General features: G+C 50.9%; 58 protein-coding genes, 3 tRNA genes and 2 pseudogenes (2 of these 63 cut by a window edge). 24 read left to right on the top strand and 39 right to left on the bottom strand.

Features of this window, described 5'->3' with window-relative positions:
* The 3 genes from araG to BJ887_RS04750 all read right to left on the bottom strand — a co-directional run.
* A protein-coding gene (gene araG / locus BJ887_RS04765) for an L-arabinose ABC transporter ATP-binding protein AraG (protein ID WP_020883372.1) crosses the window boundary here: on the bottom strand, positions 1-1,251 show its 5' portion. 264 nt of this gene lie to the left of the window's left edge; only the first 1,251 of its 1,515 coding nucleotides appear in the window; its start codon is at positions 1,249-1,251; its stop codon lies off the left edge, out of view.
* Positions 1,252-1,322: 71 nt separating this feature from the next.
* On the bottom strand, positions 1,323-2,312 hold the full coding sequence (gene araF, locus BJ887_RS04760; RefSeq protein WP_020883371.1) for an arabinose ABC transporter substrate-binding protein AraF: 990 nt from the start codon (positions 2,310-2,312) through the stop codon (positions 1,323-1,325).
* A gap of 316 nt (positions 2,313-2,628) precedes the next feature.
* Positions 2,629-3,186, bottom strand: a complete 558-nt coding sequence (locus tag BJ887_RS04750) for a DJ-1 family glyoxalase III (protein WP_032679709.1) — start codon at positions 3,184-3,186, stop codon at positions 2,629-2,631.
* Positions 3,187-3,692: 506 nt separating this feature from the next.
* Between BJ887_RS04750 and BJ887_RS04745 the strand changes: the two genes are divergently transcribed.
* A complete protein-coding gene (locus BJ887_RS04745) occupies positions 3,693-4,196 on the top strand; it encodes a non-heme ferritin-like protein (RefSeq protein WP_020883369.1) in 504 nt (167 codons plus the stop codon).
* Positions 4,197-4,372: 176 nt separating this feature from the next.
* Positions 4,373-5,716 (top strand): anaerobic C4-dicarboxylate transporter, encoded by a 1,344-nt coding sequence (locus tag BJ887_RS04740; RefSeq protein WP_020883368.1) that lies wholly within the window; start codon positions 4,373-4,375, stop codon positions 5,714-5,716.
* A gap of 49 nt (positions 5,717-5,765) precedes the next feature.
* Here the strand turns inward: BJ887_RS04740 and BJ887_RS04735 are convergent, their stop codons facing one another.
* The 3 genes from BJ887_RS04735 to BJ887_RS04725 all read right to left on the bottom strand — a co-directional run bounded on the left by BJ887_RS04735 (position 5,766) and on the right by BJ887_RS04725 (position 6,999).
* On the bottom strand, positions 5,766-6,017 hold the full coding sequence (locus BJ887_RS04735; protein WP_014170688.1) for a DUF2766 family protein: 252 nt from the start codon (positions 6,015-6,017) through the stop codon (positions 5,766-5,768).
* 109 nt (positions 6,018-6,126) lie between these two features.
* On the bottom strand, positions 6,127-6,210 hold the full coding sequence (gene azuC, locus BJ887_RS04730; RefSeq protein WP_014832437.1) for a stress response protein AzuC: 84 nt from the start codon (positions 6,208-6,210) through the stop codon (positions 6,127-6,129).
* A gap of 150 nt (positions 6,211-6,360) precedes the next feature.
* Positions 6,361-6,999 carry an RpiB/LacA/LacB family sugar-phosphate isomerase gene (locus BJ887_RS04725; RefSeq protein WP_020883367.1) on the bottom strand — a complete coding sequence of 213 codons (639 nt, stop codon included), beginning with the start codon at positions 6,997-6,999 and terminating at the stop codon, positions 6,361-6,363.
* Between the two features lie 247 nt (positions 7,000-7,246).
* Between BJ887_RS04725 and BJ887_RS04720 the strand changes: the two genes are divergently transcribed.
* The 3 genes from BJ887_RS04720 to ftnA all read left to right on the top strand — a co-directional run bounded on the left by BJ887_RS04720 (position 7,247) and on the right by ftnA (position 10,541).
* Positions 7,247-9,400: an HD domain-containing phosphohydrolase gene (locus BJ887_RS04720; protein WP_229216798.1), complete on the top strand. Its 2,154-nt coding sequence runs from the start codon at positions 7,247-7,249 to the stop codon at positions 9,398-9,400.
* A 103-nt stretch (positions 9,401-9,503) separates the two neighbouring features.
* On the top strand, positions 9,504-9,842 hold the full coding sequence (yecR, locus tag BJ887_RS04715) for a YecR family lipoprotein (protein WP_020883365.1): 339 nt from the start codon (positions 9,504-9,506) through the stop codon (positions 9,840-9,842).
* A gap of 201 nt (positions 9,843-10,043) precedes the next feature.
* On the top strand, positions 10,044-10,541 hold the full coding sequence (gene ftnA / locus BJ887_RS04710; RefSeq protein WP_014170693.1) for a non-heme ferritin: 498 nt from the start codon (positions 10,044-10,046) through the stop codon (positions 10,539-10,541).
* A 53-nt stretch (positions 10,542-10,594) separates the two neighbouring features.
* On the opposite strand, the gene BJ887_RS04705 is transcribed toward ftnA, so the two are convergent.
* Complete coding sequence (locus BJ887_RS04705; protein WP_032678445.1) at positions 10,595-10,936, bottom strand: hypothetical protein; 342 nt, start codon at positions 10,934-10,936, stop codon at positions 10,595-10,597.
* A 247-nt stretch (positions 10,937-11,183) separates the two neighbouring features.
* Between BJ887_RS04705 and tyrP the strand changes: the two genes are divergently transcribed.
* On the top strand, positions 11,184-12,395 hold the full coding sequence (tyrP, locus tag BJ887_RS04700; protein WP_032678446.1) for a tyrosine transporter TyrP: 1,212 nt from the start codon (positions 11,184-11,186) through the stop codon (positions 12,393-12,395).
* A 31-nt stretch (positions 12,396-12,426) separates the two neighbouring features.
* On the opposite strand, the gene BJ887_RS04695 is transcribed toward tyrP, so the two are convergent.
* On the bottom strand, positions 12,427-13,095 hold the full coding sequence (locus BJ887_RS04695; RefSeq protein WP_121339408.1) for a YecA family protein: 669 nt from the start codon (positions 13,093-13,095) through the stop codon (positions 12,427-12,429).
* A gap of 425 nt (positions 13,096-13,520) precedes the next feature.
* Between BJ887_RS04695 and BJ887_RS04690 the strand changes: the two genes are divergently transcribed.
* The 5 genes from BJ887_RS04690 (at position 13,521) to BJ887_RS04670 (ending at position 18,528) form a co-directional block, all read left to right on the top strand.
* Positions 13,521-14,642: a branched-chain amino acid ABC transporter substrate-binding protein gene (locus BJ887_RS04690; protein ID WP_044858178.1), complete on the top strand. Its 1,122-nt coding sequence runs from the start codon at positions 13,521-13,523 to the stop codon at positions 14,640-14,642.
* Positions 14,643-14,742: 100 nt separating this feature from the next.
* On the top strand, positions 14,743-15,657 hold the full coding sequence (locus tag BJ887_RS04685; RefSeq protein ID WP_025203827.1) for a branched-chain amino acid ABC transporter permease: 915 nt from the start codon (positions 14,743-14,745) through the stop codon (positions 15,655-15,657).
* An 11-nt stretch (positions 15,658-15,668) separates the two neighbouring features.
* Positions 15,669-16,943, top strand: coding sequence for a high-affinity branched-chain amino acid ABC transporter permease LivM (livM, locus tag BJ887_RS04680; RefSeq protein ID WP_020883360.1), 1,275 nt, complete (start codon positions 15,669-15,671; stop codon positions 16,941-16,943).
* Positions 16,940-17,815, top strand: a complete 876-nt coding sequence (locus BJ887_RS04675; protein ID WP_121339406.1) for an ABC transporter ATP-binding protein — start codon at positions 16,940-16,942, stop codon at positions 17,813-17,815. The genes livM and BJ887_RS04675 overlap by 4 nt, the downstream gene beginning before the upstream one ends.
* Entirely contained in the window at positions 17,812-18,528 is a 717-nt protein-coding gene (locus BJ887_RS04670; protein WP_121339404.1) for an ABC transporter ATP-binding protein, read from the top strand. Before BJ887_RS04675 ends, BJ887_RS04670 begins: the two co-directional genes overlap by 4 nt.
* 92 nt (positions 18,529-18,620) lie before the next feature.
* Here BJ887_RS04670 and cspF read toward each other — a convergent pair whose 3' ends face one another.
* Positions 18,621-18,833 carry a cold shock-like protein CspF gene (cspF, locus tag BJ887_RS04665; RefSeq protein WP_025203826.1) on the bottom strand — a complete coding sequence of 71 codons (213 nt, stop codon included), beginning with the start codon at positions 18,831-18,833 and terminating at the stop codon, positions 18,621-18,623.
* 285 nt (positions 18,834-19,118) lie between these two features.
* Here cspF and BJ887_RS04660 point away from each other — a divergent pair, with 285 nt between their 5' ends.
* Positions 19,119-19,337: a cold shock domain-containing protein gene (locus BJ887_RS04660; protein WP_014170702.1), complete on the top strand. Its 219-nt coding sequence runs from the start codon at positions 19,119-19,121 to the stop codon at positions 19,335-19,337.
* A 297-nt stretch (positions 19,338-19,634) separates the two neighbouring features.
* On the opposite strand, the gene BJ887_RS23030 is transcribed toward BJ887_RS04660, so the two are convergent.
* Positions 19,635-19,799, bottom strand: a complete 165-nt coding sequence (locus BJ887_RS23030; RefSeq protein WP_214579409.1) for a YnfU family zinc-binding protein — start codon at positions 19,797-19,799, stop codon at positions 19,635-19,637.
* A 131-nt stretch (positions 19,800-19,930) separates the two neighbouring features.
* Here BJ887_RS23030 and BJ887_RS04655 point away from each other — a divergent pair, with 131 nt between their 5' ends.
* Both BJ887_RS04655 and BJ887_RS04650 read left to right on the top strand, forming a co-directional pair.
* The gene (locus BJ887_RS04655; protein WP_032669962.1) at positions 19,931-20,125 is read left to right on the top strand and encodes a hypothetical protein; all 195 of its coding nucleotides are present in this window, start codon (positions 19,931-19,933) and stop codon (positions 20,123-20,125) included.
* Positions 20,126-20,182: 57 nt separating this feature from the next.
* Entirely contained in the window at positions 20,183-20,410 is a 228-nt protein-coding gene (locus BJ887_RS04650; protein ID WP_014170703.1) for a hypothetical protein, read from the top strand.
* Positions 20,411-20,602: 192 nt separating this feature from the next.
* Here BJ887_RS04650 and fucR read toward each other — a convergent pair whose 3' ends face one another.
* From fucR to fucP, 5 genes are all read right to left on the bottom strand, one after another.
* Complete coding sequence (gene fucR, locus BJ887_RS04645) at positions 20,603-21,331, bottom strand: L-fucose operon activator (protein ID WP_032678450.1); 729 nt, start codon at positions 21,329-21,331, stop codon at positions 20,603-20,605.
* A gap of 56 nt (positions 21,332-21,387) precedes the next feature.
* Positions 21,388-21,810 carry an L-fucose mutarotase gene (gene fucU, locus BJ887_RS04640; protein WP_047955782.1) on the bottom strand — a complete coding sequence of 141 codons (423 nt, stop codon included), beginning with the start codon at positions 21,808-21,810 and terminating at the stop codon, positions 21,388-21,390.
* 1 nt (position 21,811) lies between these two features.
* Positions 21,812-23,230 carry an L-fuculokinase gene (gene fucK, locus BJ887_RS04635; protein WP_121339402.1) on the bottom strand — a complete coding sequence of 473 codons (1,419 nt, stop codon included), beginning with the start codon at positions 23,228-23,230 and terminating at the stop codon, positions 21,812-21,814.
* A gap of 102 nt (positions 23,231-23,332) precedes the next feature.
* Positions 23,333-25,108: an L-fucose isomerase gene (fucI, locus tag BJ887_RS04630; protein WP_121339400.1), complete on the bottom strand. Its 1,776-nt coding sequence runs from the start codon at positions 25,106-25,108 to the stop codon at positions 23,333-23,335.
* Between the two features lie 30 nt (positions 25,109-25,138).
* Positions 25,139-26,449 (bottom strand): L-fucose:H+ symporter permease, encoded by a 1,311-nt coding sequence (gene fucP / locus BJ887_RS04625; protein ID WP_113656145.1) that lies wholly within the window; start codon positions 26,447-26,449, stop codon positions 25,139-25,141.
* 543 nt (positions 26,450-26,992) lie between these two features.
* On the opposite strand from fucP, the gene fucA reads away from it, so the two are divergent.
* Complete coding sequence (fucA, locus tag BJ887_RS04620) at positions 26,993-27,640, top strand: L-fuculose-phosphate aldolase (RefSeq protein WP_020883353.1); 648 nt, start codon at positions 26,993-26,995, stop codon at positions 27,638-27,640.
* Between the two features lie 27 nt (positions 27,641-27,667).
* Positions 27,668-28,816, top strand: coding sequence for a lactaldehyde reductase (gene fucO, locus BJ887_RS04615; RefSeq protein WP_121339398.1), 1,149 nt, complete (start codon positions 27,668-27,670; stop codon positions 28,814-28,816).
* Positions 28,817-29,085: 269 nt separating this feature from the next.
* Here the strand turns inward: fucO and BJ887_RS04610 are convergent.
* The 6 genes from BJ887_RS04610 to uvrY form a co-directional block, all read right to left on the bottom strand.
* Positions 29,086-29,172: transfer RNA gene (locus BJ887_RS04610), tRNA-Leu, on the bottom strand.
* Positions 29,173-29,183: 11 nt separating this feature from the next.
* A tRNA-Cys gene (locus tag BJ887_RS04605) sits at positions 29,184-29,257 on the bottom strand.
* A 46-nt stretch (positions 29,258-29,303) separates the two neighbouring features.
* Positions 29,304-29,379: transfer RNA gene (locus BJ887_RS04600), tRNA-Gly, on the bottom strand.
* Between the two features lie 152 nt (positions 29,380-29,531).
* Entirely contained in the window at positions 29,532-30,080 is a 549-nt protein-coding gene (gene pgsA, locus BJ887_RS04595) for a CDP-diacylglycerol--glycerol-3-phosphate 3-phosphatidyltransferase (protein ID WP_014170706.1), read from the bottom strand.
* 56 nt (positions 30,081-30,136) lie between these two features.
* A complete protein-coding gene (gene uvrC, locus BJ887_RS04590; protein WP_014170707.1) occupies positions 30,137-31,969 on the bottom strand; it encodes an excinuclease ABC subunit UvrC in 1,833 nt (610 codons plus the stop codon).
* Positions 31,966-32,622 carry a UvrY/SirA/GacA family response regulator transcription factor gene (gene uvrY, locus BJ887_RS04585; RefSeq protein ID WP_013096026.1) on the bottom strand — a complete coding sequence of 219 codons (657 nt, stop codon included), beginning with the start codon at positions 32,620-32,622 and terminating at the stop codon, positions 31,966-31,968. Before uvrY ends, uvrC begins: the two co-directional genes overlap by 4 nt.
* Before the next feature lie 466 nt (positions 32,623-33,088).
* On the opposite strand from uvrY, the gene BJ887_RS04580 reads away from it, so the two are divergent.
* A complete protein-coding gene (locus BJ887_RS04580) occupies positions 33,089-33,313 on the top strand; it encodes a DUF2594 family protein (protein WP_003859644.1) in 225 nt (74 codons plus the stop codon).
* A 66-nt stretch (positions 33,314-33,379) separates the two neighbouring features.
* Here the strand turns inward: BJ887_RS04580 and sdiA are convergent, their stop codons facing one another.
* The 9 genes from sdiA to BJ887_RS04535 all read right to left on the bottom strand — a co-directional run bounded on the left by sdiA (position 33,380) and on the right by BJ887_RS04535 (position 41,290).
* Positions 33,380-34,102, bottom strand: coding sequence for a transcriptional regulator SdiA (gene sdiA / locus BJ887_RS04575; RefSeq protein WP_014170708.1), 723 nt, complete (start codon positions 34,100-34,102; stop codon positions 33,380-33,382).
* A gap of 221 nt (positions 34,103-34,323) precedes the next feature.
* Complete coding sequence (gene tcyN / locus BJ887_RS04570; RefSeq protein ID WP_121339396.1) at positions 34,324-35,076, bottom strand: L-cystine ABC transporter ATP-binding protein TcyN; 753 nt, start codon at positions 35,074-35,076, stop codon at positions 34,324-34,326.
* Positions 35,073-35,741, bottom strand: coding sequence for a cystine ABC transporter permease (gene tcyL, locus BJ887_RS04565; protein WP_014170710.1), 669 nt, complete (start codon positions 35,739-35,741; stop codon positions 35,073-35,075). The genes tcyN and tcyL overlap by 4 nt, the downstream gene beginning before the upstream one ends.
* A 20-nt stretch (positions 35,742-35,761) precedes the next feature.
* On the bottom strand, positions 35,762-36,748 hold the full coding sequence (gene dcyD / locus BJ887_RS04560; RefSeq protein WP_020883351.1) for a D-cysteine desulfhydrase: 987 nt from the start codon (positions 36,746-36,748) through the stop codon (positions 35,762-35,764).
* Positions 36,749-36,855: 107 nt separating this feature from the next.
* The gene (gene tcyJ / locus BJ887_RS04555) at positions 36,856-37,656 is read right to left on the bottom strand and encodes a cystine ABC transporter substrate-binding protein (protein WP_020883350.1); all 801 of its coding nucleotides are present in this window, start codon (positions 37,654-37,656) and stop codon (positions 36,856-36,858) included.
* Between the two features lie 86 nt (positions 37,657-37,742).
* A complete protein-coding gene (gene fliZ, locus BJ887_RS04550) occupies positions 37,743-38,294 on the bottom strand; it encodes a flagella biosynthesis regulatory protein FliZ (RefSeq protein ID WP_014170713.1) in 552 nt (183 codons plus the stop codon).
* Between the two features lie 54 nt (positions 38,295-38,348).
* Complete coding sequence (locus tag BJ887_RS04545) at positions 38,349-39,068, bottom strand: RNA polymerase sigma factor FliA (RefSeq protein ID WP_014170714.1); 720 nt, start codon at positions 39,066-39,068, stop codon at positions 38,349-38,351.
* Between the two features lie 129 nt (positions 39,069-39,197).
* Positions 39,198-40,403, bottom strand: coding sequence for a flagellin lysine-N-methylase (fliB, locus tag BJ887_RS04540; RefSeq protein ID WP_121339394.1), 1,206 nt, complete (start codon positions 40,401-40,403; stop codon positions 39,198-39,200).
* Between the two features lie 62 nt (positions 40,404-40,465).
* Complete coding sequence (locus BJ887_RS04535) at positions 40,466-41,290, bottom strand: flagellin (RefSeq protein ID WP_121339392.1); 825 nt, start codon at positions 41,288-41,290, stop codon at positions 40,466-40,468.
* A gap of 401 nt (positions 41,291-41,691) precedes the next feature.
* Here BJ887_RS04535 and fliD point away from each other — a divergent pair, with 401 nt between their 5' ends.
* Genes fliD through amyA form a run of 4 tightly spaced genes read left to right on the top strand, consistent with a single transcriptional unit; the run spans position 41,692 to position 45,462 of the window.
* Positions 41,692-43,116 carry a flagellar filament capping protein FliD gene (gene fliD / locus BJ887_RS04530; RefSeq protein ID WP_121339390.1) on the top strand — a complete coding sequence of 475 codons (1,425 nt, stop codon included), beginning with the start codon at positions 41,692-41,694 and terminating at the stop codon, positions 43,114-43,116.
* 21 nt (positions 43,117-43,137) lie between these two features.
* The gene (gene fliS / locus BJ887_RS04525) at positions 43,138-43,542 is read left to right on the top strand and encodes a flagellar export chaperone FliS (protein ID WP_025912252.1); all 405 of its coding nucleotides are present in this window, start codon (positions 43,138-43,140) and stop codon (positions 43,540-43,542) included.
* Positions 43,543-43,547: 5 nt separating this feature from the next.
* Positions 43,548-43,922 (top strand): flagella biosynthesis regulatory protein FliT, encoded by a 375-nt coding sequence (fliT, locus tag BJ887_RS04520; protein ID WP_121339388.1) that lies wholly within the window; start codon positions 43,548-43,550, stop codon positions 43,920-43,922.
* A gap of 52 nt (positions 43,923-43,974) precedes the next feature.
* On the top strand, positions 43,975-45,462 hold the full coding sequence (gene amyA, locus BJ887_RS04515) for an alpha-amylase (protein WP_020883341.1): 1,488 nt from the start codon (positions 43,975-43,977) through the stop codon (positions 45,460-45,462).
* A gap of 64 nt (positions 45,463-45,526) precedes the next feature.
* Here amyA and yedD read toward each other — a convergent pair whose 3' ends face one another.
* Together yedD and BJ887_RS04505 are read right to left on the bottom strand one after the other, a co-directional pair.
* Positions 45,527-45,940, bottom strand: coding sequence for a lipoprotein YedD (yedD, locus tag BJ887_RS04510; protein WP_020883340.1), 414 nt, complete (start codon positions 45,938-45,940; stop codon positions 45,527-45,529).
* 230 nt (positions 45,941-46,170) lie between these two features.
* Complete coding sequence (locus BJ887_RS04505; protein ID WP_050737006.1) at positions 46,171-46,560, bottom strand: S24 family peptidase; 390 nt, start codon at positions 46,558-46,560, stop codon at positions 46,171-46,173.
* 140 nt (positions 46,561-46,700) lie between these two features.
* Here BJ887_RS04505 and BJ887_RS04500 point away from each other — a divergent pair, with 140 nt between their 5' ends.
* Positions 46,701-47,804, top strand: coding sequence for an acyltransferase (locus tag BJ887_RS04500; RefSeq protein WP_121339386.1), 1,104 nt, complete (start codon positions 46,701-46,703; stop codon positions 47,802-47,804).
* Positions 47,805-48,051: 247 nt separating this feature from the next.
* Here BJ887_RS04500 and BJ887_RS04495 read toward each other — a convergent pair whose 3' ends face one another.
* From BJ887_RS04495 to BJ887_RS04465, 6 genes and pseudogenes are all read right to left on the bottom strand, one after another.
* Entirely contained in the window at positions 48,052-48,456 is a 405-nt protein-coding gene (locus BJ887_RS04495; RefSeq protein WP_050737008.1) for a GtrA family protein, read from the bottom strand.
* A complete protein-coding gene (locus BJ887_RS04490) occupies positions 48,453-49,406 on the bottom strand; it encodes a glycosyltransferase (RefSeq protein WP_050737009.1) in 954 nt (317 codons plus the stop codon). Before BJ887_RS04490 ends, BJ887_RS04495 begins: the two co-directional genes overlap by 4 nt.
* Before the next feature lie 11 nt (positions 49,407-49,417).
* Entirely contained in the window at positions 49,418-50,731 is a 1,314-nt protein-coding gene (locus BJ887_RS04485) for a hypothetical protein (RefSeq protein ID WP_121339384.1), read from the bottom strand.
* 127 nt (positions 50,732-50,858) lie between these two features.
* Complete coding sequence (locus BJ887_RS23025) at positions 50,859-52,106, bottom strand: hypothetical protein (protein WP_229216797.1); 1,248 nt, start codon at positions 52,104-52,106, stop codon at positions 50,859-50,861.
* Positions 52,107-52,343: 237 nt separating this feature from the next.
* Positions 52,344-52,740 (bottom strand): annotated as a pseudogene (locus tag BJ887_RS04475) (hypothetical protein); the annotation flags it as partial.
* Between the two features lie 337 nt (positions 52,741-53,077).
* Positions 53,078-54,145: a host specificity factor TipJ family phage tail protein gene (locus tag BJ887_RS04465; protein ID WP_320729663.1), complete on the bottom strand. Its 1,068-nt coding sequence runs from the start codon at positions 54,143-54,145 to the stop codon at positions 53,078-53,080.
* A gap of 882 nt (positions 54,146-55,027) precedes the next feature.
* Between BJ887_RS04465 and BJ887_RS04455 the strand changes: the two are divergent.
* Positions 55,028-55,696, top strand: a pseudogene (locus tag BJ887_RS04455) (site-specific integrase); the annotation flags it as partial.
* A gap of 26 nt (positions 55,697-55,722) precedes the next feature.
* Here BJ887_RS04455 and fliE read toward each other — a convergent pair.
* Entirely contained in the window at positions 55,723-56,034 is a 312-nt protein-coding gene (gene fliE / locus BJ887_RS04450; RefSeq protein WP_014170728.1) for a flagellar hook-basal body complex protein FliE, read from the bottom strand.
* A gap of 228 nt (positions 56,035-56,262) precedes the next feature.
* Between fliE and fliF the strand changes: the two genes are divergently transcribed.
* A protein-coding gene (gene fliF, locus BJ887_RS04445; protein ID WP_014170729.1) for a flagellar basal-body MS-ring/collar protein FliF crosses the window boundary here: on the top strand, positions 56,263-56,924 show its beginning. It continues 1,018 nt past the right edge of the window; the window shows 662 of its 1,680 coding nt (coding positions 1-662); its start codon is at positions 56,263-56,265; its stop codon lies beyond the right edge, outside the window.

Here is a 56,924-nt window from a genome sequence, read left to right as displayed (position 1 = left end):
ATCCTCCGACAGCCAGCGGCCCAGAATGGCCTTCTGCTGGTTGCCCCCGGAAAGATTCATGATCAGCTGTTCCGGTCCCGGCGTTTTGATATTGAGTGAACGAATGTGGTGATCGGCATTGCTCGATTCCCAGCTATCGTTGATCAGGCATCCTGCGCGGATAAATTTGCGACGGGCGGAGATATTGATGTTGTCACGCACCGAATGCACCGGAATAATCCCCTCCGCTTTGCGATCTTCCGGGCAGAGCATCATGCCTGCCTTAATCGCGTGGGCGGGCTTCTGAATATCCACCGCTGCGCCGTCAATAGACACCACGCCTTCGGTAATGCGCGTGCCGCCGAACAGCCCTTTCATTAATTCGCTACGCCCTGCACCCACCAGGCCGAACAGCCCGACGATTTCACCGCTGCGTACCGATAACGAAACCGGCATGCGTACTCCCGGCGCTTTTACATTATCCAGTCGCAGGCGTTCAGGGCCGTACTCACGCGGTTTCCAGTGGTAAATGTCCCCCAGATCGCGTCCGACCATCGCCTGGACAAGCTGGTCATGATTCACCTGCGCCATATCGCTAAAGGTGCGCACATAGCGGCCATCTTTAAACACGGTGATGGCGTCGCTCAGGGCAAATATCTCTTCCATACGGTGCGAAACATACAAAATCGTGCGGCCTTCCTGGCGTAACTCCCGGATCACGCGGAACAGGTTTTCGATTTCACGTGCGGAAAGCGAACTGGTGGGTTCATCAAAGGCAATAATTCTGGCGTTACGCGCCAGAGCCTTGGCAATTTCAACCATCTGCCACTGGCCGATGGAGAGGTATTTCAGCGGCGTCTGAGGATCGACGTCCAGCCCAAGATGTTTAAGCTGCAGCCCTGCTTCATAATTAAGTAGCGAACGATTAACCACGCCGCTTTTGTGCGGGAGCTGTCCTAAATAGATGTTCTCGGCCACGGTCATCTCTGGGATCAGGTGCAGTTCCTGATAGATAATGGCCACCCCGGCATTAAGCGCCGCCGTGGTATCAGCAAAAGCCACCTCTTCGCCACGAATGGCCAGTGTGCCGGTCGTAGGGGAATAGTTGCCGCTGAGGATTTTCAACAGCGTGGATTTCCCCGCGCCGTTTTCACCCATCAGGGCATGAACCTGGCCGGCATAGCAGTCGAAACTGATATCGGTCAGCGCGTTAACACCGGGGAACGTTTTCCCGATGCCGCGAAATGAGAGATACGGATCAGACTGTCGCATAACGTCTCCGTGATTCCTGTAGTGTGTACGTCTGGCCCCTCATGGTGAATGAGGGGCGCAATCACAGCGTATTACTTACCGCCCAGTCCTTTTTTCGCCAGTTCCTCTTTGAAGTTGTCGCGGGTAATCAGCACCACGTCGGTCACTTCAGTAAATTTCGGCGGTTCAGCCCCTTTGGTCACCCAGTTGTAGAGCATTTCACTGGATTTGTAGCCGTGTACGTCCGGGCTTGGCAGCAGAGAGCCGTAGAAGCCGGTCGCCTGCGCTTTGGACAGTTCGCTGACGGCGTCAACGCCGTTGATGCCAATACCGATAACATCCGGAGCTTTAAAGCCCTGACCTTCTGTCGCACGCACGCCACCCAGCACGGTGTTGTCGTTCATACCGACCACCAGCCAGTGTTTAACTTCCGGGTGTTGAACCAGCATTGAGTTCGCGGCGTCGAACGCACCGGGGATATCGTTGGATTTGGTGGGAACTTTATAGATCTGTTTTTCCGGGAAGCCGGCGGCCTTCAGAGCGTCCATGGAACCGGTAGTACGACGACGCGCAGTATCCAGCTCATCAGCCGTGATGGCCATGACGCCCGTCTCTTTTACATCCCAGCCGCGCTTTTGCATCTCTTTATAGAGTTCCTGACCCTGGCGCTCACCAATTTTGGTCGCGGCCATCATTACCAGCGGCACGGTGTCCATTGGCTTGCCTTTGGCATTGACGAACTGATCGTCAACGGCAATAACCTTCATGTCGTAACCGCGCGCTTTAGCCGCAATTGCCGACCCCAGTTTTGGATCGGGTGTACAGATAACGAAACCTTTCGCGCCGCTGGCCGCCAGGCTGTCGATGGCGTTCAGGGTTTTTTCACCGTCAGGCACGGCGATTTTAATGACGTCAAAACCTAAATCTTTTCCGGCTTTATCGGCGAATTTCCACTCAGTCTGGAACCACGGCTCTTCTGGCTGTTTTACCAAAAAACCGAGTTTTAAATTCTCTGCGATAGCGGATTGTGACATAACAGCAGCCAGACCAACGGCCGCCAGCGCTTTAGTAAATTTGTGCATGGTAAACTCCAGCTTTAGCATTCTTTTCTGTAGGGAATATTTGCGTGCTTCTTATTTAATCGGACTTAAAACAAGGCATTAGCGCTTACCTCGTCATAAGCGTTATTGCTGGTGATAGTTTTAGCGGGAAATTAATCATCCATAAGAGAGCGCCATCACACCGCAGAATTACAGTAATTGCGTACATAAATTCAGCGGAAAATGACATAAAAACGGCAGGAATTGTCGGACAAATGAAACGGGGTTAAGCAGAATTATCCATAAGATCAGCTAAGAAGTCCCTGAGCGCCGGACGCTCTAGCATCCGGCGGGAAATTTACCAGGCGTAATAGATGTGGTCAGCGTGATCGCGAACGGGCGTTTCGTCACCCAACAGTCGAGCAGCAAGGGCCAGCGCAAAGTCAAACGCATGACCAAGACCTTTGCCGCTGAGCAGGTTTTTATCCTGGACGACCGGTGCATCCACATATTCACCGTCTTTTACCGTCTCCCATAAATCCCCGGAGCAGACGTAGCGACGCCCCCGAAGCAGCCCATTTCCCCCCAGCACGCGCGCCGCTGCTGAACAAATAGGGCAAATCAGCTTTCCGCGCGCGTCATGTGCAGAAATAAAACGGATAACCTGCGGATCCGCGGCCAGATTTGCGCTGCCCTGCGGTCCCCCGGGTAGAACAATCGCATCGTAAAGCGAATCGCTGCGTTCTGATAAGGTGCTGTCTGCCACCATGGGAATGTTATGGTAACTGACCACTGCACGCGACTGCGCGCAGGCCAGAGTTTCCACGTCGATGTTCAGCCGGCGCAAAATATCAATGGTGATAATCGCCTCTGCTTCCTCAAAACCGGGTGCCAACAGCACCGCAACCTTTGCCATCATAGACCTCAATGATTGAAACAAGATAAAACAGTGTTTCATTTTTACATAATCATTAAGAACAATCTTGCACAGCGATCACACACTCGCCTTTTTGCGATAAATTGATTTAGCGCAATTTTATTCCTCAAAATATATCCTGATTGATTGGTCTGTTTTTCACATCGTCACAGAAGATTCTGTTGCCTTAATATTTTCACTCTTGAAAAAACGAGATAAAAAATACACAAACACATAAAAATCAATCAGTTATTAATGTGTTAATTTATATCCACCTGTTTTCATTTCTGTACTATATTAAATTTTGTAATGTATGGTAAACACAGCCTAATTAAGAGTTTTCTTAGACAGAATACAAGGGTATGCTTATTTATATCGAACACAGGAAGTGAATATTCGATCGACTTTTGTCGCCGCAGAAATGCCATTTCTGCATTCCATTATATGTGCCTGCCGGGTCAGGTTAGCCGCGGACATCACGTCCCACAGTCAATAAGGATATGAGTATGACTACCCAAACGATGATGCAAAAACTCAATGCCCAGTTGAACCTCGAGTTCTATGCCTCGAATCTGCACCTGCATATCAGCTCGTGGTGTTCCGAAAACAGTCTCAATGGCTCCGCCACTTTTTTTCGCAGCCAGGCGCAAAGCAACGTCACCCATATGATGCGTGTTTTTAACTTCATGAAAGCCGCAGGGGCGAACCCAACCGTAAAAGCGCTTGATACGATCGACGATAACTACTCTTCTCTGGAAGAATTGTTTGAGAAAACACTAGAACAGTACGAACAGCGTTGCAGCACGCTTAACAAGCTGGCCGATGAAGCCAGAGCACAACACGACACCAAAACCCTTAAATTCTTACGCGATATGGATAAAGCGCAACAGCAGGACGGCATGCTGCTTAAAACGCTGGCGGACGAAATCCATAACGCGCAGCAGGCGGGTTTATGTCCGGAACAAACCGACCGTCATCTGCTTGACCTTGTGACGGTACAGCACCACTGATCATTTTTCCTGCTCCCTGCGAGGCGCGCTTTTCGGCCCACCGGGAGCAGGTTCCCCTTCTCGTCGCCAACCTTCTGCTTTTGCTCAGATTTAACAAATCAGATCTCGCTCTCAATGATTAACCACACAACATGTAATGATTTATTTAATTACATTATCATTGACGAGGGAGCATCATGATCACCATTGAGTTTATTGTCATCCTCCTCTGCCTGCTGACAGGTACGCGTTTCGGCGGCATGGGGCTTGGGTTGATAAGCGGTATTGGCCTTTTTATTTTATGTTTTGTCTTTGGTCTGCAACCCGGCAAACCGCCGGTTGACGTGATGCTGACCATTCTCGCCGTCATTGGATGTGCCGCAACGCTTCAGACCGCAGGCGGCCTGAACGTCATGATGCAATTTGCTGAGCGCCTGCTGCGCAAACATCCTCAACACATCACGCTTCTCGCCCCTTTTACCACCTGGATGCTGACCTTTCTCTGCGGGACCGGACACGTGGTGTACACCATGTTTCCCATCATTGCGGATATCGCCCTGAAAAAAGGGATCCGCCCGGAACGCCCAATGGCCGTGGCATCAGTGGCATCGCAGATGGCAATTACGGCCTCGCCGGTCTCCGTGGCCGTTGTGTCACTGGTCTCCATTCTGGGCGCGCAGCATGGGCTCGGCCACGCGTGGGGAATACTGGAAATTCTCGCCGTCTCGGTTCCTGCCTCACTGTTCGGTGTGGCGATTGCTGCGCTGTGGAGTTTGCGTCGCGGGAAAGCGCTAGCGGACGATAAGGAGTTTCAGGAAAAGCTCAAAGATCCGAAGCAGCGTGAATTCATCTACGGCGGGACGGAAACGTTAATGAATCAACGTTTTCCAAAGCAGGCCTACTGGTCCACGTGGATTTTCTTCGCTGGCATTGCCGTGGTTGTCCTGCTGGGGGCATTCCCCGACCTGCGCCCTGCATTTGAGATAAAAGGAAAAATGACGGCGCTGTCGATGAACCTTGTCATCCAGATGATGATGTTAATTGCCGGCGCCGTAATGCTGATGGCCTGCAAGGTCAATGCGTCTGCCATTTCTAACGGCGCGGTGTTTAAGGCAGGTATGGTCGCGATCTTCTCGGTGTTCGGGGTGGCGTGGATGAGCGATACCTTTTTCCAGGCGCATCTTGATGAGTTAAAGCTGGCGCTGGAAGGCGTGGTGAAAAGCCATCCGTGGACCTACGCGATTGTGCTGTTCCTGGTATCAAAGCTGGTGAACAGCCAGGCGGCAGCCCTGACGGCCGTTGCGCCTATGGGGCTGATGCTGGGAATCGACCCGAAAATGCTGATCGCCTTTTTCCCGGCCTCTTACGGCTATTTTGTCCTGCCGACCTACCCAAGCGATTTAGCCTGCATCGGCTTTGACCGTTCGGGCACAACCCGCATCGGCAAATTTATCATTAACCACAGCTTTATTCTGCCGGGATTAATTGGCGTTAGCTGCGCGTGTGCGGCGAGCTATCTGCTGGTACAGACGTTCTTTTAAGGTGAGCGAAGGGCGACAAACGGTCGCCCTTTTTAGCGTCAGGCGGGCTTTAGTGAGACTCGCCCTGCGGCGTGAATCGCAGTTCAATCAGCGCGATGGCTTTCTGAATAGCGCGAAGCGTGACCGGGTCAGCCGCTGCTGGATGGCTGTTGAAATCGATATTTTTCAGCTGCGTGGACATCTTCTCGCGTACTTCAACCGGCGCAATAACGTCCAGGACATCAAGGATTTGTTTGATAACTAACTGGCAGGCGACAACGTCAGACACCAGCTCCTGATCGGCGCTCAGGTTTTGTGACATGGGGCTTTCTCCTTATTTAAAGGCCGCCATAGTAACAAAACGCAGGCCCATTCATCTCCCTCTCGTCGCTTACGGGCACAAAAAAACCCGCCGAAGCAGGTTTTTTTCATCAGAACATTGCGCCCGGTGGCACGTCTTTGAAAGTGTTGCAGTAGTTAGCCCACATGCTTTTCAGGATTTTGCGAAGTTTCATCAGGTAGCTCCATTAACTTGTTATACAACTTTATCGTCAATGTGCTTATAATATGACCATCGTCACAAAAATCAATATTTTTGTGACGCGCGTCACAATTTTATGCTTCCTGCCAAACCTGAAAAGTGGGGCTCACGGCACCTGAAAGCGTCAGCCTACGATACCGCGAACAAAAGCTTCGATCTCTTTGTCCTGGCAATTCTCAAAGAAGCACTGCTGGAAACGCTGACCCGAAACGGCCGTCTTCACCAGCTCGGGATCGATTGCGCGCAGCGTATCCAGATAGTTTTCTTTCACGACCGCCGCTTTAACCTGGTTCAGAATACCAGCGTTACGCACCTGCGGCTCCTTGCGCTCGGGCGGATAACCTTCACCGTTTCGACCAGTGAACGCTTTTTCAAAGATAAACCGAACGTTCAGTTCAGCCCCCCAACCGAAGCCTTTGGCAAACGGCAGGGAGAGCGCGTTACCGTTGTTGATCTGAGCAAACAGGAACGCATCCGCAGGATCAATGCAATAGCCGCAGATAACACCCGGGTGGATGTTCAGCGACATCAATGCTCCCTGCCCCGTACCGCAGCCGGTCACAACAAAATCAACGGCTTTCGCATTCAGTAAAATGCTCGCCATAATCCCCAGATGGATATAGGTCAGGTGATGGTCATTCTCGTCGCTCATGCCCACGTTATAAACCGGGAACCCTTTTTCATCGGCTACCGTTTTCAACTCTTTCAGTATCACTGGGTTTTTCGCGGCCTGGCTGTTTTCCATCATCAGTGCAATTTTCATTTCATCTCTCCTGAATGCGTGGCGGGAGATCCCGCTATGGATACCTTTACCTGTTCACCCTACTATCAAACAAACAACCTTTCAAATTAAATGAAAGGTTGTTTTAAAAAACAAAGACGGGTTCACAATTTAGCGAGAATGAGACCGTACGCCAAACGTGCATTAAAAAATTAAAGCAAACCTGTTGCCGCTTCAGCCCGTTAGCTAGACTGCAAAAGTACACGCTAAAACCGTATGGGGTTGACCTGTGAATCAGCGCTGCCGGATGCTTCGCTTCCTCTTTCTACTCGCGTTGACGGGTCTGTTGCTTGCGTGCCCCCCTGCCCGGGCAGAAGAGCCTGTACCGGTCTGGATCTTTGATGCTAACAACTTCGAATTCTGGCGCACACCGCAAGGAGAGTGGCAGGGTTTTTATCCTGAACTGATTAAGGCCATCAATAAACAGGCGGGTACGCAGCTGCAGCTGCGGCCGCTCTCCGGAGCCGATATTAGCCAGCGTTTTGCACAAAATGAGTATGGCGTGTATGCCGGGGTATTGCGCACGGAGAAGCGAGCCAGAACCAAAATTCTCTCAGCACGTTTGTTTGATAACGACGTGGTGGCCGCCAGCCCAACGATGACGGTGACAACTGCCGAACAGCTCAGCCATGCCCGGGTGCTGTTCCGTAAAGACGACGCGACGCTCGACAGCGTGCAACAACGTTATCCCGACCTTAAATTTCGTTCTCTGCGTCTCGTCGCCACCAGCGACGAGGCTTTTCGCTTACTGAGCGACAACCAGGCTGATTTCTATATTAATGACGCTCCGGAGATGGAGAATACCCAGCGCTATTATCTGGTCTCCCGGCCCTTTCCTGAGCTACGCATTCCTGTCGTCCTCGCCTTCAGCCCTGACCTGCTTCCCCTGCGGGATAAAATCAATGCGCTGATTGGCACCTGGTATCGCAACGGCGAAATCAACACGATGCTGGAGGAGAGCAAGCGCAATTACCTGCTAAGCCGTATCACCCTGTCAGAGGAGGAGCGAACCTGGATCGCGCATAACCGCCTGCAGATCAACCTGCCCAAAAACGAGAATTTTGCCCCGCTTATCTGGCGGGACAGCAAGGGCTACCACGGCACAGCCATTGATATGATTAACGACATGCGCGATTTACTGGGCATGAAGGTTGAGGTCAATTTTATCGATCACTATTCGAGTCTTCCGCGACAGCAGTGGGCGGTTCGATTGATTGATATCGTTGATCGAAGCGACAGTGCGCATGCACAGGGTCGTATCGGCCCCGACATCGCCTGGCACAACGCCTATTACAATCGCAGCAGTCAGCCCTTCTTGTGGAACGAAGAGAGTATTCGCAGCCAGCGCGTCGGCGTACTCGACGGTTCGTTTGCCGCAGCCTATTTACGCCAGCGTTTTGGCAGCGATGTGATCATCGTGACCCGGCCAACCATTGACGGTCTTATCGACGCGATTGAGAACGATGAGATTGACTATATTCTGGGCGACCTCAGTTCGCTGGAGTCCACGCTTCGCGGCAACGAACTGTTTCGCGGGGTGCTGAAAGTCGCGGGGGTCACCCGCTCTGAATTTATTATTGGCCCCTGGGTGGATCCGCAGCATCCACTCTTTCATCTGCTGACTCAGGTTCATCGCCTGTCAGAATACCGCACGCAAATAGAACGTCAGGATGAGCAGAGTTACTTACCCGATTTTTCTAAAAACACGCTGAAGATTATCAGCGTGATTTTGCTGATCGTGGCCCTGTTCAGCATCGGTATGCTGATCATGATGCGTCGCCATTTACGCCAGAACCGGATGGTTAACCGCAATATGGTGCAGGCGCTGGAGAAGGTAAACCGCGCGCACGATGACGAGACCGGCAGCCATATTCAGCGCGTCGCCCGATATTGCGGCTTGATGGCGCGTGAGCTGGGGCTTTCGCGCAAAAAGACCCGTGAGATAGAACATTTTGCCTCACTTCACGATGTCGGAAAAATTGCCGTGCCGGAGCGTATTCTGCGTAAGCAAGGCCCGCTGACCCAGGACGAGTTTGCCGAGATGAAACTTCATACCGTGAAAGGGTGGCGGATTATTCAGGGCTTAGAGCTGGGCGCAGTTGCGGAGAATATTATCCATTTCCATCATGAAAAATGGGATGGCAGCGGATATCCGCAGGGGCTGCGGGGAGAACAGATTCCGCTGGAAGCCCGCATTCTGGCGCTGGCCGATGTGTATGATGCCCTGCGGCAAAAGCGGGTCTATAAGCCGGGATTCACACACGAGCAAGCCTGCAAAATCATTCTGGAGGGTGACGGCCGCCATTTTGACCCGCAGCTTATTGCGCTTTTTCGCCTGCATCATCTTAAGTTTAAAACCATTTTTGACAGCCTGGCCGACTAAACGGCCCGTCGCAAAGAGAAAGCGCAGATTGCCCGGCTATTCCTCGCATTGCGACTCACATCTGCAGGTACGATAACGTATTTCCACTCACTCAGAGCGAACCATGAAAAGAGTCTTCGTCGCCGGTACGATCCTGCTGCTGGCGGGCTGTAACATTAATCGCCAGGCTGAGGTCAGCACCCTGGACGCGCCAAACGGCATCGTCCGCCTCGACTACGGGCAAGCAATGCTGCAAAACGCCTATTCCGATGAGTATGTTAATAACGGCACCGCAGCTAAAGCGTGTCAGAGCATGGGGTATGCCACCGCCTCTGCCTATGGCCAGCCCATTAAAACCTGCACCCTGACCAGCGGCTCTCTGTGTCTCAATGAGAGCGTGACGATCCAGTATAAATGCATGGGCTTTGCCGTAAACCCTAAGGCAAATAACCCGTGGTATTAATCTGTGCTGCCAGTATTGACTGGCAGTGTATTTCATTACGAACAAAAACAATTCTCATTAATAAAATATAAATCAGCAATGCGTTTTATTCCCATTCGTATTTTAAATAAAGAAATAATTATTTTACGTTTTGCAAATAATTAAATAACAAATTATAGTGTCGCTCATTGTGAACCAGAATTAATAACCCGGAGCGTCACCATGCTGAAAACTGAAATGATCGACAAGCTCAATGCGCAAATGAACCTTGAGCTTTTTTCATCCCTTCTCTACCAGCAGATGAGCGCCTGGTGCAGCTACCACAGTTTTGAAGGCGCTGCCGCCTTCCTGCGCCGCCACGCGCAGGAAGAGATGACCCACATGCAGCGTCTGTTTGATTATCTGACTGACACGGGCAGCCTGCCGCGCATCGATAACGTTGCGTCCCCGTTTGCCGAGTATAATTCGCTTGATGAGCTGTTCCGTGCGACCTATGAGCATGAGCAGCTGATTACGCAAAAAATTAACGAACTGGTTCATGCGGCAATGATCGGCCAGGATTATCCGACCTTTAATTTCCTGCAGTGGTACGTGGCAGAGCAACACGAAGAAGAGAAACTGTTTAAATCCGTGCTGGATAAATTGTCTCTGGTGGGGAAAACAGGCGAAGGTCTTTACTTTATCGATAAAGAACTTTCTACCCTCGATACACAGAAATAATATTGCTGCGGTGCTGTTTTCAGCGCCGCACTTTTTATTCTCCGCGCACAGATTTACATACACCCCGCACAGCTTGTACACCGCCAGTCCTGCGCATTGACCGCCTGGTAAAAATACCGGTAGTTAGCCGTCTCCAGCGGAATACCGGCGTCAAAAAAAACATCTGTCAGCCAGTCTACGTTTTCGATGATCCACTCATCTTCTTTTAGCCCCTGCGCAAAGGTGTCGTCCTCAGGATCGATGATCGAATAAATGGCCCAGGTGCCCATATCCTTTTCACGACGCGATTCAGGAAGCTGCAGGGCCTGGTTCTGCCAGCTGATTATCCAGTGACCATGGCACAGTAAATTACCGCCCCGGCTCCACGCCGCGGTAAAGGGATTATTTCCCGCCATCTGCCCTCACTTTATTTGAAAACTTATAGTTATTGTTTAAATTACGCCTGATTTTTCGGCAAAAATAGTGCCCTTACGAAGTAGACATCCCCTCCCAAAGGGGCAGGTTCGGGTAAATTACCTAAAGTCGAAAAATATCGTAAATAATTCATTACACCTACTGTAACGGTCATTTGACGAAGCGGGGCTTTTCCCTTACTCTGCGCCGCAGAATTTGTCGCGATTACGAATCGTTGTAGAGGAATGCGTGAAAAACAGAACCCTGGGAAGTATTTTTATCGTCGCCGGAACGACGATTGGCGCAGGAATGCTGGCGATGCCTCTGGCTGCCGCAGGCGTTGGATTTGGAATGACACTGCTGCTCCTTGGCACACTCTGGGCGTTGATGTGCTACACCGCCCTGCTGTTGCTTGAGGTTTATCAGCATGTGCCCGCGGATACCGGCCTGGGTTCTCTTGCGGCACGCTACCTGGGACGCTATGGCCAATGGATAACCGGCTTTAGCATGATGTTCCTGATGTACGCCCTGACCGCGGCCTATATCAGCGGCGCCGGCGAGTTAATCGCCTCCAGCGTTAACGACTGGTTCGACGCTGATATCACGCCTTCAACGGGCGTTATCTTCTTTGCGCTTATTGGCGGGGGGGTGGTCTGTGTGGGGACTTCGCTGGTCGATCTGTTTAACCGTTTTCTGTTCAGCGCCAAAATACTGTTCCTGATTGTGATGCTGGTTTTGCTGGCACCGCATGTTCACAAGGTTAATCTGCTGACGCTGCCGCTGGAAAAAGGGCTGGCGCTGTCCGCGATCCCGGTTATTTTCACCTCGTTTGGCTTCCACGGCAGCGTGCCCAGCATCGTGAGCTATATGAACGGCGATATCCGTAAGCTACGCCGCGTCTTTATGGTGGGGAGCGCCATCCCGCTGATTGCCTATATTTTCTGGCAACTGGTGACGCTGGGGAGCATTGACGCGTCGACCTTTACCGGGCTGATGGCGGAACACGCTGGCCTGAACGGTTTTCTGCTGGCACTGCGCGAGGTTGTCACCTCCCCGCACGTTGAGCTGGCGGTCCATCTGTTTGCCGACCTGGCGCTGGCCACCTCATTTCTGGGCGTGGCGCTCGGCCTGTTTGATTACCTGGCCGATCTGTTCCAGCGTCGTAATACTGCCGCAGGACGCTTACAGACAGGGGCAGTCACCTTCCTGCCTCCTCTCGCGTTCGCGCTGTTTTACCCGCGTGGGTTCGTGATGGCGCTGGGGTATGCAGGTGTGGCGTTATCCGTGCTGGCCCTGCTGCTCCCTTCCCTGCTGGCCTGGAAGAGCCGCCAGCAGCATCCTCAGCAAGGGTACCGCGTAATGGGCGGCAAACCGCTGCTGTGCATGGTGTTTGCCTGCGGAGTGATGATTATTCTGGTGCAGTGCTTGATAGCCGCAGGGATGCTACCGGAAGTGGGTTAACAAAAAAGGGGCTGAAATCAGCCCCTTTTTATTAGTGCAAACAGCAGCTCTTAAACTTCTTCCCGCTGCCGCACGGACACGGATCGTTACGCCCGACCTTTGTGCCGTTAACAATCGGTTTTTTTGCTTCCGGCTGCTGTGGGTTGTCCACCCAGTAATTGTACAAACGCAGAGCCGCAGGCTGAATGCTCTCAATGCTGGCTTTATATTCGTCTTCGCTCAGCTCATCCAGCTTCTCGCTGTTCTCGTCTGTACCGTGCAGCGCAATCGCATCAAGATCGGCCTTCAGTGCTTCCGGTAAGGCTGACCAGTCCGTCAGCGCCACACCGCGCATATAGCCATAACACCACTCTTCAACAACGGTATAGCTCTCGCCGTCGACATCGTTGTAACCAAACATCGGCTCAAACTGATCCGGGTATTCGCTCAGGCGCTCAGCAATGTCGTTCATATGCTTAAAGCAGAGATCGATAAAACGGTGCATTTCACGATCGTTTTTCCAGCGCGGAATGTATTTCTCGCCACCCCACACGGCCACCAGCCAGATATCTGGCTCAACGACAACAGGGCCGGAAAGGACTGCGGTAAGCATGCCGTCCAGTTCAGACACGTCAATCACGGACGCATCGTCATGACCGTAAGACATTAATGTCTCTTCAAGCCACGCCATTTCGCTTTCATTCAATGGGCCTTCAGTCATCGCTGACACTCCTGATAAAAAAGGAAAAGATCCTGACACATATCTCACGGCTTTCCTATCTGAAGTTTAGGTCTTTATTGCTGCAAAAACGTGCAAATCGTGACCATTGCACAACTTATGGGCTTTGTTGTTAACGATATGTGATCTCCGCTGTAATTTCATCGCGTCCCACAAGGTGCCATATCACCGCACTCTATACTCAAACATGTCACAACCCGCTCAATGGGTTAACCATTCTGGCAACGATTTTGCTTAATGTTCTTCGCGCGAACCTGCGCAGGGAAACCTCGCCGTATTACGCAGGCGTTGTCTGGATCTTGTTCGTTTAGTGCATTTTGTTCTTGCTCGTGTTTTTGGATTGGCTGCGCCGTCGGCGTCCGGGTTTACGCCGTGGTGCAAAAACCTCTTTGCTAAGGAACATAATAATGTCGCTGAAATTTATCAGAACTCCCCTTTCTATCGTGCTGGCCGGTTGTCTGGTGACGGCATTTTCTGCGCATGCAGATATTGTCATTGGTGTGGCCGGGCCGTTTACCGGTCCAAACGCCACCTATGGCGATCAGTACTGGCACGGTGCAACGCAGGCCGCTGAAGACATTAACGCCGCAGGCGGCATTAACGGCGAGAAGATTAAGCTGGTTCAGGGGGATGATGCCTGCGAGCCGAAACAAGCCGTGGCCGTCGCCAACCGTCTGGTCGACCAGGATAAAGTCAACGCGGTGGTCGGCCATTTCTGCTCCTCTTCCACAATGCCCGCCTCCGAGGTGTACAGCGACGCGGGGATCCTTGCCATTACCCCCGGCTCGACCAACCCGCTCATTACCGAACGAGGCATGACCGATATGTTCCGCATGTGTGGTCGCGATGACCAGCAGGGCCAGGTCGCCAGCGATTTCATTATCGATAAGCTGAAAGCCAAACGTGTGGTCATCATCCATGACAAAGACACCTACGGTCAGGGGCTGGCAGACGCCACCAAAGCTGCGCTGGCGAAGCGCGGGGTTCAGGATGTGATGTATGAGGGCTTATCCCGTGGTGAGAAAGACTTTAACGCGCTGGTGACTAAAATCGGCGCACAAAAGCCGGATGTGGTGTTCTTCGGCGGTTGTCACCCGGAAGCCGGCCCGCTGGTTCGCCAGATGCGTGAACAGGGCGTGCAGGCGAAATTCTTCTCCGGCGACTGTATCGTCAACGAAGAGATGGTGACCGCGGCGGGTGGACCGCAATATACCAAGGGTATTTATATGACTTTTGGTAAAGACCCGCGTCTGATCCCGGATGGGAAAGCGGTCATTGAGAAATTCCGCGCCGGAAAATTCGAGCCTGAAGGTTACACCCTCTACTCTTATGCCTCCGTTCAGGCCATTGCCGCAGCCTTCAAGGCTACGGGCGGTAAAGACTCGGCCAAGGCCAGCGAATGGCTGAAAGCCAATGCCGTCGACACGGTTATGGGCAAAAAAGCCTGGGACAGCAAAGGCGATCTGAAAGTGTCTGACTACGTGGTGTATCAGTGGGACGATAACGGAAAATATAAGGAAGTTCAGTAACGGGACGGAGTCACGCTCAACGCCGGCAGGTTCGCCTGTCGGCGCGTAATAAACATCAGGCTGCGCGTGCCGCGCAGCTTAAAATAACGAGCGCGCTATGATGAGTACATTCTTCCTGCAACAGTTAATAAATGGCTTAACGCTGGGCTCCGTCTATGGATTAATCGCCATCGGCTACACCATGGTGTATGGCATCATTGGTATGATTAATTTCGCCCACGGCGAAGTGTATATGATCTCCGCCTACCTCTGCGCCATTGGCCTGGCGCTGCTCTCTTTCTTCGGCCTGCAGTCGTTCCCGTTGCTTATCCTCGGTACGCTGATCTTCACGATTGTGGTGACCGGTGTTTACGGCTGGACTATCGAGCGCATTGCCTATAAGCCGCTACGCAACTCCACCCGTCTGGCACCGCTTATCTCCGCCATCGGGATGTCTCTGATTTTGCAAAACTACGCGCAGCTGAGCCAGGGGCCACGTCAGCAAGGGGTGCCCACGATGCTGGATGGCGTACTTCGCCTGCATATCGGTGAGGGGTTCGTTCAGATAACCTACACCAAAGTGTTTATTCTGGTTGCCTCGTTCGCCGGCATGCTCTTGCTGACATGGATAATCAACAATACCCGGCTTGGGCGGATGTGCCGTGCGGTGCAGCAGGACCGCAAAATGGCCTCCATTCTGGGCATTAACACCGACAGAATCATTTCGCTGGTCTTTGTGATTGGCGCGGCGATGGCCGGCCTGGCGGGTGTGCTCATCACCATGAATTACGGCACCTTCGATTTCTACGTCGGATTTGTCATTGGCATCAAGGCGTTTACCGCAGCGGTGCTCGGCGGGATTGGCTCCCTGCCCGGTGCGATGCTCGGCGGGTTGATTCTGGGCGTCGCCGAGGCGCAATTTTCCGGCATGGTGAACTCAGATTATAAAGATGTGTTCTCGTTTGGCTTGCTAGTCTTGATCCTGATTTTTCGTCCTCAGGGTCTGCTTGGCCGCCCGATTGTCGCCAAAGTGTGAAGGAGAATACGATGACCTCTCACGGCTTTTCGCTTAAGCGCTGCATTCTGGACGCCATTTTTTCCGGGCTGATTGCGTTAATAATTTTTGGCCCGATTGCCGGCGTGGTGCTGGACGGATACAGCTTTAATTTCGCCGGACAGCGGCTCGCATGGATAGTCGGCATCGTGATGCTGGGCCGTTTTCTGCTGAGCGCTTTTTTAGGTACCGCTCCGGGTGCACGTTTCCAGGCACGTTTTGAAGCCGACAGCGCGGGGGTTTATGTCCGACCGCCGGAATACAAAAGCCGCATGCGCTGGATAATCCCGCTGATTATCGCCCTTGCGATCTGCTTTCCCTTTGTTGCCACCAAGTACGTTCTCACCGTCGCCATTCTTGGGCTTATCTACGTGCTTCTCGGTCTCGGGCTAAATATTGTGGTCGGGCTGGCCGGGCTTCTGGATCTCGGTTATGTCGCTTTTTATGCCATCGGCGCTTACGGGCTGGCGCTGGGGTATCAGTATCTGGGATTAGGATTCTGGAGCATGCTGCCGCTGGCGGCAATTATGGCTGCCGCGGCCGGCGCCCTGCTCGGCTTTCCGGTGCTGCGCATGCACGGGGATTACCTGGCGATCGTCACGCTTGGCTTTGGGGAGATTATTCGCCTGATCCTCAACAACTGGCTGACCTTCACCGGCGGCCCGAACGGCGTTTCTGCCCCGCCTCCCACCTTTTTCGGACTGGAGTTTGGCCGCCGTGCCAAAGAAGGAGGCGTACCCTTTCACGAATTTTTCCATCTGACCTACAACCCGAACATGAAGTTTATCTTTATCTACACGGTGCTGTTCCTGGTAGTGATGCTGGTGCTGTATATCAAGCATCGTCTGACGCGGATGCCTATTGGTCGGGCATGGGAAGCCCTGCGGGAAGATGAAATCGCCTGTCGCTCAATGGGTTTAAATCATGTGCTGGTCAAGCTCTCGGCCTTTACGCTGGGTGCGTCGACTGCCGGCATCGCCGGGGTGTTTTTTGCCACTTATCAGGGCTTTGTCAACCCGACATCGTTTACCTTTTTTGAATCGGCGCTGATCCTGGCGATTGTGGTGCTCGGCGGTATGGGCTCAACGCTTGGCGTGGTGCTGGCGGCGTTTGTGCTCACGGTGACGCCGGAGCTGCTGCGCAGTTTTGCCGAGTACCGGGTTTTGCTGTTTGGCATGCTGATGGTGGTGATGATGATCTGGCGTCCACGCGGGTTGATCCGCATTAACCGCAGCGGGTTTGCCGTGCGTAAGGGCGTAGCGCCATGAACGGAACGATATTAAGCGTTGAACATCTGATGATGCATTTCGGCGGGATCAAGGCGTTAAACGACGTCAACCTGGACGTGCAGCGCGGTTCAATTACTGCGCTTATTGGCCCAAACGGCGCGGGAAAAACCACCGTCTTCAACTGCCTGACCGGTTTCTATAAGGCTTCCGGCGGCAATATTTTCTTTAATACGCGCAATAAGACGACCAACGTCATTCAGATCCTCGGGCAAAAATTCCAGCCAGGGGACTGGATCCACCCTGCGCAGTTTGGGCAACGCCTGTTCTACAAAATGTTCGGCGGCACTCACCTTGTGAACCGCGCCGGACTTGCGCGCACCTTTCAAAATATTCGTCTTTTTCGCGAGATGTCGGTCGTGGAAAACCTGCTCGTGGCACAGCACATGCGCGTCAATCGCAACCTGCTGGCTGGCGTATTCAATACGCCAGCATACCGACGGGCGGAAAACGACGCGCTGGACAGGGCCTTTTACTGGCTGGAGGTGGTCGATCTTGTGGAGTGCGCCAACCGCCTGGCGGGCGAGATGTCGTACGGCCAACAGCGGCGTCTGGAGATCGCGCGGGCCATGTGCACCGGCCCGGAAATGATCTGTCTGGATGAACCCGCCGCCGGGCTGAACCCGGTAGAGACACATAAGCTGAGTAACATTATTCGTTTTCTGCGCGACAACCACGGCATAACGGTATTACTGATTGAGCACGACATGGGGATGGTGATGGAAATATCGGACGACATTATTGTGCTCGACCATGGCGATGTGATTGCCCGGGGGAAACCTGAGCAGATCCAGCATGACGAAAACGTGATTGCCGCCTATCTGGGCACCGATGAAAGCGAGGTCACTCTATGAATGAGCCGCTGCTGGCATTTCGCGAGGTGGATGTGTTCTATGGCGTGATTCAGGCGCTGAAACAGGTATCCCTTGAAGTGCATAAAGGGGAAACGGTGGCGCTTATCGGCGCGAATGGCGCGGGTAAATCGACATTGCTGATGTCTATTTTTGGCCAACCGCGTATTCGTAACGGGCAAATCCTGTTTTGCGGCGAAGACATCAGCCATAAATCTACCCACTATGTGGCCTCCGGCGGCATAGCGCAGGCACCCGAGGGGCGGCGTATTTTTCCGGATATGACGGTTGAAGAGAACCTGCTGATGGGGACCATTCCTGTCGGCAAACAATTTGCCGCCGACGATATGCAGAGCATGTTTGAGTTGTTCCCGCGCCTCAAAGAACGCCGTAAACAGCGAGCCATGACCATGTCCGGCGGAGAACAGCAAATGCTTGCCATCGCCCGCGCGCTAATGAGCCGCCCTAAACTGCTACTGCTGGATGAACCCAGCCTGGGTCTGGCGCCCATAGTGGTTAAGCAGATCTTCCAGACGCTGCGCGAGCTGGCTCGCAACGGCATGACCATTTTTCTGGTAGAGCAAAATGCGCATCATGCTCTGAAGCTTTCTGACCGTGGCTACGTCATGGTCAACGGGCAAATTCGCCTCAGCGGCAGCGGCGAGGAGTTGCTGGGAAACCAGGAGGTAAGAAAAGCCTATTTAGGCGGAGTGTAATTCATACGCGTGTCGCGCATAAATGTAACTATATGTCAGGCGATACGACGCGGGTGATTCAATTTACCGCTATTAACATCTTCGCTGATAATTTATGAAAGATAGACATTTGCGGCCATCGGTCCGCTGAGTCCGTTGATACGACAGAACTCAACGCGAATCCCGGGAAGGAGCGTTTCTTTTTCGTTGTTATTAAAGGCTGAAATGTGGAGAAAAACGTCCTTTCGACCATCTGAAGGGATGATTAGGCCTTTGCCACTGTGCATATCAAAACTTTTGACAATTCCTGTCATTTTACGAGACAAATAAGATCCTCTTAGAAAACATGCATTAACTATACACACAAATTAATTTTAAGCTAATGCAGCGTGACACTTTTTATGTGAGCCTTCCGGAAGGCTAAAATAAAAATTGCTAATTCTCCCTCCTCATGCATTAATGAAGTCGTTGGTTTAATCCACACACGAGCGTAAAAAATTTTACCCGGCAGTCCTCATAACCAGGCGTTATCGCTGATATCCCCTCCTTTTGAGTCCATACGTTTAATATTATACGTTTCTTAGCATTTCAAATACTCACAAGGAGTCTGCATGTCTTCAAGAATTATAGGTTTGGTTAAGTGGTTTAACGAAGATAAAGGTTTCGGTTTTATCTCTCCTGTCGATGGCAGCAAAGATGTGTTTGTGCACTTTTCTGCTCTGCAGGGCGATGATTTTAAAACTCTCTTTGAAGGCCAGAAGGTCGAATTTGCTATCCAGAGTGGCGAAAAAGGCCCTGCTGCTGCAAGCGTAATACTTTGCGATAGATAAAGTTATCACGGACCCGCGATCACGATGATGGATTTTTCCTGAGTAGACGGGTCCTGAATTAGAAGGCTTTTTCTGAGCAACAGGTCAGCATATTTTTCTCGTAGAAAGAGTGTGCTGACCGATGTGATGAAGTGCAGGTCTGCTGCACGAAGAGTCTTAAAGCAGAAGCGAGCTGCTTGTAAAATATCAAAGTGCGTAAGAGGTCAGGCAACCTCCAAAAGCATCACTTCTTCAATGTTGCTTTGCCAAATGAGATCGTCTGTAAAGACGCAAATTCATCATCTGGCAAATGCATTTTTAGAATTTTTGAGCGGTTTTGAAAAGAGTGCTGCAGTGTGGGCAGACAAGTTGAGCCCCTTTTTGTACACGGCTGAAACTATGCTCAGAGTCTTTTGAACAGTTTGGACATGGACATTTTACTAAGTAATTGCGACGGAATTGTGTATTTTTACGTCCTGACATAGGCATCTCCTGATTTAAACGACTGTCACCATACACGTTCACGAAGATGATTGCTTGCTTTTATTTCCGAATGATTGCAAAAACCAAAGAAAGTACAAATGCAACGTTTTTTCGAAAATTAAATACCGCTAATGTTAAAAAAGGTAAATGATATCAACTTAAATATTCACTTCAGATGCCCATGTTGTCATGGCTCCCAATACAGAACGTCGATTTTTGATGTGTCTGAAAAAAATCCGTATGGCGCTAAATGCATTTTCTGCAAATCGACGATGACATTCGCAGACAGACCTGACAGCCAGACAAAAATTTTCGCGCCGTCCTGATTCCCCTCGCCTTCATAGAGAAGGTGCTTAAGCAGATAACGACCAACAAGGTGAGATATGAAGAAAGTCATCGTCTTTTTCAATGGTAAACCGAGCAATGTTGTCACCGTGCTTAAGGGTATTACATCCATACGGCAGGAATATCCGAATGGTGAAGCGATAAACCTGCAGATAATGTCCGCAGGTTTTCCTTCTCTGACCGGCGATCATGAAGTGGTTTATGTGGCGTCGGACAGGGAGCTGACTTCTCAGGAAATTCTGGATGCGGCTAAGAAATATTTATAATTATTCTGAATGTATGGCTGTTCTTGTAGATGCCCTTGTTTAAGGGTAATCCCTTTCTTATTTGTGCTGCTAACATCTTTTGTTTACCCTCCCCCGCGTTAAAAACCTTATACGGAATGAATAATACGTTAACGCTATCGCGAACAAACACATCCCTAATAGACTTAATTGCGTCATAATGTGTCAGATGGCTTATTGTCTCAGCCCTGACTCATTCAGTTGTGTGTCAGACACAATATGTGTTACCTCATCCAGATGCCCAATTCGGGCCTCCCCTGAACGATTAAACTTACTCTTATCTATCAACAATAAAGACTGAGAAGCGCGCTTGAGTAGCAGCGATTTGAAGCCAGCGTTGACCCTGTTGGAATCCCACAACCCTCCATGACTGTCTATCCCTTCGCAGGAGAAGATAAACAGGTCGATGTCCAGCAGTTTGAGTTGTGAAATCAACGAGGGGTTAACGTAGCAGCCATACTTACGCTCGAGTTTACCGCCGGAGCTAATAAGTTGAATCTGTTCACGTTTGCCCAGTTCCAGGCAGATGGGGTGACTGTTAGTAAAGACCTGAATATCGATGTCAGGCAGTTGACGCGCAAGGTACCAGCAGGTTGAGCTGGCATCCAGGGCAATGACCATCCCGGCTTCAATCCACTCCAGCGCTTCTCTGGCGATATCCGCTTTATGCGTGAAGTGGCTCTTAAGGCGAATATGAAAAGGATCACCGCTGTCCTGGTTTTCCCGGTGAATATATTTTGCCCGACCGTGGTTGCGCAGCACTTTTCCCTGCGCCTGCAGTTCGCTGAGATCGCGGCGAATGGTTTCTTTACTGACGTTAAGCTGGGTGGATAAAACGTCCGTCGTCAGACTATGATGCTGAATCAACAGGTCGATTATCGTTTGCTGACGTGCCTCTTTCATTTTTTCTCACCCATCATTCGATACACGCCCGCGCTGGCGGGCGCACCGGCATGAGATTACGGCGTTACCCCCTTTTTTAAAAGAATATTCCCGTATTTAGCACACTCCCCTGTGACAACGATCGCAAAGGATTTTTTGGCACGTGCATAAAACGCATAGCGGTCAATGCGGGTAATTGCCGGACAGGGTGCCTGACGTGAAAGCGCATCGCGATAGAGAGCCTCAACACGGGGATCGAGGGAGTCACCCTCAACTGCAGCCATCATCACCAGTGGCGGCGCGTAGCTGTCGAGCTCAAACAGCGGGATAATCGCATGCAGCAATTCGCTGACCTTTAGCCCATCGGCGCGTATAACCTGCGGTCCCATACTGTGGGCGGGGAAATGGGCATCAGAAAAAATAATCTCATCGCCGTGGCCCATTTCGGCCAGGACTTTCAGTAGTTCAGGTGATATTAACGGTGAAATCGTTTTTAACATCTCAAACTCCCTCGATCGGTGCAGATTCGGTTTCCGGAAAGAAGTAGCGGTACTGATAATGCATCTGCGCTCTGGCGTGTTCCGGGCTGGTAAATTCTCCGACCCCGTACCAACCAAACAGGGCTGCCCCCGCGACAGTGGTTTCTGCATCATCAAGTACCTTGATGGGGATGCCGAGCATATTGGCTTTGATCTGGTTCCACAGCATGTTACGGCTGCCACCGCCGACCAGCAGCAGTTCAGTCGCGTTGAAGTGACCAATCTTTTCCAGCGTGCGCAGATTCTGCGCCAGCTGCCCGGTTAGGCCCTCCAGCGCAGCGCGATAAAAATGACCGCGTGTGGTGTTGAGTGTGACGCCCTCCCAGCCTGCATGCTGACAGCCGAGGAGATCACAGTGCATTTTCACCCCTTCGGACCCCATGGGTATGCGGCGGGCTGTCTCAATCAGCGTTTGCCAGGGCGTCTCTTCGGTCCAAAGCAGTTTACGTACCCATTCAAGTACGCCCGATGCCAGCCACTGCATGCCAGGGTTATACAGCCCTGGCTGGCTGTCCAGTTCGCAGGTAGAACCGACGTAGCGACTGAGCAGCGGCGTGTTGACCTGCGCACTGCGCACCATCAGGATCTCCCATGTTCCCGAGGAGAGGACGGGTTCATCCGCCGCGGCACCTGCACCAAACAGCGCAAACTGGGTATCGTGTCCGGCGGAAATCACCGGGATACCGGCGGGTAGGTCAAGCCATTGGGCAGCATCAGACTGTAATTTACCGACGAGCTCACCGGCTTCCACCAGACGTGGGAAGAGCTGACGCGGCAAACCCGCCGCCTGCAAAATTTCATGGCTGAAATCGCGCTGTTGAATATCCAGCATCTGGCTGGTCCCTGCCATAGTAACGTCGGTGGTGAATTCGCCGGTCAGACGGTGGTTAATCAGCGACGAGATAAACAGCCAGGCGTGTGCCTGTTCCAACAGCTGCGGGTGATTTTCTTTTAGCCACACCAGCTTATACAGCGTATTGAAGCCAAATGCCCCCACGCCGGAAATGTCCTGAAGCCGCTGAGGTGACAGCAAGCGGTCAATATTTTGCATCACTTCGGTGGTGCGTGGGCATTTCCAGCTGATGATTGGGTAGAGCAGCCTGCCGTGCTCATCGACCAGCGCGCCATCAACGCCGAAGGTGGTCACCGTGACGCCGCGAACGCGACAGTTTGCCAGACTCGTCTTCAGCGAGCGGCAACAGTCCGCGAAGCGTTGCATAATGGCCTCGAGAGACCACTGGTGCCAGGCGCTATTTTCTATGGCGATGTCGCTGGCATTTGCCGTAGCGGCACGGGCGATAATTTTGCCCTGCCGGTCAACGGCAATGGCCCGGATATTGGTCGCTCCGCAGTCGAGAACCAGAATAACCTCTTGTTTCATAGCAACTCCTGAAACGTCGGCGGCTAACGTGTCGCTTATCCGGCCTGTAATTCGGTGTTTTACAGGCCCGGTAAACATACGCTACCGGGCAAAGACGTTTACTCAACGTTTGTACAGCGGGCCATAGTTTTGACAGGCGCGGTAATCCTGGCCTTCGCTATCCATGCCGTGCGCAGCCCAGGCGGAAGGACGATAGACCTTCGACTCTTCCACGTTATGCATGCAGACCGGAATTCGCAGCATTGATGCCAGGGTGATGAAGTCTGCGCCAACGTGGCCGATGGTCAGCACGCCATGGTTTGCCCCCCAGTTCGCCATCACGGAATAAACGTCGGTAAAGGGACCTTTACCCGTCAGACGTGGCGCAAACCAGGTGGTCGGCCAGGTTGAGTTGGTACGGGCGTCAAGCTGATCGTGCATCTCTTTCGGCAGTTCCACGCTCCAGCCTTCTGCAATCTGCAGAACCGGGCCAAGACCTTTGATGATATTCACGCGGGTCATGGTGAACGGCACGCCGCCTTCCGTCAGGAAGCGAGAAGAGAAACCGCCGCCGCGGAAATATTCATGTATCGCCGGACACCATTCGGTGGCCGCCAGGCAGGCATCAACCTCCTGCTGGCTAATGTCCCAGAATGGCTTCATCGTTGGCTTGCCATCGCTGCCGCGCTGTTTGCATGAGCCATCGAGAGCCGCAGAGCCGGAGTTGATCAGGTGGATAATACCCTTCTCAGCCAGACCGCTGAGCGGTTGACCGGTCACACGCGCTACCGCGTCTGGAGACCAGTAGGTGCGCACGTCGGCGAACACCTGTGCTGTGCCGGTCAACTGGTGGCCCATTAGCATCGCCACGCCGTTGAGGCTGTCATTTTCGGTCGCGACGACAAAGGGTTCACGCACGCCATTCCAGTCAAAGGAGCTGTTAAGCAACGCTTCGGCGGTATCGCCGTTCGGGTATTGATCGGTCCAGTGACGCTGGCCCTGGAAGCCTGCCGCAATGGCGTTGTAGCCCAGCGATTCTTCCACCCGCCCTTTTTCCGCCAGTGCTGGGTTGCCCTGCATCATGTCGCGGATACACATCGCCATCAGCAGGCTCTCTTTCAGCACCTCACGGTTCTGCGCTTCGTTACGCTTATACTGCTGCGCGTTCTGGTCTTCGCCGTAACGGAAGTTTTTGTCCGCCCAGGCCAGCGCCATTTCCAGTTCGGTTTCATCGAAGATTTTCTGATCAATGCGGCGGCGCAGTTCAGTCATATCAACTGCCTGTACCTTCATCCCCAGCCAGGATTCGAAGAAGTTAGGGTCGACGATGGAACCGGCAATCCCCATCGACACACCCCCAATGGAGAGATAGCTTTTCCCTTTCATACTGGCGACGGCTAAACCGGCACGCGCAAAGCGCAGCAGTTTTTCCTCAACATCTTCGGGAATCGAGGTGTCGTCGGCGTCCTGGACATCATGACCATAAATAGAGAATGCCGGAATCCCTTTCTGGCTGTGTGCAGCCAGCGCGGCGGCCAGATAAACGGCACCCGGACGTTCAGTCCCGTTAAAACCCCAGATGGCTTTCGGACGCATGGGGTCCATATCGATCGTTTCGCTCCCGTAGCACCAGCACGGCGTCACGGTGATGGTCACGCCGACGTTCTGGCTGCTGAATTTTTCTTCACAGGCGGCGGATTCGGCCATCCCCGCAATGCAACTGTCAGCAATGACGCATTCAATTTGCTCGCCGTTGGGGTGACGAAGCTTTTCAGTGAGCAGCGCAGCGGTGGCGGTGGACATATTCAGGGTTTGCTCCTCCAGAGACTCACGAACCCCCATACGACGACCATCAATCACCGGACGGATACCTATTTTCGGTAAGCTGATTTTTTTCATGACAGATCCCTCACGTTTTCGGATACAGGTTTAATTCGTTGCCGCTTGCGAACGGAAACGGGCAAAGATGAAGATGACGGCAAAACACACTGCCGGAACCAGTTCTGCTGTTGGGATATTGCCTGCAGCATCGCTGACAAAGCCCATGACCGGCGTCACAATCCCGCCGCCGATAATGGTCATGACGATGAATGACGAGCCGTATTTGGTGTCCTGACCCAGGTTCTTAATCCCGAGGGAGAAAATGGTTGGGTACTGAATAGACATAAATGCACTGCACAGCGTTAGGGCCAGTAGACCGAAATGGCCGCCGAATACGGCGGAGAACAGGCATAGCACCATGGCAAGCAGGGCATAAGCGGCCAGTACTTTATGCGGTGCGAAGCGGCTGATTAGCCATGTACCGGTAAAACGACCGATGAAGAAGCACACCATGGTGCCGGTCAGGTAGTTGGCAGCGAAACCTGGCGTCATGCCGGGGATCTCTTCAATAGCGTACCGGATCAGGTAGCTCCAGCAGGCAGTTTGCGCGCCGACATAGCAGAACTGCGCCAGCACCGCCCAGCGCCAGTGGCGAATACGGACCAGACGGGAAAGAGAGGCAGAAAATGTGCTTTGTGTGCCGTCGACGTGATTATCGCTCTGAAGGACCGGAAATTTGGTCAACATAATCAGCAGGGCGACCAACAATACAATTGCCACGATAATCATATAAGGCGTTTGTACGGATAACACCAGGCTGTGCTTATAAATGCTTAGCTGTTCTGGCGTCATTTTATCGAGTACCGACTGAGAGTGATGCGGTACGTTAGACAAAATTAGGCTTTGTCCAAACACAACGGCAATAATAGCGCCAAAAGAATTAAAAGTTTGCGCCAGATTAAGACGGAAATGACCACCACTCTCTGGCCCCAACACTGTAACAAAGGGGTTAGCAGCAGTTTCAAGGCAACCTAACCCCGCCGCTATAATAAAAAGACCGACAAGAAACAATGTATAATTCATTAACTCAGCCGCAGGCCAGAATAATGCAGCACCAATGGCATATAAAAACAACCCGGTAATAATACCTGCCTTATAGCTGAGTTTTTTCATCAGTATCCCGGCAGGAACTGGAATGACAAAGTAGCCGAAATAGAACGCAGATTGTATCAGGCCAGCCTGGAAGTTTGTCAGGGTAAAGGCTTGCTGAAACTGGGGGAGTAAAATGTCATTCAGGTTATTAGCGACTGCCCAAAGAAAAAACAGTGAGCAGAGTAACGCGAAAGGAATAATGTAACGCTGGGCTTGCCCGGCATTGACCGCACGAAAACTCTGCGTTGGTATTGTTGTATTTCCCATAACACCCTCGTTAGTCAGAAGCGTCAGAATGTGACTTTCCTTTCTTGCCAGACGGTAAAAATAAAAAGGTGCTTTACTCTTACTGGCGCGAATCTGGCGATCGGAATGATCTCGTGAATGCATTTTCATGTAAAAAAGGGGGGCGAATATGATGACAATCACATTTAACGGCAACGCGATATCTTTATGTGATCGTTATCACTTTAAATTTAATAAAAACGCCCCCCGCCGGGGAAAATAAACATTAAAAACCACAACCCCAGTGACCGATTTAATGTATTACTCCGAAAACGGGCATTTTCACGGTAAAAATCATCAAAACGACTGTTTGAATAAAAATCTTCTGAATCGGTCATTTTTACCGAAATGAATTAATCGAATAAGGATCAATTCCCGACTATTAATTGACGGCGATCACAAAGTGCAACCACCGTAATTCTTTTAGCGTTATTCCCTATAAAGATGGTGCGCAAATATACGGTTAATTCATCAGGACAACAGGCTTGTTCTGCTGGTGCTTTAGATCATCAAGAGAGGTAACAAATGGAACGAAATAGACTGGCGCGGCAGATTATTGATACCTGCCTGGAAATGACCCGCCTGGGGCTAAATCAGGGCACGGCTGGCAACGTCAGCGTGCGCTATCAGGACGGGATATTGATAACGCCAACGGGGATCCCCTATGAAAAACTGACGGAGTCACACATCGTTTATATTGATGCCGACGGTCAGCATGAACAGGGCAAACTGCCTTCCAGCGAGTGGCGTTTCCATATGGCCGCGTACCAGACGCGTCCGGATGCGCAGGCGGTGGTGCATAACCATGCGGTGCACTGTACCGCCGTGTCTATTCTTAACCGCCCTATCCCGGCCATTCATTACATGATTGCCGCCGCAGGCGGTAATTCCATACCCTGCGCGCCATATGCCACATTTGGGACACGCGAGTTGTCCGACTATGTCGCCTTTGCCCTCAGGAACCGCAAAGCAACGCTGTTACAGCACCACGGCTTAATTGCCTGTGAAGCAAATCTGGAAAAAGCCCTGTGGCTGGCGCATGAAGTTGAAGTACTGGCACAACTGTACCTTTGCACGCTGGCAATAACGGATCCGGTCCCGGTACTGGATGACGATGCTATCGCCATTGTACTGGAAAAATTCAAAACCTACGGACTGCGCATTGAAGAATGACATCACATAGCAAACAGGAGAAATGCCATGGCGAAAAGAATGATTTTGAACGAAACGGCCTGGTTTGGCCGGGGCGCGACAGGGATGCTTTGCGATGAGGTAAAGCGTCGCGGCTATCAAAAAGCGCTGATTGTCACCGACAGGACGCTGATACAGTGTGGCGTGGTGGCGAAGGTCACGGATAAGCTGGACGAAGCGGGGTTGACCTGGGAAATATACTCCGGCGTGCTTCCTAACCCGACAATCGGAATAGTACAGGAAGGGCTGGGTGTTTTTCAGAACAGCGGCGCAGATTACCTTATCGCTATCGGGGGCGGCTCGCCTCAGGATACCTGTAAGGCAATCGGTATTATCAGCAATAACCCGGCGTTTAAGGATGTTCGTAGCCTTGAAGGCCTGTCCCCAACCCGTAACCCCAGCGTACCCGTTCTGGCCATTCCCACTACAGCCGGAACAGCGGCTGAAGTGACCATTAACTACGTAATCACTGATGAAGAGAAGCGGCGTAAATTTGTTTGCGTCGATCCGCACGACATTCCGCAGGTCGCTTTTATCGATGCAGATATGATGGACGGTATGCCGCCAGTGCTGAAAGCAGCAACCGGCGTTGATGCGCTGACCCATGCGATTGAAGGGTATATCACCCGGGGCGCATGGGCCTTGACCGATGCGCTACACATCAAGGCGATTGAGATTATTGCCGGCGCGCTGCGCGATTCAGTCAAGGGCGATCGAGATGCCGTCGAGGCGATGGCGCTGGGCCAGTATGTTGCCGGCATGGGCTTTTCCAACGTTGGCCTGGGGCTGGTTCACGGTATGGCGCACCCGCTGGGTGCTTTTTATGACACACCGCACGGCGTGGCGAATGCCATTTTGCTGCCCCATATCATGCGTTACAACGCTGACTTTACCGGCGATAAATTCCGCGATATTGCACGGGCGATGGGCGTGAAGGTTGAAGGGCTGAGCCTTGCGGACGCGCGCAATGCTGCCGTGGATGCCGTCTTCAGGCTTAATCACGATGTGGGCATCCCGCTCCATCTGCGTGAGGCTGGAGTACAAAAGGAAGATATCCCGATGCTGGCCCAGGCGGCATATGATGATGTCTGTACTGCCGGCAACCCACGGGAAGCGAGCCTGGCAGATATTAGCGAGCTGTACCATACCGCCTGGTAGTGCGACTGCGTTACCCGGTTTAGAGGCCCCTTCTGGGCCGGGTGACGCAGAGAGACAGTGCCATCAGTATTTAAAACCGTGATTTCGCAGCTGACGACCGACGCCAACAGATCCTATCGGTAATGGCCATTGTTGGGCATGATTGCCCTCTTATGGTTGCGAAGTTGAAGGGTGAAACTAGGGTATACGGAGAAAAACAGGCACAAAAAAACCACCTTTCGGTGGTTTCACGACACTGCTTATTGCTTTGATTATTCTGCTTTTTCCCATGGTAGCCGGAGTGGGACTTGAACCCACACAGCGCGAACGCCGAGGGATTTTAAATCCCTTGTGTCTACCGATTCCACCATCCGGCCAGGGAAGAAAGTGGAGGCGCGTTCCGGAGTCGAACCGGACTAGACGGATTTGCAATCCGCTACATAACCGCTTTGCTAACGCGCCGTAAAACTTTTTTACGCGACACCCGCTATTGCGCATGTCTTTAATCTGGAGCGGGAAACGAGACTCGAACTCGCGACCCCGACCTTGGCAAGGTCGTGCTCTACCAACTGAGCTATTCCCGCATGCCATCAAGTTAACTTCTAACCACTTGATTTCATTATCGTCCGGCTAGCTGTGCCGCCGTTCGATGCGTTGCATTCTACTGATATGACGGTATGAGTCAACGTTATTTTTTGCATCCCCGGATCGTTTGCTGAAAATTACGTCGAAACGATCACTGATCAAGCAAATCGCCACGGGCAGCGTTTAAATATTGCAGCATAGACCACAGCGTCAGTACCGCAGCAACCCACAGCAGCCCAATCCCAGCCCACTCAACCCAGGCGTTTGGACGCCAGAGCATCCAGACCAGCGAGGCCATCTGCGCGGTGGTTTTCACTTTACCAATCCACGACACCGCGACGCTGCTGCGCTTACCCAGCTCCGCCATCCACTCACGCAGCGCAGAGATGATGATCTCACGGCCAATCATGGTTGCTGCAGGCAGCGTTACCCACCACGTGTGGTAGTGCTCAGCCACCAGCACCATCGCGATAGCGACCATGACCTTATCGGCGACCGGGTCGAGGAAGGCACCGAAGCGGGTGCTTTGGTTCCAGCGGCGTGCCAGATAACCATCAAACCAGTCCGTAACCGCAGCCACCAGGAAAATCAGTGCACAGGCAAAAGGGGCCCAGACGACTGGCAGGTAAAATGCCAGTACAAAGAACGGGATAAGCACAACGCGAAAAAGAGTGAGCAACGTAGGGATATTAAATTGCATAATGACGGTAACTGTTTGTTGTCAGTAAAATTTAGCTCTATGTTGCTACAGAGCCCTCAATGTTTCAACGAGTAGTAGATCTTTTCTGCCAGCGCTTGCGAAATACCCGGCACTTTTGCAATTTCCTCCATGCTGGCATTGAGTAATCCTTGCAATCCGCCCATATATTTAAGCAACATCTGCCTGCGTTTTGGCCCGACGCCTTCGATGGTCTCAAGCGTACTGGTGTTTTTTACCTTCGCCCGTTTTTTCCGGTGCCCGCTGATGGCGTGATCGTGTGACTCATCGCGGATATGCTGGATAACATGCAGTGCCGGAGAATCCGGCGGCAGACTGAAGCCCTCCCCTTCCGGTTCGAAGAAGAGCGTCTCCAGACCGGCTTTACGATCGGCCCCTTTTGCCACACCCAGCAGCAACGGATGGTTTTTATCCCAGCTCACATCAAGTGAGTCAAAGACCGCTTTCGCCTGCCCGAGCTGCCCTTTCCCGCCGTCAATCAGTATCACATCCGGGATTTTGCTCTCTTCGATGGCTTTACCGTAGCGACGGCGCAGCACCTGGTTCATGGCGGCATAGTCATCGCCCGGCGTGATCCCGGTGATGTTATAGCGACGATATTCCGCGCGCAGCGGGCCGTTAGCATCAAACACCACGCAGGAGGCCACGGTCTGCTCGCCCATCGTGTGGCTGATGTCGAAGCACTCCATCCGTTTAACCTCCGGCAGCTTCAGAAGCGTAGCCAGTGCCGTTAAACGCTGGTGGACCGTCGATTGCTGGGACAGTTTTGTAGTAAGCGCCGTCGCCGCATTGGTCCGGGCAAGCTTCAGGTAACGCGCGCGGTCACCGCGCGGTTTGGTCTGCACGTTAACCCGACGACCAGCCAGTTCTGACAGCGAATCCGCCAAAAGCGTTTTATCGTCGAGATTGAAATCAAGCAGGATCTCCGATGGCAGCGTGCGCATCTGACTCCCCTGCAGATAGAACTGGCCGACGAAGGTTTCAACCACCTCACCCAGCTCCGTCCCCCCCGGCACTTTCGGGAAATAGCTGCGGCTCCCGAGCACTTTACCCTGACGAATAAACAGCACATGCACGCAGGCCATGCCGGCGTCAAAGGCAACGCCGATCACGTCGAGATCGTCACCGGTGTTCGAGACAAACTGTTTCTCAGTGACTCTGCGCACCGCCTGGATTTGGTCGCGGATCCGCGCGGCCTCTTCGAACTCCAGCGCTGCACTGGCTTTCTCCATCCGGGCGATCAGCTGCGTTAATACCTGATCGTCTTTCCCGGCTAAAAACAGGCGCACATACTCGACCTGCTGCGCATACTCGTCTTCACTCACCAGCCCGGCAACGCATGGCCCCAGACAGCGGCCAATCTGGTACTGCAGACACGGGCGCGAGCGATTGCGATAGACACTGTTTTCACACTGGCGAACAGGGAAGATTTTTTGCAGCAGCGCCAGCGTCTCACGTACGGCATAGCCGTTGGGAAACGGGCCGAAATATTCACCCTTGGCATGTTTTGCACCGCGGTGCATAGCAAGCCGGGGGTGCGTATCGCCACTCAGGAAGATGAACGGATAGGATTTATCATCGCGTAACAGCACGTTGTAGCGCGGCTGATAGAGCTTAATATAGTTATGCTCAAGCAGCAGCGCCTCCGTCTCGGTATGCGTGACGGTAACATCAATATTCTGTATGAGTGCGACCAGTGCTTCGGTCTTGCGGGAGGCAAGGTTACTGCGAAAATAGCTGGAGAGGCGCTTTTTGAGATCTTTCGCTTTCCCCACGTAGATAACCGTACCGCCAGCGTCATACATACGATAGACGCCAGGCTGGCTGGTTACGGTTTTCAGAAATGCTTTTGAATCGAACACATCACTCACTGACTTAACAACGTCTCCGCATTACATAAACCATGCCGGATGGCCAGATGAGTCAGTTCAACATCACCATGAATGTTCAGTTTGCTGAACATGCGATAACGATAGCTGTTCACCGTTTTCGGGCTAAGATTCAGCTGTTCCGAAATCTCATTTACCTTCTGACCTTTGGTGATCATCAGCATAATCTGTAGTTCACGCTCGGACAAACTGGCAAACGGCGATTCCGTTTTCTCGGGTTCGATCTGACTCAGGGCCATCTGCTGAGCAATGTCGGAAGCAATGTAACGCTGACCGGCAAAAACGGAACGGATAGCATTGACAACTTCCTGCGGCGCGGCACCTTTACTCAGGTAACCGGCAGCGCCCGCCTGCATCACTTTTGCAGGCAGCGGGTTTTCAGTATGCACGGTCAGCATGATGACTTTTGTATCAACAAAGGTACGCGCGATTTTGCGGGTTGCTTCAAGACCACCGATACCGGGCATGTTCATATCCATCAACACCACATCGGCCGAATTAGTGCGGCACCATTTTACGGCATCTTCGCCGCAACAAGCCTCACCAGCAACTTTAATACCTTTTATATCTTCAAGAATGCGTCGTATCCCTGCGCGCACCAGTTCGTGGTCATCAACAAGAAGGACGTTGATCAAAGGAAATGTCTCCAGAATAGGGATAACGCTACTGAGTGATAATTTGGTTTATATTAACGGTTTTCCTCACAAGATTAAAACGTTAAAAAATCGGCTATTCGATTTCGCTCTCGTTTTTGGAAATTAGGCTGTACAGAACGTGGAAAGAGAGCCCGCGCCACCAGGGCTTGTGCAGCTTTTTTTAAGCATCTGTATTCAAAAAGTTACAAAAAACCTGTCACCTGAGTCCGTAAAAAAACAGTTCTTAAATTTTTGTAACAATAATTAACGACAAGCGAACCGGGTATAAACAATTCGTCGCTATTAACGCCGCACAGTTTAGCGGCACGCGTTGTTTACGCAAATAAACATCCAGTGTAAAAGTACGAAAAACAACCGCTGCATTTTTTGCTGCGCCTTGTGGTATACTCCGCCGCCTTGACTTTCATCGTCGCGCACGAGCGCCGTTTTATAATGAGGAAAATAAATGAGCACACCTGAATTTGCCACTGCGGAGAATAACCAGGAACTGGCACAGGAAGTAAACTGCCTGAAATCGCTGCTAACGCTGATGCTACAGGCGATGGGCCAGGCTGACGCCGGTCGTGTGATCATTAAAATGGAAAAACAAATCGCGCAGATGGAAGACCAGGCGGAATCCGCGGTATTTGCCAACACCGTTAAGCAAATTAAACAAGCCTACCGCCAGTAATAAAAAACGGCTGGATGCGGTGCATTCAGCCGTTGCCTCGTCTGACACGCAGAACGTACTCTCTACTCAAATAAGCCCGGTCGCCGCCGCGTAACATGCGATCTGCGTCTTGTTAGGCGCATTGAATTTTTTCTGCATATTCTTCTGATGAAAGTTAACCGTATTCTCTGAGATGGAGAGAATGATCGCAATTTCCGCCGACGTCTTCCCTTCCGCGGTCCATTTAAGAATTTCCCGTTCACGTTTGCTGAATTTCATCTCAGGCGGCATCACCATCTCATCTTCAAATCGAATCAACGATGTTAAGGCCACTTGCACCAGCAGTTGTAACCGCAGCTCTATTTCCTCGTGGTCTAACGGGCTCTCCAGCATGCTAGTACGAGAAACCGACAGAAAACCGAGAGCATGATTCGGCAGCATCAGACACTGCGTTATTCCTGTACGTAAGCCGTGCTCCCGTGCGCTATGCCATAATTCCTCAGCATCCGCGAATAATTCGTCAGTCCAGGGCAAATGCCCCTGGATGAAATTCTCCGGTTTTAACACCGGGTCAATGGCGAAATAATTCTTCGACTGATATTGCGCCTGCCACTGTGGCGGATAAGTGGTATGCACAGAAATCTTAGGCCGCGTAAAAGGCACGGGATGGCGTACGCAGAGTGCGTAATAATCGAATTCTAGCGCCTGAGTTTGTCGCTGAAGTTCCTGATATACCTCGTCGGCACAGGTCAATTTCTGAAACCGGAGGGAGCATTCCCGTCGCCAGGTGAAAAAGTCTGAATCCTTCATACTTACTAAATGAAGCCTCTGAAATGATATTCATTATTATGGTGAATATAACCTAACACATAAAACTTATTTCTAACTACAAAATATCGGCAACAGCACAATTAACTTTACGTTTGATAAGGTTTATTGGGCCTGAGCGGAATAAAAAAACACGGTGTCGTGCGCAGGGGGAGAATAATTTGCCCCAGATGAATTTTCTGGAGCAAATTAGTGCAAAAATTCTACTGCATAAGGAATTTTTCAAGGAACTGACGGGTTCGCGGCTGCTGTGGGTTGGCAAATAAGTGTTTTGCCGGCCCCTGCTCCACGATCCTTCCCTGATCCATGAAAATGGCGCGGTCCGCCACGTCACGAGCGAAGCTCATCTCGTGGGTAACGATAACCATTGTGCGTTTCTCCTGTGCCAGCTGGCGTATGGTGTTCAGCACCTCGCCCACCAGCTCAGGGTCGAGCGCAGAGGTCGGTTCATCAAAGAGGATCACATCCGGGCGCATCGCCAGCGCGCGGGCAATCGCCACACGCTGCTGCTGACCACCTGACAGGCGGCGCGGGTAGCTGGTTTCTTTACCGGCCAGCCCGACTTTTGCGAGCAACTCGCGCGCGCGAACCGTCGCGTCCTCTTTGGCTTCCCCTTTTACAATGACCGGGCCTTCAATGATGTTCTCCAGCACCGTCCGGTGTGGGAAGAGATTGAAGTTCTGGAAAACAAAGCCCACATGCTGGCGCAACTGGCGAATCAGACCTTTTTGCTGGCTGATGGATTTGCCGGTATCAATCGTAATATTCCCCACCCGAATCGTGCCGTCTTCAGGCTGTTCAAGCAGGTTGATGCTGCGCAGCAGCGTTGTTTTCCCGGAACCACTCGGGCCGATAATGGCGACCACTTCGCCCTGCTCAACCTCCAGATCAATCCCGTGGAGCACCGTTTGACCGTGGAATTTTTTCACCAGGTTTTTAACGTCGATAGCACTCATTTTGGATCACGCTCCTGGCGGTTAAGCTGGTTTTCGAAATAGTTTTGCAAGGCGGATAACACCGTCGCCATTACCCAGTAAATCAGCGAGGCCGCCAGATACATGGTGAACACTTCCAGGGTGCGCGAGGTAATAAGCTGCGCCTGACGGAACAGTTCCGGTACCTGAATGGTGGCCGCCAGCGACGTGTCTTTCACCAGGCTGATAAAGCTGTTGCTGAGTGGCGGAAGCGCCACACGCGCCGCCTGAGGCAGAATGGCTCTGCGCAGCGTTTGCCAGGGCGTCATACCGATACTGGCCGCCGCTTCCCACTGCCCTTTATCAATGGACGAGATTGCCGCACGCAGCGTTTCAGAGGTGTATGCCGCCGTATTGAGCGACAAACCAATCATCGCCGCCGGGATCGGATCCAGCTCAATACCAAACTGCGGTAAACCGTAGTAGATCATAAAGAGCTGCGCGATAAGCGGCGTGCCGCGAAACACAGAGATATAAAAACGCGCCACCCAGCGTACTGGTAAGACGGGTGACATACGCATTAAGGCCAGCACAAACCCGAGTACCAGACCGAAGAACATCCCGCCAATACTGAGCTGTAACGTAAATACCGCACCTTTAAGCAGGTACGGCAGGGAATCAATAACCAGTTGAATACTTTCTTGCATTATTATTTTTCGACCTGATTTTAGACATGAGGATGGTAGGCAAACAGCGCAGGTGCCCCGCCGGTGTGAACAAACAAAATCGGCCCTTCATCCTTAAAGCGCTTCTGTTCAATGCCATCGATAAGACCGGCCATCGCTTTGCCCGTATACACGGGATCAAGCAGTATACCCTCGAGGCGCGCCAGCAATTTCACCGCGTCCATCCCCTCTTCATTAGGCGTGCCGTAGCCTGGTGCAAAATAGTCGTCCCAGAGCTGGATATCAGCCGTTGCCTTCAACGCCAGTTGCTCTGCCACCGCCTGCTGTAAGGTGACCACTTTCGGCTTCTGGTCCGCGACGCTACGCGATACCGTCACGCCAATAAGCTCGACATCGGGTAATAATTGCTCCAGACCTACCGCCAGCCCTGCGTGGGTACCTGCACTGCCGGAAGCAACAACGACAGAAGAGAGGCTGACCGCTCCCTCGCATTGCTGGGCAATCTCCAGCGCACTTTCCACATACCCCAGCGCGCCCAGCGCATTCGAGCCGCCGACAGGAATAACGTAGGGACGAAAACCCTGCGCTTCCAGACGCGTCGCCAGTTCATCAAGTTGTGCGGTCGGGTCGGTTAATGCCTCGACCATTTCGACTTGTACGTTAAACAGATCCAGCAGCAGACGGTTGCCGTTAGTCAGATAGTTTTCTGCGTGCGTTCCAATTGGGTTTTCCAGCAATGCCACACAGTGGAGACCCAGCTTTGCGGCCACCGCGGCGGTCTGGCGGACATGGTTAGACTGAATGGCACCTGCGGTAATGAGCGTATCCGCGCCTTCACGCAGGGCGTCAGCGGCCAGAAACTCCAGCTTACGCAGCTTATTGCCCCCCATCGCCATCGGCGTAACGTCATCGCGCTTAATAAAAATATCGCGTCCTAAATAGTCAGAAAATCGCGGCAGATACTCCAGCGGAGTCGGCGCGCCGATAAACTCCAGGCGGGGAAAGCGCGTTAAATTCTGTAGTGACATGGGTTCTCCGGTAACACTGACTCAATGTGATATTTTTCATTATGCACGCAGACGCGTAAGAAATAAAAAAGGCGCTTTTAAAAGCGCCTTTTTTTAACGTCAAAGACTTATTTCGTGACGTCTGCCCCGAACCACTTCTCTGAAAGGGCTTTCAGGCTGCCGTCTTTTTGCATGTCAGCAATCGCGGAGTCAATCGCTTTAACCAGGTCGTCGTTGCCTTTACGAACGGCTACACCGGATTCCTGACGAGAGAACGCATCACCGGCTACCGCCAGGGTATTGTTGGTTTTCTTCACCAGATCCAGCGCGGCCAGACGGTCAACCAGAATCGCATCAATACGACCTACGCGGAGATCCTGGTATTTTGTCGGGTCATCATCGTAAGTGCGGATATCCACACCCTGAACGTTCTGGCGCAGCCACTCTTCATAGTTGGTCCCCAGACCGACACCGACTTTTTTGCCTTTCAGGTCAGCGGCCGTTTTGATGGTGCCTTCGTTACCTTTCTTCACCAGCGCCTGGATACCGGACACGGTGTACGGCGTGGAGAAGTCATACTTCTTCTTACGCTCGTCAGAAATGGTCACCTGGTTAATCACCACATCAATACGTTTGGAATCCAGCGATGCCAGCATACCGTCCCATTTGGTCGGTTTGATGGAGGCTTTCACGCCAAGGTGTTTCGCCAGTTCCTGTGCAAATTCCACTTCAAAACCGGTGAGTTTACCGTCATCGCCCTGGAAGCTGAACGGAGGATAGGTTCCTTCCAGCCCGACCAGCAGCGTACCGCGCTCTTTCACTTTATTCAGCAGATTTTCTGCGGCGAACGTTTTCACGCTCATACCCGCGACCAGCGCGACTGCCATTACACCCATCAGCGCCTGACGACCCAGAAGTGCTAATTTCATAAATACCCCGATATAGTGGAATTTTTGAGTAGTGTAGAGAAATCACCTGCAAGGTCAAAGGCGACTGCGCTACATCTTATTCTTTTTTAATATATATCAGAAGTTGTTCCAGCGTGGGCTTTCTGCTTTATGACACCCGGCATTTGTACCTTATATTGTGCATACTTGCGCAGCGCAATGCGGTAGTTGTTGGTGCTGGTCGCAGGCAGCCACGGCTCAAGATTCTCATCCAGATAGCCGGTCTTCAGCAGATCGCGGGAGATGTTGTTCACGGTGAGATGTTGTCCGAGACGGCGCAGGCGGACGACATATTCGCGTACGGTTCCGTGGCTCATCTCCGTTTGTTCAAACAGGAATTGTTTGAAGCCGATAATGTCGAAGAAGTCGCTTTGCTCTTTGCAGTGGAGATCACCGCAGAAACGGCAAAGCGCCACCCACTCTTTTTGTTCTTCGAGCCATGCTGCTTCATCCATCAACGTGTCGAGGCGTGAAATCGCGATCTTATTAACGATTTCGCCTCGACGAACCAGCGTGATACGATCGAGTAACTTGTTACAGTGGGCGCAATGCGTCTGGCTGTGTTTAAAGTCTTTCAGGTAGCGGCTTAAAGGCCGTCTTTTAGATTGCTGCACCGTCATGATAACTCCTGGTTGTCAATACGTTGTGCGGCATTTTTCAGGTGAATCAATCACCTATAACTTACCCAGCTTTGTGCGTAAACGTTTAATGGCCTGGCTGTGCAACTGGCTCACCCGAGACTCCCCCACTTCCAGAACAGCGCCAATCTCTTTGAGATTAAGCTCTTCCTGATAATAGAGGGTCAACACCAGCTGTTCGCGCTCAGGTAAAGCCTCAATCGCTTCCATTACGCGCTGGCGTAAATTACCTTCCATTAAATGGTGTAACGGGTTTTCTTGCTGATGCTCATCCGTCACCAGCTCGATGCTATCGCCATGCTCTTCTCGCCACTCGTCATAAGAGAAGAGTTGGCTATTATTGGTATCGAGCAACATCTGACGATACTCTTCAACAGCAATGCCAAGACGTTCCGCCACTTCTGTTTCCGTTGCGTTACGTCCCAGTTCCTGTTCCAGCTGCCCCATCGCATGCGCCACTTCGCGCGCGTTGCGGCGAACACTGCGCGGCACCCAGTCGCGGCTGCGCAGCTCATCCAGCATCGCACCACGAATACGCTGAACTGCGTAAGTCGTAAATGCCGTTCCTTGCAGAGCGTCGTATCGGTCAACTGCATTCAATAACCCGATACCGCCCGCCTGTAGCAGATCGTCAAGTTCCACGCTCGCCGGCAAACGCACCTGGAGGCGCAATGCTTCGTGACGCACCAGTGGGACATAACGCTGCCACAGCGAGTGTTTATCCATTACACCTTCAGCGGTATAGAGTGAATTCACGATAAACAGCCCTGCGTTAGTTGAGTTATCGGCATGATTATCCGATTCTGCAGGGCGTTCAATTGGATGAAAAAGGGGGATAAAGTGAGGTTATTCTGAGGTTGCCCACAACCGGGTCAACTTTTCTGGCTAAATGAGCAGTTGTAGCAATGAAAGATCGTCGCCCAGTTTGACGCTATCTATATGTTGATGAAAGAGCTTTCCCGCTTCCTGATTATGCTGGCTAAGGGAGTGGAAGCTGTAAATAACATCAACGATATTATCTTGTTCAATTTTTCCCGCCACGAGAGCCTGACCGGCAAGTAATGTTTTAAGGAAATAGAACTCCGCAACGATTAAATAAAGGTTATTCAACATGCTGCGGCCATTGTTCTGTGGGAAGCCCTGCTCCCATAGTTTGTATTTAAAAAAATTCTTAAATAAATGGTCATTGGTCGCCAGGTAACTGCCCGCCACATCGCGCCAGACGGACTCGATGTTCTCCATGACCTTCTCTGCCGGAACGGTGTCACCCGCAGGCTCAAATTGTTGGTATAGCTGGGTAAAATAACGATTTAATACTGCACCGCCGCGGGCTGTCGCTTTCTTGGTAAAGTAGCTCTGGATGAGCGAAATTAACGCGAATTTCAGGCTGTAGTTCTGATTAAATCCGCCTAACTCCGTTTTTATTTTACCGCTCACCAGTTCGTTAACCAGCGAGAAATAGACCGTTTCGAGCATGCCGATATTCTCCTCGAGATTATCGAGCTTTTCAACCACCATGAGGAACTTCACCACGGCGTAAACCTGTTCTTCAACGCTGGCACCTTCAACGCTGAATATATTCTGGCAGAAGAGATTGATGACCTTGGCCTTCAAATCGATCATCGGCGCAATATTGACGTCCTGCTGAACAATGACAGATTCCATCATCGACATAGACTCCCGATCGTTTAACAGAAGTCGGGTAACTTCCGGACACGAGAGATTCAGCGATTTTTCGATTTCATTTTTATAGACCCGATTTGTCCGCGGGAACGACGAACAGGTTGGGCTTAAGGCCTGGGCGCCCATGGCGCTATGAATTGAACAGAGTTTTTCCGTATCCATAAACGGGCAGTTTTTACTTTCCGTATGGAAAATCACTTCGCCCCAGTTGCCATACTGCTTTTTGGTGACTTTTATCGCCGTTCTCGCCGTCTGACGAATGGCGGCATTTTTACTGTTCAGGTAGCGATTAACTGAGGATTTATCAAACGCGATGGTCCAGCCCTGACAACAATGTTCACGGCATTCCCCACCGACACATGAAAAATCTGCGACCAGCTTTGGTTGAGTGACACTGATTTGTTTCACAGGCGGATTCTCAAATAGCAGAGATAAAAAAACCCCGCCGAAGCGGGGTTTCGTGCGTAAAATTAACGCAGCAGAGACAGAACAGTCTGTGGAACCTGGTTTGCCTGAGACAGAACAGAAGTACCAGCCTGCTGCAGGATCTGCGCGCGGGACATGTTGGAAACTTCAGTTGCGTAGTCAGCGTCCTGGATACGGGACTGAGCAGCAGACAGGTTGTTAGAGGTGTTGTTCAGGTTGTTGATTGCAGAAGTGAAGCGGTTCTGCACAGCACCCAGGCCTGAACGTGCTTTATCAACTTTAGCGATAGCTGCGTCGATAGTTGCCAGGTCGGTAGGTTGTACGCTTTTCAGGTCGATAGCGTTCACGCCCAGGGTGGTGGTGTCAGCTTTAGCACCGCTCAGGTCCAGATCGATGGTGTCGCCGTCGTTAACGCCAACCTGAATTTTAACCACACCAGCTGTACCCGCAGAACCGTCCAGCAGTTTGATGCCGTTGAAGTCAGTCTTGCCCGCAACGCGGTTGATTTCAGCCAGACGAGCGGTAACTTCATCCTGCAGAGAAGCCAGGTCAGAGGTGCTGTTGGTGCCGTTGCTTGCCTGAACAGCCAGTTCACGAACGCGCTGCAGGTTGTTGTTGATTTCGTTCAGAGAACCTTCAGCAGTCTGCGCCATGGAGATACCGTCGTTGGCGTTACGTGCTGCCTGGTTCATACCTTTGATCTGAGAAGTCATGCGGTTTGCAATCGCCTGGCCAGCAGCATCGTCTTTGGCGCTGTTGATACGCAGACCTGAAGACAGACGCTCAATAGCAGTGCCCAGAGAAGACTGAGATTTGTTCAGGTTGTTCTGAGTAGTCAGGGACAACAGGTTAGTATTGATAACTGCCATAATTTTCTTTCCTTCAAAAATTGGGTTTTAGGTCCGGTGCCTAACACTCACAGCGTCTCTCACCGTCAACAAGGTTATCGACGGGTCCCGAAAAGACTTTAGAATCAATTTTGAAAAAAATATAACTAATTGATTGTAAATAATTTTATTTTTAAAAAATCAATTAAAGTTCCTCATAAGGTTATTTTTAACGGGTATTTAGTCCGCTCGATGATGGCAAAAAAGGCACACTCTTATCTGTGTTATTGGCGCACTGATAATTATCCCAAAGTGCAATCGTTTCATTTACCGCGCCTGGACATTTCTATTCTTTGGATTATTTTTTTCTCACCATCGTAAACTTTTACGTTAAGAGGCCGATAAGAGTCCTGAACTACTTTCGTATTTTAAGGAAAATATGCATGGCTACTATCAGTAACCTCGGGATAGGTTCTGCAGGACTCGGGGATTTATATAATCAGTTGGACGCAGCAGAAAGAACCAAGCTGACAACGATTACGACCCAGCAATCAACGTATAACGCACAGTTAAGCGCGTACGGCAAGCTGCAGAGTGCCATGACCTCGCTGCAGACTGCGACCGCTGCGCTGGGTAAAGCGACGACATGGAACTCAACCTCCGTGAGCAGCACCAACACGGCGTTCACGGCAACCACTTCAGCGGATGCTTCTGTCGGCTCTTATGTGGTAAACGTCAACCAGGTTGCAAAAGCACAGGCGCTCACAACGGGCTCCTATACCACTAACACGGAGTTGCTCGGCGATACGACCGGCACGACGCGTAAAATTACGATTACCCAGCCGGGTACCAAAACACCTTTAGAGGTAAACCTGGCCGATGGTGATACGTCGCTGGCCGGGATCGCAAGCGCGATCAATAAAGCGAACGGCAACGTCACCGCCAGTGTTATCAAGGCTAAAGAAGGCGATTACCGCCTAATGCTGTCATCGAAAACCACCGGTATGGATGGCGAGATGACCATTAGCGTCACTGGTGATGACAAACTGCAAAACGCCATCGGCTACGACTCAACCACCAAAACCGGCGCGCTGGCGGTGAACACCGCAGCGCAGAACGCCATTGTGGTGGTGAACGACATCAAGATTGAGCGTCAATCGAATACCATCTCCGATGCCCTGCCGGGAATGACCTTCACCCTCAAGGCAGAAAGCAAAGCAGATGAAATGCTGGAAGTGACGCGCGCAACGGATTCGAACCAGAAAGCCGTGACGGACTGGGTCACCGCATACAACTCGCTGCAGTCCACCATTAACAGCCTGACCAAATATGTTCCGGTCGATGCAGGTGCAGGCGGCCAGTCAACCAGCAACGGTGCACTGGTCGGGGATGCGAACGTGCGCGGGATTCAGTCTCAGCTGCGCGGTCTGCTGACCGAAGTCCAGGCCGGTTCGGTTCAGATCATGGCTCAGTTGGGGATTACCCAGGATCCGGTGAAAGGCTCTGACGGTACTATCGGTAACCTGAAGGTGGATACCGATAAACTGAAAAAAGCACTGACCGACAACCCTACAGCCGTACAGCAGTACTTTATCGGTGACGGGAAAACTACCGGCATGGCGACTCAGATGAGTAAAACGCTGGATACCATGCTCAGCACCAGCACCGGCAGCGCAGGTGTGATCCAGAACGCGAAAGACGGTATTAACAAAACGCTGAAAACCCTGGGTGAACGTTACGATGCGATGGAAGCCTCTATTGATGCAACTATGGCACGTTACAAAACGCAATTCACCAGTCTGGACGTATTAGTCACTAAAATGACCAATACAGCCAACTACCTGACCCAACAGTTCTCACAGAAATAGACGTCGTATTGAGGAGTGGATATGTATAACACCTCTGGTGTTCAGTCCTATCAGCAGATAGGGGTAGAAAGCGCAGTAATGAATGCCAGTCCACACCAGCTGATTGTCATGTTGTTTGACGGGGCGCATAGCGCCCTTGTCCGCGCACGCCTGTTCCTGGAAGCCGGACAAATTCGTGAAAAAGGTGAAGCCTTGTCCAAAGCCATCAACATTATCGACAACGGCTTAAAAGCAGGACTGAACATGGAGGTTGAGAGTGAGTTGTCCGGTAATCTTGCCTCCTTGTACGAATATATGGTTCGACGTTTATTGCTGGCGAATGTCAGTAACGACGTAGACGCAATTGTTGAAGTCGAGGGTTTATTAAACAACATTGCGGATGCGTGGAAGCAAATTGGCCCCAATGCGTCCTCTATTTCAGGATAAATTTGATGAATAATCCCAGCGCAGCGCTTAGTCACTGGCAGGCTTTACATGCTCAAAGCCTTGCTATGCTCAATCTCGCACACTCAGGTCAATGGGATGCGCTTATCGAGCAGGAAATGCATTACATACAACTGGTGGAAAGTATCTCGCGAACTCCCATTATGTCATGCCCCCCAGTTCAGGTTGAGCATGCGCGTGCGCTTTTGGAAATGATCCTTGCGAATGAGAATGAACTAAAAACCCTGCTCGCAGCTCGCATGGAAGAGTTGCGCAACCTCATTGGTCAAACTGGTAAACAGCAATCCATTACCTCTACCTATGGAAAGCTGTCAGGAAATATTCTTTACCCAGAAAATTTAACCCGCGACTCACAATTATGATTTCTTCATCCATACTCCAGAAGTCTGCCAAACGGCTTCTGGAGCACGGACGATGAAAAACCCCACCCTGTTACAATGTTTTCACTGGTATTACCCTGCGGGCGGTGAATTGTGGCGAGAGGTCACGGCGTTAGCCCCCAATCTTAACGAAATCGGCATCAATATGATCTGGTTGCCGCCAGCCTGTAAAGGCGCATCCGGCGGGTACTCGGTCGGATACGACACTTACGATCTCTTCGACCTCGGTGAGTTTGACCAGAAAGGCAGCGTCGCCACCAAGTACGGTGACAAAGCTCAGCTGCTGGAGGCCATCGACGCACTCAAAAGTAATGAGATCGCCGTCCTCCTTGACGTGGTGGTTAACCACAAAATGGGCGCAGACGAGAAAGAACCCGTCCGCGTTCAGCGCGTCAACGAACAGGATCGCACGCAGATCGACGATGAGATCATTGAGTGTGAAGCCTGGACACGCTACACCTTCCCTGCCCGTGCCGGGCAATATTCGCAGTTTATCTGGGATTACAAATGCTTCAGCGGCGTCGACCATATTGAAAACCCCGATGAAGACGGCATTTTTAAAATCGTCAACGACTACACCGGTGAAGGCTGGAACGACCAGGTTGATGATGAGATGGGTAATTTTGATTACCTGATGGGCGAAAACATTGATTTTCGCAACCATGCCGTCACCGAGGAGATCAAATACTGGGCCCGCTGGGTCATGGAACAAACTGGCTGTGACGGTTTTCGTCTGGACGCCGTCAAACACATTCCCGCCTGGTTTTATAAGGAGTGGATTGAACACGTTCAGGAAGTTGCAACGCAACCGTTGTTTATCGTGGCGGAATACTGGTCCCACGAAGTGGATAAACTGCAGGCCTATATTGACCAGGTCGATGGCAAGACGATGCTGTTCGATGCCCCCCTGCAGATGAAATTCCACGAAGCATCGCGCCAGGGTCGGGAATACGACATGAGCCAAATCTTTACCGGCACCCTGGTCGAAGCCGATCCGTTCCATGCGGTAACTCTGGTTGCCAACCATGACACTCAGCCTTTACAGGCGCTGGAAGCGCCGGTCGAAGCGTGGTTTAAACCGCTGGCCTATGCCCTGATCCTGCTGCGTGAAAACGGAGTGCCCAGCGTCTTTTATCCGGATTTATTCGGTGCCAGCTATGACGATACGGGCGGTGACGGCGAAACCTACCATATTGATATGCCGGTCATCGAGCAGCTTCACGAGCTGATCCTCGCCCGCCAGCGTTTTGCCCACGGCGTGCAGACGCTGTTCTTCGATCACCCAAACTGTATCGCCTTCAGCCGCAGCGGCACCGAAGACGATCCTGGCTGTGTGGTGGTGATGTCGAATGGCGATGACGGCGAGAAAGTGATTTGTCTGGGTGAAAACTACGGCAACAAAACGTGGCGTGATTTTCTCGGCAATCGCGAAGAAACGGTCACTACCGCAGCGGATGGCGAAGGCACCTTTACCTGCAAAGGTGGAAGCGTCAGCGTGTGGGTGATTGAGGATGCGTTGTAGTTGTAAAAGCATCTGACGTGAATTGAATGCCGGGTCAGGCGAAGCTGCCACCCGGCAACATGCACTACGGAAGTTTACTCTCCAGCGGATTTTTGCTCAGATAATCTGCGCACTCTACCGTCGGGCGATCGACCTTCTGTAGCTCCATACCATCATACTCAAGAACAGAGCCATCGCGCTCCAGCGGATAAATATCCAGCTTGCGGGTGACGTTATAATAACTGTCTGAACGCAGCATGATTTTACCCGGTACAGCGATCACGCGCTGCCACTGACGGCAGTCCAGCGTATCGCCCTCCTCCGTCACCACCAGCGTGGCAATCGCCTCTGGGCTCACCATTTTGCTCTGCGGCCCTTTTGACTGCCAGTACCCTGCCAGATGCGCCGGGACGGGGTGTTTGATCACTTCCTGATAGTTATCCACCTGAACGCACCCGGTCAGTGCCAGCAGCGCGCCAGCAATTGCTATTTTTTTCATCATCTTTCCTGCATTCGAAGAAAAAAATATTGTGGCATTAAAGCGCTTGGGCTGCCAGCGAAGATCGAAGGGGCTTAAACCTGCATCCCATCACATGAGCATACATTTTTCATAATCGACAAAGATCGTCCAAGAGCGCACCAAATAACAGATGGTTATAGTCGTCGAAAATTTCAGTCGTCTAAGTTCACCTTAGAGCGAGTGCTGTTTTATGCCCCATGCATGCCCCATCACATCACCGGACAGTCGTCGAACTCTCCAGAGCGTGCATCGTTGATGCTGTAGGTGATCACCCCAAACACCGGCCGAGAAGTATCCGAGGTGTCATCCTTCGATGGTAACGGCTCCCTCCTTCCATTTTCAGGGTTCTCCAGACATGGATGCAGTAGCGTCCTGTAGCGCATGATCCTGAACTCACCATCAACAGCACAGACAAGCAGAGAACCGTCTTTCGGTGTGAGCGATGAATCGACGATGAGCATGGCACCCTTCATGATACCCGCACGCAGGTATGTCGTTCCGGCTACCATCATGTACGTAGCTGATGGGTGAATGATAAGGCGCTTATCGAGCGATATGCGCTCTTCAACGTAGTCTGCTGCCGGCGACGGGAATACCATGATGCACCTCCGATAGTTGCTGTATTTATATACAGCATTACCGTTCGACGGTATCGATCAAGCACTAATAAAGTGCTACTATTGTAAGCTTATCTAACTGCATGTTAATGCAATGAATTTAGTCTCCTAACCATGGCCAGATGATGAACAACAATAAAATTCAATCAATACATTACCTTCGCGGCATCGCCGCTTTGCTGGTAGTGGGATTTCATGCAAGGCAAATGCTAAACGGAATGTTTGGAATAAAGGATTTAGGCAACTTCTTGCTACTCAACGGGCAGGCAGGAGTTGACCTTTTTTTCATTATAAGCGGTTTCATCATCTCTTACTCAACGCATGATAAGGAACGATCTTCTGCTGGGTCTTTTATTTTAAGAAGGTTTTTTCGCATTTACCCTGTATTTCTAGCATCATTATTTTTATGTTATTTAGTCGTCAATCACGTAAAGCCAATTGAAATTTCATCATTAATAAAATCAGCACTGCTTATTCATACTAACTATTCAATGCACGGACCATTCTTTGGTTATAACGTACTATATACAGCATGGACGCTCACTTATGAACTATATTTTTATATAATATTCGTAATTGCAATGTCTATTAATCATTATCATAGAGTATTGATTACCTCAACTCTTCTGTTGTTGCCGGGAATTCTCCTTCAAAATATTTACAACGATGAAATATCTCTTTCAGGAGACATGCATTTAAACGGAGCCAGCATCCCAATGCTTAATTTCTTTGCATCACCAATGTTGATTGAGTTTATATATGGGATGTTATTATATAAACTTGTGAGCAAAGTTAATTTATCAAAATATTCCGGGATAATATTATTCACTTGCCTTTCATTTGTTTTTATTTGCTATTTCAGTAATTTCAGAATTGGATCCGGACCGTTGAATTATGGCATATGGGGGCTAGCAATCATTGTTGGCTTAATGGTCTTTGAACATTCGCATGATATCGGCAAGAGCAGAATCCTGACGGTTCTTGGTGATATATCTTACTCACTTTATCTAACACACGTCATCGTGATTTATGTGATGATATATTACCCTAGTTACGTTCCTATGTATGAAAAAACTAGCGGAATATCTAGGTTTGCATACATGGTCTGTGCCTCAGTAACATTTTCCTGGTTAACGTATGAATATCTAGAAAAGCCGTTCATCATGATTGGAAAGCGAATAATCAAAGCAGTCCGTCGTCCATTACCAGCCAGTCATTCTCTGTAGCGCAGTTCCGTCTGTAGCCGACGTTGGGTCAGAGCCTCTTTTTATCCTGAGGCCTGACCCGCCATCACATAATCTTATCGCTCCTATCCGTAAAATTCCTTAGCTCCAGATTACTAGCATATTCGTGCTTTCGGTTTTCCTGGCTCGCCAAATATGATTGTTTGCCCACCTAATGCGTTTCCAATGGCAATATGGAGACAGCAAAAAGCCCACCGAAGTGGGCTAATTGCTTGCTGTGTAATGAATTTTAATCATTCACTTCCTTGCGGAAAAGAATAAGTTTTGATGTTGCGAGATTCACAAACATCCCGGCAATGCTACCTGCTGCAACTCCGATTATTGGATGCTCTAAAACAATTCCGTACGATGATATAAGCCAACTGTACAGGCCATAGTTAACAGCACCACCGCATAGCATAAGCAAGAGATAAGACACGAATTCTGAACCAGCCTTCATGTTTGATCTTTTCCCTTTGAAGGTAATGCTCCTGTTGAAGATCCATGTAAACAGAACTGCGGAAAAAAAAGAGAGGCCTCTCGCTATGTAAGGCCCTAGGCTTCCTATTAGCAGGTACAGAACTGCAGTATCCACAAGAAAACCAAGACCTCCGCTGATAGCGAAGAAAAATAACTCTCTTAAAACCTTCATCATTTTTCTTTGCCCATGAATGGAAGTGGTATTCCAAGATATACCAACCTCTTCATTTCGTGTCGTCCTCTGGTAACGTTATCCAGGATTAACCCGCAGACAAATGAAAGTGCAGCGGCGATCATAATTGAGGCAGCTAAAATTGCGGTTGGAAATCTGGGAACAAGGCCAGTTTCAAGGTACTCTGTGAGCAGAGGGAATCCGAGAATAACTGATGTCAAAGCCATAAGCAGTGCGCAGATACCGAAGAAGGCAAATGGTCGCTCAGTGATATAAAGCCGCGCAATCATCTTCAGGATGCGGAATCCATCGCGATATGTTGAAAGCTTGCTGACAGAGCCTTCGGGTCGCGCACCATATTCCGTCATCACTTCACCATAAGGCATTCGCAGTTCAAGAGCATGCACCGTGAGCTCTGTTTCTATCTCGAAGCCACGAGATATAGCCGGAAATGATTTCACGTATCTGCGAGTGAATGCGCGATAACCTGACAACATGTCAGTAAAATTGCCGCCGAATATCTTAACCACGCTGTGAGTGAGCATGTAGTTGCCCCACTGGTGACCGCGCCTGTAAGCCTCTCCGGTAATCTCTTCTTTTGTCTTTCTGCACCCGACAACCATATCAAGGTGATTGTCAAGAAGCTTGTCTACCAGCGATTTAACTGCTCCTGCCTCATAGGTCGCATCACCATCCACCATCACGTAGATATCAGCCTCTACGTCTGCGAACATCCGTCTTACAACGTTTCCTTTCCCTGGTAATTTTACCGAGATAACCTTTGCTCCTGCAGCCTCTGCAACTTGTGCCGTGCGATCGCTTGAATTGTTGTCGAACACATAAATGTCGATCTCAGGCAATGCCTCTCTGAACCCATAAACAACAGACTCTATCGCTGATTCTTCGTTATAGCATGGAACAATTAATGCTACATGCTGACCACGGTAATGCATACAAACCTCGGTTAATTATTTCTTGTTTTGATAGACAGCAAAATAAATGGAACGCTAACGGATGTGGCCATGATGGACCAGTAGGCGTACCTGAAATCTGATGCTACGCCTACAAACAGATAAGCAAGCAGATAAAGGAAGCTGGATGTATTCAAGGCAATGATTAAGTTTTTCGCTTCTCCTTTGCTTGCAAACAAGCCATACAAAGAAAATGCCAACGAAACTATTAACCAGAATCCAGGCTTAAACAGTGGAGTGTCGCCAAGGAAATCAGTTATTCCTTGTAATGCAACAAAGGCTTCGGTCTTTTTGTATTCGAATCCTAATGAGTTACTTGCCGTCCTGTCCTCAAGAATCCCTCCTGGTTCCCACAGCAGGCTCTTAAAGTTTTCATAGCGATGCTGAAGGTATGCAGTTGGCTGATGGTAAATAGCTTCCAGCCATTCCCCCATCAAAGACCCATCATCCCATGATCCAGATGCAACAAGCCTTTTAAGAACGAAGCCACATGGCCCCCAAGCATAGCTGTTCCACGAACGCGAGTCGTAGCACTCATTCCTTATTTTGCTATCTTCTTCATCGCTCCACTCTTCTTTGAAGTGGTTGCTATCAGAGAAGTGTGATATCCCGCCAATATCAAAAACTATAAGCGACTGAAAAGCCTTTGATTTTGACGCATCGAGGATTTTGTAGTTGAAAACTGAGGTAAATAGTAATGCGCACAGCGGGAATAAAACGAGTGCAAACGCCAGCTTTTTCCATGCCCATGGTTTCTCATCTACGACCAGCAGCCATGCCAGTGGGATGAGGCCGAATATGGCATTGAACCTAAACATGCTTCCAATTATCAGAAGGATGCCTGCAAAGATAATAATCTTTCTTTTCCCTGTTTCATTCCGGTTGGCGATGACTACCAGGCCAACTGCAAGCATCCATGTTACGGCATGGAAAACATCTTTCAGAATGTGGCTTAGCGTACCCAAGGCAAACGGCATGAACCCAACAACAATCACTGACAGGGAGAGGTATTTATGTTTTGCTGGAATTGATGCTGATAGCAGTAAAAGAGAGCCCCAGTACATTAAGCATTCCAGAAGGAGCATGCCGAATGGGCCTGGTATTATCTTATCTGTAATCGACCATATGAAGCTCATTACTGGTGGATGCCAGTCTGTGAATATAAATCTTGAGCCTTGCTGATACTGGTCAAGGGCGTCACTGCTTACTATGCCAGGATAAAACGCTAAGAGCGTAATTATCAGCCCAAACAGTGACAACAAAATCTGAGGCGCAGACCTCTTAAAATCTATCCTTGTTATTGACATTGAATCATCTAATTTCGGGTTTTTCCTGAGGATTTAGGCAGGGATTTTCACACATGAAGTGTAGCCAGGCAAGATCTTTGGGGCTGTAATGGGGGGTTAAAAGGCCGCCGAAGCGGCCCGTTTTTTGTTACAGGGCTGTGCCATCAGAAACGCTTAATGGGTCAGTTCCTCGCTTGATGCGAAGTCCCGTACCATCATCCCATAATCTTATAGCCCCAATCCTCAAGAATCCGCCATTCCAGTTGCCAGGGAAGTTAACGCATTCATTTCTTCCCTGATCTGCATACATTACCGTTTGCAACCCAAGAATATTTGCAAGAGGAGTTGGTCCTGTAGATTTGAAGCCATACATCCTGACATGAGAAGTGTTATCCGTCTGAAGAGGCACGTATGCGGATCCTACAGCGACAACAAATGGATCATTTATCGTTACCTGAGAGTTTCCTGTGACTGTTATCGCACTAACACCGGACAGGTTGATGTTATAAGATGCCTGCAGTCCATTAATGGAAGCTTGACTATCGACAATATCAACCAGTCTTCCGTCTCCGGAAACAACTGTCAGATTCTCTATACCATACGTATTGATGTTCATGCCGTTACATCTTGTCAGGAACAAAGCATAACGCGTTCTTGTATCTTCGCTATAACAACTGGTCATGGATGTGTAGTTCATCTCCGTGAATATCCAACTGTACTTGTAACCAACAATACCAATGCGCTCAAACGTTCCTGATGTACCAGAACCTAATCCGTTTTGAATTGGTGTTACGTTAACTCCTACAGTTCCTGTTATTCCTGTTGGTGCAGAGAAATAACATCCACTAAAGGAGTATGTGTAAATATTTCTCGCATCAAAGCCTACAAGACCTCCAACGGACCAGACGCTTTTAAGGTCAAATGCATTACCAAATGGGCAGTAGATTCCATAAGCTGATGATGCACTACTGGCATTTTTTATGTAGCAGTTTTTGACTGACCAGTATCGAGCAAATTGCCCTGCAGTGTGAGCAACCACGATCTGAGCTTGTTTATCTGAGAATGTTGAGGTGTAATCGACACCTACAGGAGTGGTCGCATTTGGAGCGTCAGTTGATGAAAGTAATTGTCCACCATAGGTAATATCCACCCCGAATTTCGCATTAAATTCTAGGTGCCTACCTGTTTTCATAAGGATTGGCTTAGAAAAGTAGTACGCAGATTTATTGCCTCTAACTACTCTGTTTGTACCTTGCTCTGCGTTTTTAAGTGCCAACTCAAGATACGACCAGTCATCATCAGCTGTTAATCCAGTACCTTTTGCTCCTATGGAGTCAAAACACACCTCTCCATTCGAAATATCCAGATACCATACAGAGCCATTAGCATCTGTCACTGCAAGCTTATTAAGCTGAAGCGGTGTCTGGCTTGGAGTTGCCGTTTCGGCAGAACGTACCCATATCGCGCTTACCAAAAATATCGTAGTAGCCAGATGTGCGCACTACCTTGATTTGGGGTACAAGGCTTGAAGCCATAAGTGCTGTAACAGTGTTTAAATCGGCAGAGGTAAAATAGTCCGGCGCCGTTGCGCCGGATACCGAGCCAATAGACGCAGCACCTACTGAGCTTGCCAGCATGCTTCTGAGGGTTGAATCTCCAACACTGAGCCATGCACCTGTCCCAACACCTCCAGTCGAGCCAGGCGTAGAACCATTCGGCACAATCTTACCTGATGGAAGAAATGAACCATCCCAGCGATAGTATTCTCCGTCAGTGGTATCTTTTAAAATCTGATTGGGGAGCGTTAACGTTGCCCCTGCCTGGAATGTACCAATAGGGATCCACCCATACTGAGCAATAGCCTGCTGCGCGATCCAGCGCAAACCTTCAATGGTGTAATGCTCGTTACCAAACCGGTCAATATAAGTATTAACCAGCGAGGTAACAAACTCGTCAATTTTACCGGCGTTAAACTGCAGATCGCGCGGCGATTCGCTTGGAACAGGCAAGTTGGTAGGTTGCGTAGCCATATTTATTCCATAAAAAAACCCGGCGCGGTGGTCGGGATGGGTCTTATTGGTAAATCAGATCGCTATACTCAGCGAGAGTTAATGCGGTACTTCCCTTGCCGTCAGGTTGCTTGGCAGTGATTGTCCACTGCCCTGCATCGAGCTCCTGTGACGTGGCAATGACGTACCGGGAAGACGACTGGACGTCAACACCGTCGAACAGATTAAGGTCAATGTCTGGAATGGCAGCAGTAAAGCCAAACGCGGTGTCAGTGCGCGGGGATCCCTGGTATCGTGCAGTAGTGGCACCGGATGAATCCGTGACCTGCACAAACATGGTTCCGGAGAAGTTGATACGCTAACTCGTCTCAAAGTCATTGCCGCCCCGTGACACAATGTATCCGGCCTGCTGGTTGGTGTCGTATGTGTCCGGCACCTGAACCATGTCGCCAATGTTTACCCATTCTCCATCAGCCATTGCTGTAATAGCCATGGTCATACGGGAGAAAATGAGCCTCTTACACTCGCGCAGCGCCCGCTCGTCAGCCTGGAATCTGTTCCTTACATACAGCATTTCGAACTTCTTCGCTTTGGCCGGCGATCCTTCAATAATGGAACTCCCTGATATCCGGTACCGGACAAAGTCCTGCTTATTGGTGTCCGGGTTACGGAACTGCACTTCAACGCCGTCATAACCGCCTGGGAGCGTCATATCGTAAGAAAGCGAGTAACCATCTGGCTTTGTGTTTGAGCGGTTGAATATTGTGGCCGCAGACGTTTTCCTGCTGTCTCGGGTGAATGACAGCACACCGTTATAGTCATAAACGGACACGCTGGCTGCGTCACAGATGGTCTCCATTCGCGAACCGAGCGACACATCCTCATCATCAAAGGTGTAATCGAAGTATCCGAGTCGCGGATCGATGGCGTCGATTTCAGCCTGAATCTGGTACAGGCCGTAAATGTCAATGCTCGACTCCGGCTGCTGACCGACAACGAGCCAGTTAAACAACGCGATATCCGCAAATTTCCGTGACGGTCGGAGCGTATAATCAACCTGCTGCGTCGTCATGTTGTAGCTGATAACGTGGCGGGTGATCAGCGCGTTGTATTTCCTGTCACGGCTTCCGGTGGCGTTCTCTGTCGCCCGGACGACTATTTTCACCAGCGTGTCATCAGGATGTACAACATTGGTCCTGACATTGATGGCATGTATCTCTTCAAGCTGTATTTTGCTGTCACTTGCGCTGTTTTTTATGCGCTCAAGTGAGACGGCATAGCGTCCGTACCCAGCTGCTGGAGTTTGCTTATATGTCCGGTAGTAGGTTTTCGAAACGCCCTTTATCCCTTCTACAATCGCATAAGTCCCCGTCTCCTCTGTGCCTGGGATCTGATCATTATTATCATCGACCTTCCACCATTTAATTTTGGAAGAGTCGTTATGCTGCCCGGCGTAACCGGCAATTACGTGGATCTATAGCTGAGCTGACTGCACCGGGGAAATAAACGGGCCTACCACAAGCGTTCCGTTATCGGCCAGGATAAATTTTGTTGTGTTGATGGTTACGCCTGATAAATCAAAGCCCGGCGCTGAGATTTTATTGAACGTGAAAGTGTAATACTTAACCGGGTTAATGACGCTTCCGTCGTCACTTTCAACGATGCTTATCATCGACCCTGAAAGCTGCACATCTTCCGTTACAGAACCACCCGGCACCGGCCTGGTTACATTGCTCGTGAAAGTAACCGGGTGAGGAATGATCAGACCAAGGAAATAGTCAAAATCAGCCTGTTTTACGATTTTCATCGCAATTTCATCACCAGCGTAAACGCCACTTATGACGGTTGTCGCCGTCGTGCTTTCAATTGGCATGCCTTCTTTTTCGTTTGGCCCGAGAAGTTCCTGCCCGTCAACGTCGTCAAACTGGTAGCCCTCGATGAACTGGGGGATCACTTCACCGGGCTGATAAATGGTGTAACTTGCTCCCGCCATTGAGCCAAGATTAGTTTCAGAGAACCGCACATAGGTGATGTCATATTTCCCCAGGCCAAAGCACATAAGCTCAGTTACGTATTTCAGCCAGGTGTTATCTGCGCCGCCAGGGACATATTCAAAAACTGATTCCTGGGTGAGGTCAGGGAACGCCCTGATCTGCCCGAAGTTATCAGGCTTAGCCTCATCATTGCGCGCGATGTTGGCCTGCCCCTTCAGGCTGTTGTTTGGCGATGTTTCACTGTTCCCGCTTGAAGCGCTCGCATTGGGTTTTGGCATCAGGCCGGCAAGAACCTTCTGCGTAAACTTGATCGGGTTGAGGTGCTTGAGCGTTCCCGCTGCAAACCTGATCCGCTGACGCGCGACGAGTTTGTGAGGATGATTAACGCCTGCGCCCACTAGCAGCTGAAAAACATGTGTTCGCTGGCCGTGTATACGGGCGTACGGCACGGAGAACTCGTGTCGCTGGCCCGGGAAGATATCGATCTGAAAGCGGGTACGATGATGACCCGCCGGAACCACACTTTAACGAAGGAGTTCACCCTTCCGAAAACTGATGCCGGGACGGACCGCGTCATCAACCTAATTCAGCCGACGATCGACATGCTAAAGAGCCAGTCCGAATTAACACGTCTCGGTAAGCAGTATCAGATGGAGGTGAAACTGCGCGCATATGGCCGTGCCGGGCATCATTACGCAGTTCGGTCGATCAACCAGTCGTGGGAAGCGGCAATGCGACGCGCCGGGATTCGCTATCGCAGAGCATACCAGTCCCGACACACGTATGCATGCTGGTCGTTAGCTGCCGGTGCCAACCCGAACTTCATCGCGAAGCAAATGGGCCACACCGACGCGCAAATGGTTTACCGGGTATACGGATCCTGGATGGCTGAAAATAACCAGGACCAGGTACTCATACTCAACCAGAAATTGAGTGAGTTTGCCCCATCCATGCCCCACGCTGTGGGATCGGATGGTTATTAATTATAAATATCATTAGGTTAGGCAACTTAAACCTGCATGCCCATCACTTCCTGATAAGCAGACACAAGCTTGTTACGCACCTGAATCCCCATCTGCAGGGAAACCGAGGCTTTTTGCAAATCGGTCATCACATCATTCAGTGCCACGCCCGGCTCGCCGAGGGTGAACTTCTCCGCCTGAGTACGTGCGGCGGTCTGGGTATCGCTGATACGGTCAAGCGCGGCGTGCAGTTGTCCTGCAAAACTGATGCTCGGTTGTTCTGCCACATTCTGATTACGGGCCGTCATCGCCGTTGCCTGCAACTGACTGATCACCCCTTCAATACCCTGTATAGCCATGACTCTCCCCTGAATGGTTTTTTACGGGGTCAAGACTAACAGCTTGTCAATAAGATAATGGCGGTAAATAGCGTGAAAAAACCAGGTTATTTGACGCATAGAAAATCCTGAATCATCAAATAATGGCAGGGCCATCAATATGGAACTTTTGTCGTGTTTGCCGACCCGGGAGTCAGTTTTGTTTCTCTACACGAATAACGTAAACCACCAGGATTTAAGAGGTGCGCAATGAGTGCAACAGCATCGACAGCGCCACAAAATAAATCACTCGAGTGGATGAACCGCCTTCGCGCGAATCCTAAAATCCCGTTGATCGTGGCAGGCGCTGCCGCAATTGCGATCCTTGTAGCGATGGTCTTGTGGGCGAAAAGCCCTGATTACCGCACGCTTTACAGTAATCTTTCCGATCAGGATGGCGGTGCCATCGTCACCCAGCTTACCCAGATGAACATCCCTTATCGCTTTGCGGATAACGGCGGTGCGCTGGAGGTACCGGCTGATAAGGTGCACGAACTTCGTCTGCGCCTGGCGCAACAGGGACTGCCAAAGGGCGGTGCGGTAGGTTTTGAACTGCTGGATCAGGAAAAATTCGGTATCAGCCAATTCAGCGAGCAGGTGAACTACCAGCGTGCGCTGGAAGGTGAGCTGGCCCGTACGATTGAAACATTGGGTCCGGTGAAGAGTGCCCGTGTGCACCTGGCCATGCCTAAACCCTCCCTGTTTGTCCGCGAGCAGAAATCCCCGTCGGCCTCCGTCACCGTTAACCTCCAGCCTGGCCGTGCAATGGATGAAGGACAAATCAGCGCGGTGACCCATCTGGTCTCCAGCGCCGTTGCCGGTCTCCCGCCGGGTAACGTGACGCTGGTTGATCAAAGTGGTCATCTGCTGAC

The sequence above is a fragment of the Enterobacter sp. WPR_3_1 genome (assembly GCF_003635055.1).
GTDB classification, from domain to species: domain Bacteria; phylum Pseudomonadota; class Gammaproteobacteria; order Enterobacterales; family Enterobacteriaceae; genus Enterobacter; species Enterobacter ludwigii.
This window is presented reverse-complemented; position numbering and strand designations above follow the sequence as displayed.

Coding starts and splice junctions, on each gene's coding strand:
- araF (WP_020883371.1), bottom strand. CDS start 2,312: ATGCACAAATTTACTAAAGCGCTGGCGGCCGTTGGTCTGGCTGCTGTT.
- BJ887_RS04750 (WP_032679709.1), bottom strand. CDS start 3,186: ATGGCAAAGGTTGCGGTGCTGTTGGCACCCGGTTTTGAGGAAGCAGAG.
- BJ887_RS04745 (WP_020883369.1), top strand. CDS start 3,693: ATGACTACCCAAACGATGATGCAAAAACTCAATGCCCAGTTGAACCTC.
- BJ887_RS04740 (WP_020883368.1), top strand. CDS start 4,373: ATGATCACCATTGAGTTTATTGTCATCCTCCTCTGCCTGCTGACAGGT.
- BJ887_RS04735 (WP_014170688.1), bottom strand. CDS start 6,017: ATGTCACAAAACCTGAGCGCCGATCAGGAGCTGGTGTCTGACGTTGTC.
- azuC (WP_014832437.1), bottom strand. CDS start 6,210: ATGAAACTTCGCAAAATCCTGAAAAGCATGTGGGCTAACTACTGCAAC.
- BJ887_RS04725 (WP_020883367.1), bottom strand. CDS start 6,999: ATGAAAATTGCACTGATGATGGAAAACAGCCAGGCCGCGAAAAACCCA.
- yecR (WP_020883365.1), top strand. CDS start 9,504: ATGAAAAGAGTCTTCGTCGCCGGTACGATCCTGCTGCTGGCGGGCTGT.
- ftnA (WP_014170693.1), top strand. CDS start 10,044: ATGCTGAAAACTGAAATGATCGACAAGCTCAATGCGCAAATGAACCTT.
- BJ887_RS04705 (WP_032678445.1), bottom strand. CDS start 10,936: ATGGCGGGAAATAATCCCTTTACCGCGGCGTGGAGCCGGGGCGGTAAT.
- BJ887_RS04695 (WP_121339408.1), bottom strand. CDS start 13,095: ATGACTGAAGGCCCATTGAATGAAAGCGAAATGGCGTGGCTTGAAGAG.
- BJ887_RS04690 (WP_044858178.1), top strand. CDS start 13,521: ATGTCGCTGAAATTTATCAGAACTCCCCTTTCTATCGTGCTGGCCGGT.
- BJ887_RS04685 (WP_025203827.1), top strand. CDS start 14,743: ATGAGTACATTCTTCCTGCAACAGTTAATAAATGGCTTAACGCTGGGC.
- livM (WP_020883360.1), top strand. CDS start 15,669: ATGACCTCTCACGGCTTTTCGCTTAAGCGCTGCATTCTGGACGCCATT.
- BJ887_RS04675 (WP_121339406.1), top strand. CDS start 16,940: ATGAACGGAACGATATTAAGCGTTGAACATCTGATGATGCATTTCGGC.
- BJ887_RS04670 (WP_121339404.1), top strand. CDS start 17,812: ATGAATGAGCCGCTGCTGGCATTTCGCGAGGTGGATGTGTTCTATGGC.
- BJ887_RS04660 (WP_014170702.1), top strand. CDS start 19,119: ATGTCTTCAAGAATTATAGGTTTGGTTAAGTGGTTTAACGAAGATAAA.
- BJ887_RS23030 (WP_214579409.1), bottom strand. CDS start 19,799: ATGTCAGGACGTAAAAATACACAATTCCGTCGCAATTACTTAGTAAAA.
- BJ887_RS04655 (WP_032669962.1), top strand. CDS start 19,931: ATGTTAAAAAAGGTAAATGATATCAACTTAAATATTCACTTCAGATGC.
- BJ887_RS04650 (WP_014170703.1), top strand. CDS start 20,183: ATGAAGAAAGTCATCGTCTTTTTCAATGGTAAACCGAGCAATGTTGTC.
- fucR (WP_032678450.1), bottom strand. CDS start 21,331: ATGAAAGAGGCACGTCAGCAAACGATAATCGACCTGTTGATTCAGCAT.
- fucU (WP_047955782.1), bottom strand. CDS start 21,810: ATGTTAAAAACGATTTCACCGTTAATATCACCTGAACTACTGAAAGTC.
- fucK (WP_121339402.1), bottom strand. CDS start 23,230: ATGAAACAAGAGGTTATTCTGGTTCTCGACTGCGGAGCGACCAATATC.
- fucI (WP_121339400.1), bottom strand. CDS start 25,108: ATGAAAAAAATCAGCTTACCGAAAATAGGTATCCGTCCGGTGATTGAT.
- fucP (WP_113656145.1), bottom strand. CDS start 26,449: ATGGGAAATACAACAATACCAACGCAGAGTTTTCGTGCGGTCAATGCC.
- fucA (WP_020883353.1), top strand. CDS start 26,993: ATGGAACGAAATAGACTGGCGCGGCAGATTATTGATACCTGCCTGGAA.
- fucO (WP_121339398.1), top strand. CDS start 27,668: ATGGCGAAAAGAATGATTTTGAACGAAACGGCCTGGTTTGGCCGGGGC.
- pgsA (WP_014170706.1), bottom strand. CDS start 30,080: ATGCAATTTAATATCCCTACGTTGCTCACTCTTTTTCGCGTTGTGCTT.
- BJ887_RS04580 (WP_003859644.1), top strand. CDS start 33,089: ATGAGCACACCTGAATTTGCCACTGCGGAGAATAACCAGGAACTGGCA.
- sdiA (WP_014170708.1), bottom strand. CDS start 34,102: ATGAAGGATTCAGACTTTTTCACCTGGCGACGGGAATGCTCCCTCCGG.
- tcyN (WP_121339396.1), bottom strand. CDS start 35,076: ATGAGTGCTATCGACGTTAAAAACCTGGTGAAAAAATTCCACGGTCAA.
- tcyL (WP_014170710.1), bottom strand. CDS start 35,741: ATGCAAGAAAGTATTCAACTGGTTATTGATTCCCTGCCGTACCTGCTT.
- dcyD (WP_020883351.1), bottom strand. CDS start 36,748: ATGTCACTACAGAATTTAACGCGCTTTCCCCGCCTGGAGTTTATCGGC.
- tcyJ (WP_020883350.1), bottom strand. CDS start 37,656: ATGAAATTAGCACTTCTGGGTCGTCAGGCGCTGATGGGTGTAATGGCA.
- fliZ (WP_014170713.1), bottom strand. CDS start 38,294: ATGACGGTGCAGCAATCTAAAAGACGGCCTTTAAGCCGCTACCTGAAA.
- BJ887_RS04535 (WP_121339392.1), bottom strand. CDS start 41,290: ATGGCAGTTATCAATACTAACCTGTTGTCCCTGACTACTCAGAACAAC.
- fliD (WP_121339390.1), top strand. CDS start 41,692: ATGGCTACTATCAGTAACCTCGGGATAGGTTCTGCAGGACTCGGGGAT.
- fliS (WP_025912252.1), top strand. CDS start 43,138: ATGTATAACACCTCTGGTGTTCAGTCCTATCAGCAGATAGGGGTAGAA.
- fliT (WP_121339388.1), top strand. CDS start 43,548: ATGAATAATCCCAGCGCAGCGCTTAGTCACTGGCAGGCTTTACATGCT.
- amyA (WP_020883341.1), top strand. CDS start 43,975: ATGAAAAACCCCACCCTGTTACAATGTTTTCACTGGTATTACCCTGCG.
- yedD (WP_020883340.1), bottom strand. CDS start 45,940: ATGAAAAAAATAGCAATTGCTGGCGCGCTGCTGGCACTGACCGGGTGC.
- BJ887_RS04505 (WP_050737006.1), bottom strand. CDS start 46,560: ATGGTATTCCCGTCGCCGGCAGCAGACTACGTTGAAGAGCGCATATCG.
- BJ887_RS04500 (WP_121339386.1), top strand. CDS start 46,701: ATGATGAACAACAATAAAATTCAATCAATACATTACCTTCGCGGCATC.
- BJ887_RS04495 (WP_050737008.1), bottom strand. CDS start 48,456: ATGATGAAGGTTTTAAGAGAGTTATTTTTCTTCGCTATCAGCGGAGGT.
- BJ887_RS04490 (WP_050737009.1), bottom strand. CDS start 49,406: ATGCATTACCGTGGTCAGCATGTAGCATTAATTGTTCCATGCTATAAC.
- BJ887_RS04485 (WP_121339384.1), bottom strand. CDS start 50,731: ATGTCAATAACAAGGATAGATTTTAAGAGGTCTGCGCCTCAGATTTTG.
- fliE (WP_014170728.1), bottom strand. CDS start 56,034: ATGGCTATACAGGGTATTGAAGGGGTGATCAGTCAGTTGCAGGCAACG.